Source organism: Arenimonas alkanexedens, assembly GCF_054781355.1.
This window is the reverse complement of sequence record NZ_BAAGUO010000009.1, coordinates 1-55,360: the sequence shown is the minus strand read 5'-3', so window position 1 is coordinate 55,360 and position 55,360 is coordinate 1. Positions and strand designations below refer to the sequence as shown.

The window sequence follows — 55,360 nt, the reverse complement described above, 5'->3', positions numbered from 1 at the left end:
CGCGGACGGTATTGGACACGCCCAGGTTGGCGATGGGCTCCTTCACCGACGTGGAGATGACGTTGACGATGCGGCCCCAGCCGGCGGCACGCATGCCGGGCAATACCGCCTGCACCAGCACCTGATTGGCGACCAGGTGCTGGCGAAACACGGCCAGGTAGTCTTCGGGCGCCGCCGTGTGCGCGGCGCCGCCGGGCGGGCCGGCCGTGTTGTTGACCAGAATGTGCACCGGGTGCTGCGCGCAAAGCGCGGCCACGGCGTTCGCCAGGCCGGCGCTGTCGCCGGCGTCGGCGGCGACATAGCGATGCTGCTGACCCTCGGCGCAGGGCAGGGCGGCCACGACCTCGGCCAGCCGGCCCGGACGCCGCGCCAGCACGGTGATCTCGGCGCCGCGTGCCGCCAGGGCTTCGGCGGTCGCCAGACCGATGCCCTCGGAGCCGCCGCAGACCAGCGCATGCCGGCCGCGCAGCGATTCGTTCACCGGTCTTCCCCGGTCAGCGGGTTCTTGACCGACTGCATCATCAGTTCACGCAGGCTGTCGTCGTCCTCGGCGCGCGGCGCTTCGATTTCCTCCAGGTCCAGGCCCCAGGCCTCGGCGTCCTCGGCGTCCATGCCGTCCAGGGCGCGGAACTCGGCGTCCATCAGGGCCGAACGGGCGATGTCCTCGCTCTCGTAGATATTGATGCGGCCGTCGCAGTCGAACACCTCGGCGACGCCGCTCTCGAGCACCCGCAGTCGCGACCACACCAGCATGCGCGGCAGCGACGCCAGCCACCACTGGTCGGAGTCGCGCGGGCCGCCGTCGGTTTCGTTGTCTTGGTCTTGGGACATCAATCGTTTCCTTTACTGCAGGACCACCAGCACCACCACGCCGATGGCACCGACGAGGCTGAGCCAGCCGCTGCCGGCGGTGATGCCGGCGAAGAAATTCAGGTTTTCGTCATGGGCCGCGCGATGCTTCCAGCGCATCAGCCACCAGCTGTAGCCCCAGCCGCCGTCCTCGGTGCCCGGGGCGAAGGCGATGTCCTTGTCCAGCTGATGTCGGAAGGCCAGCACCCGGAAGCCGAAATGCGCCGGCGCCGCCGAACCGGCCAGGCCCAGGAACAGGAACAGCAGCAGCGAGCCGGCACCGGTTCCCATGGATTAAAACGTCGCCAGGCCAGGCGCGCGCGGGTAGGGAATCGCGTCGCGGATATTGGCCAGGCCGCAGGTATAGACCACCAGGCGCTCGAAGCCGAGCCCGAAGCCGGCGTGCGGCACGGTGCCGTAGCGGCGGAAGTCGCGATACCAGCCGTAATGCTCCGGATCGAGCCCGAACTGCGCCATGCGCGCGTCCAGCACGTCCAGGCGCTCCTCGCGCTGGCTGCCGCCGATGATCTCGCCGATGCCCGGCGCCAGCACGTCCATCGCCGCGCAGGTCTTGCCGTCGTCGTTGAGGCGCATGTAGAAGGCCTTGATTTGCTCGGGGTAGTTCATCACCACCACCGGGCGGCCCACGTGCACTTCGGTCAGCCAGCGCTCGTGTTCGGTCTGCAGGTCCAGGCCCCATTCCACCGGGTAGTCGAACTTGTGGCCGGATTTCTGCAGCAGCGACACCGCCTCGCTGTAGTCCATGCGCTCGAAGGGCGTGTCCACCATGGCCTCGAGCCGGGTGATCGCGGTTTTCTCGACGCGTTCGGCGATGAAGCCCAGGTCGTCGCCGCGTTCGGCCAGCACGGCCTTGAACAGGTACTTCAGGAACTTCTCGGCCAGGTCGGCATTGGTCTTGAGGTCGGCGAAGGCGATCTCCGGCTCGATCATCCAGAACTCGGCCAGGTGCCGCGTGGTGTGGGAGTTTTCGGCCCGGAAGGTCGGCCCGAAGGTGTAGACCTTGCTCAGCGCCAGGCAGTAGGCCTCGACATTGAGCTGGCCCGACACGGTCAGGAAGGTTTCCTTGCCGAAGAAGTCTTTCGAGAAATCCACTTCGCCCTTGGCGGTGCGCGGCAGGTTGGCCATGTCCAGGGTCGAGACGCGGAACATCTGGCCCGCGCCTTCGGCGTCGGACGTGGTGATGATCGGCGTGCTGATCCAGTAGAAGCCCTGCTCATGGAAGAAGCGGTGCACGGCCTGGGCCAGGCAATGCCGGATGCGGGTGACCGCGCCGAACAGGTTGGTGCGCGGCCGCAGGTGCGCCACTTCGCGCAGGAACTCCAGCGAGTGCGGCTTGGGCTGGATCGGGTAGGTTTCCGGATCCTCGACCCAGCCCACCACCTCGATGCCGGTGGCCTCGAGCTCGAAGGCCTGGCCCTGGCCCTGCGAGGGCTTGAGCACGCCGTGCGCGATGACCGCGCAGCCGGCCGACAGGCGCTTGACCTCAGACTCGTAGTTGCCGAGCGAGGCGGGTGCCACGACCTGGATCGGGTCGAAGCAGGAACCATCGCTGACGTTCACGAAGCTGAGCCCGGCCTTGGAGTCGCGCCGGGTGCGCACCCAGCCGCGGACCGTGACTTCGCTGCCCGGGGCGTGTTGCCCGGAGAGCGCCTGCTGGACGCTGACCACTGCCATGCTCTTGAATCCCTGCCCCGACGGGCCAACTCTTGGAAGACCGCAAGGATACCCGCAGGCGTGGGTTCACGCAGCGCCGGTATACTTGCCGGGTCATTCCCCCTTCGCCACGAGAACAGTCCATGGCCGTCACCCTGACCTCCGCCGCCGCCGCCCGCGTCCGCAGCTACCTGGCCGAAACGCCCGATGGCATCGGCCTGCGCTTTGGTGTCCGCAAGTCCGGCTGCACCGGCTTCGCTTACGTGGTGGACATCGCCAAGGCCGCCGGCCCCGACGACAGCGTGTTCGAGACCGACGGCGTGGCTGTCCGGGTGGACGCCGCCAGCCTGCCGGAGGTGGACGGCACCGAGATCGACTTCGTCAGCCAGGGCCTGAACCAGCAGTTCGTCTTCCGTAACCCCCGGGTTTCGGCCGAATGCGGCTGCGGCGAGTCCTTCAGCACCAGCGCCGACCAGGCGAACTAGCCCTGGTAGGAGGGCCTTCAGGCCCGAAGCTTTTCGCGAAGAGCTTCGGGCCTGAAGGCCCTCCTACAGGATGCAAATTCTTTTTGGGACAGGGACTTGCCGGCGGCAGGCCGGCTCGGGCATAATGTGCGGCTCCCCGTCCTGGGGAGACCCTTGCTCCACGGCAGACGCCCACGCGTCCCGGCCGGGGGCTGCCAGGCCGAATCACCGGCCGCATCCACAAGGAAACAACCTATGCGTCACTATGAAATCGTTTTCATGGTCCATCCGGACCAGAGCGAGCAGGTGCCGGCCATGATCGAGCGCTACAAGTCGCTGATCGAAGCCGACGAAGGCAAGATCCATCGCCTGGAAGATTGGGGCCGCCGCCAGCTGGCGTACTCCATCAACAACCTGGTCAAGGCTCACTACGTGATGCTGAACGTCGAGTGCGGCCAGAAGGTCCTCACCGAGCTCGTCGACGGCTTCCGCTTCAATGACGCCGTGCTGCGCCACATGATCATCGCCCGCGACGAAGCCGTCACCGAGCAGTCCCTGATCATGAAGACCAAGGACGAGAAGAGCGAGCGCCGCCCGCGCCGTGACGATGAAGAAAACAGCGTTGGCACGTCCAGCGACGACGCCGCCTGAGCCCGAGACCGGAGACCGACATGAGCAAGTTTTTCCGCCGCCGCAAGTTCTGCAAATTCACGGCCGAGGGCGTCAAGGAGATCGACTACAAGGATCTCAACACCCTGCGCCAGTACCTGACCGAGAACGGCAAGATCGTTCCCAGCCGCATCACCGGCACCAAGGCCAAGTACCAGCGTCAGCTGCAGACCGCGATCAAGCGCGCCCGCGAGCTGGCCCTGATCCCGTACACCGACAACCACCAGAACTGAGCCGTGGGGCCTTCGGGCCCCGCGTCTTCAAACCCGTCCCAACGGACAGCCAACAGTTGCGGGGCCACGCGCCCCGCTAACGTGACGGAGCTACACAATGAAGCTGATTCTCCTGCAGAAAGTCGTGAACCTCGGTGGCCTGGGTGACCTGGTCGATGTGAAGCCGGGCTACGGCCGCAACTTCCTGGTGCCGTTCGGCAAGGCCGTGCCGGCCACCCAGACCAATATCGCCTCGTTCGAAGCCAAGCGCGCCGAGTACGAAGCCAAGGCCGACCAGGTCCTGGCCGACGCCGAAGCCCGCAAGGCCAAGCTCGAGGGCGCCAGCGTCACGATCCACGCCAACGCTTCGACCGAAGGCAAGCTGTTCGGTTCGGTCGGCCCGCGCGACGTCGCCGAGGCCTTCACGGCCGCCGGCCACAAGCTCGACAAGAGCGAAGTGGTCATGTCGGAAGGCGCGCTGCGCCGCACCGGCGAGTTCGACATCGAAGTGCGCCTGCACGCCGACGTCCAGACCGCCGTCAAGGTCGTCGTCGAAGCCGAAGCCTGATCTTCGCTGCTTGCGTTACCAGAAGGGCGCCTCCGGGCGCCCTTCTTTTTTGTAGCGACCCCCTGTAGGAGGGCCTTCAGGCCCGAAGCTCTTCGCGAAGAGCTTCGGGCCTGAAGGCCCTCCTACAGTCTGCTGTCTCAGGATATGAGAGGCCGGCGGGCAAGGATGTGCACCGGTTATGCACAGACTTATCCGTGTCCCGGGGCAGGGAGGCTCGCTAGGATGTCCTACCTGACGTACCGCCGACGCTGATGCCGGTCAGCGCCTCAATGAAGGCCGATATGCCCGCACGTTCCGAGTCCTTCCGCACCGAAGCCAAGATCGACGCCCTGCGCGTCCCGCCCCAGTCCGTGGAGGCCGAGCAGGCCGTGATCGGCGGCCTGATGCTGGCGCCCGACTCGCTCGATCGCGTCGGCGACTTCCTGACCGAACACGACTTCTACCGGCGCGACCACCGGCTGATCTATCGCGCCATCCGCGAACTGAGCGAAAAGAACAAACCCTTCGATGCCGTCACCCTGGGCGAATGGTTCGAGGCCAACAGCCTGTCCGAACAGATCGGCGGCACCGGCTATCTGGTCGAGCTCGCGTCCAGCACCCCGTCGGCGGCCAACATCCGCGCCTACGCCGAGATCGTGCGCGAAAAAGCCGTGCTGCGGCAGTTGATCGAGGCCGGCACCGAGATCGTCAACGACGGCTTCCAGCCTGAAGGGCGCGACAGCCAGGAAGTGCTGTCGGCCGCCGAGATGAAGGTCTTCAAGATCGCCGAACAGGGCCGCCGCGGCCGCGCTGATTTCACCACCCTGCGCGACGCCATGAAGGACGCGTTCCAGATCCTGCAGGAACGCTACGAGAACCAGGGCAACGTCACCGGCCTGCCCACCGGTTTCCACGACCTTGACGAGATGACGGCCGGCCTGCAGCCGTCCGACCTGATCATCCTGGCCGCGCGTCCGGCGATGGGCAAGACCACGCTGGCGCTGAACATCGCCGAGTACGGCGCGCTCAAGACCAAGAAGGCGGTTGCCGTCTTCTCGATGGAAATGTCGGCCTCGCAGCTGGCCTTCCGCCTGATCTCCTCGATCGGGCGCGTCAACGCCACCCGGCTGCGCACCGGCCAGCTTGAGGACGAGGACTGGTCGCGCGTGAACATGGCAATCAAGATGCTTTCCGAAGTGAAGGTGATGATCGACGACACCCCGGCGCTGTCGCCCGACGTGCTGCGCTCCAAGGCCCGCCGCATCAAGCGCGAGCACGACCTGGGCCTGATCGTGGTCGATTACCTGCAGCTGATGCAGGTGCCCGGTTCGGGCGACAACCGCACCAACGAAATCTCCGAGATCTCGCGCTCGCTCAAGGCCCTGGCCATGGAGTTGAAAGTGCCGGTGGTCGCGCTGTCCCAGCTCAACCGCGGCCTCGAGTCGCGCACCGACAAGCGCCCGGTGATGTCCGACCTGCGCGAATCAGGCGCCATCGAGCAGGACGCCGACATCATCATGTTCATCTACCGCGACGACTACTACAACAAAGAGTCCAACGACAAAGGCCTGGCCGAAGTGATCATCGCCAAGCAGCGTAACGGCCCCACCGGCGCCGTGAAGCTGAAGTTCTTCGGCGAATACACCCGCTTCGACAACCTGGCCCGGGACAGCGTCGGCAGCTTCGAGTAAGCGCCGCCGCCCGCAGGCTACAATCCGGCCATGAACGCCGACCTTCCCGCCGCGCCCGGGCCCCAGGTCGCTGGCCCCAGCGCCGGCGAGTTCGGCCAGCGCCCGACCCGCATCCGGGTTGACCTCGATGCACTGAGCCACAACCTGCGCGTGCTGCGTGCGCACGCAGGCGTGCCGGTGATGGGCGTGGTCAAGGCCAATGCCTACGGCCACGGGCTGGTGCCGGTGGCGCGTCACCTGCAGGCACAAGGGGTGGACCAGTTGGGCGTGGCCTTCCTGGAGGAAGGCATCGCCCTGCGCCGCGCCGGCATTCGCCTGCCCATCCTGGTGATGGGCGGCATTTTCGGCCCTCAGGCGGCCGCGCTGATCGCCGAAGACCTCGAAATCACCGTGTCCTCGCTCGACAAGCTGCGCCAGGTCGAGGCGGCCGCCGAGGCGCTGGGCCAACGCGCCACCATCCACCTGAAGATCGACACCGGGATGGAGCGTATCGGCGTGCACAGCTACCACGCCGGTCCCTTCATCGAGGCGGCGGTCGCCTCGCTCTGGTGCACGGTCAAGGGCGTGTATTCGCACCTGGCCTGTTCCGACGAGCCCGCCTCGCCGATGACCGCAGGACAGCTTGAACGCTTCCTGGAGGCCTGCGCACACTTCGATCGCCTGGGCGCGCCGATGCCGGTCCGCCACCTGGCCAACTCCGGCGGCGTGCTTAACTTCCCCGCCACCCACCTAGACCTGGTGCGGCCGGGCATCGCCCTGTACGGCGTGCTGCCGGATCCGTCCTCGCGCACCGACCTCGACCTGCGTCCGGCGCTGTCGCTGCTGTCGCAGGTCGTCTACTTCAAGGTGGTGCCGGCCGGGCAGCCGGTCAGCTACGGCGCGACCTGGACGTCGGCCGTGGACACCCGCATGGTCACCCTCCCGATCGGCTATGGCGACGGCTTTCCGCGCGCGCTGTCCTCTTGCGGCGAAGTGCTGGTGCGTGGCCAGCGCCGGCCGATTGCCGGGCGGATCTGCATGGACCAGTTCATGGCCGACCTCGGCCCGGACGGCACGGCCTATAACGAAGATGTCGTGGTGCTGATCGGCAAGCAGGGCGACGAGGTCATCCGCTGCGAGGACGTTGCCCGGGCGGCCGGCACCATCCCCTACGAGATCCTGGTCGGCCTGAACGGCCGCATCCCCCGCGAGTACCTGTAGGAGGGGCTTCAGCCCCGAAGCTTTTCGCCGAAGAGCTTCGGGGCTGAAGCCCCTCCTACAGGGGTTCGTGTCATTTTCTGCACGAGTCGGTGAACACACTAGCCAAATGGCCCAATCCTTGCGCAACCTGGTCCTGGTCCTTGGCGACCAGCTCGACGCCGACTCCGCGGTGTTCGACGAATTCGATCCCGCGACGGACGCGGTCTGGATGGCCGAGGTGGCCCACGAGGCCACGCAGGTGTGGAGTACGAAGCCGCGGATCGTGATGTTCCTGGCCGCCATGCGCCAGTTCCGCGACCTGCTGCGCTCGCGCGGTTTCACGGTGCACTACCGGGCGCTGGACGAACACGAATACCCCGACCTCGACGCTGCGCTGGCCGCTGACCTGGCGTCTCTCAAACCCGCCAAGCTGCTGTCCGTCCGGCCCGGCGAATGGCGCCTGGCTCAGTCCTTGCCGAAGGTTTGCGCCGCCGCGGGCGTCGCCTGGATCGAGCGGCCCGACCGGCACTTCTACTGCGACGACGACGACTTCGCCGACTGGTGCGGCAAGCGCAAGGAGTACCGCCTCGAGTTCTTCTACCGCTGGCTGCGCAAGCGCGAGGACGTGCTGATGCAGGACGGCGAGCCCGTGGGCGGTCAGTGGAATTTCGACCACGACAACCGCGGCCGTTTCGACAAACGCGGGCCCGGGCTGCTGCCGGCACCGCGCGCCTTTGCGCCCGATCGCAGCACGCGTGAGGTGATCGCCATGGTCCGGACTCGGTTCGCGGCGCATCCCGGAAAGCTGGATCAGTTCGACTGGCCGCTGACTACAGACCAGGCCCAGCAGGCGCTGGAGGATTTCATCGCGCACCGGCTGCCGCTGTTCGGGCGCTACCAGGACGCGCTGTGGGAGGGCGAGCCCTGGCTCTACCATTCGCGACTGTCGGCCGCGATGAACCTCAAGCTGCTGTCGCCCAGGCGCGTCGTGGCGGCGGCGGTGCAGGCCTACAGTGACGGCCATGCGCCGATCGAGGCGGTGGAGGGATTCATTCGACAAGTGCTGGGCTGGCGCGAGTTTGTTCGCGGCGTGTACTGGCAGCGTATGCCTGGCCTGTTGGACGAAAACGCGCTCGGCGCGGAGGCGTCGCTTCCCGACTTTTACTGGACCGGCGACACCGACATGGCCTGCCTGCGCGATGCGCTGCGCCAGACGCTGGACCTGGGCTATGCCCACCACATCCAGCGGCTGATGGTCACCGGCCTGTTTGCGCTGCTCTTGGGCGTGCGCCCGCGCGAGGTGCATGCCTGGTACCTGGCGGTTTACGTGGACGCGGTGGAGTGGGTCGAATTGCCGAATGTGCTGGGCATGAGCCAGTACGCCGACGGCGGCCGCATGACCAGCAAACCGTATGCGGCCTCCGGCGCCTACATCCACAAGATGTCCAACCACTGCGCCGGCTGCCGCTTCAAGCCCAGTGAAGCGGTCGGCGAGCGGGCCTGCCCGTTCACCACGCTCTACTGGGATTTCCTGGCGCGCCACGAGGCGCGCTTCGCCCGGCACCCGCGCACCGCGCTGCAGTGGAAGAACCTGGCGCGCAAGCCGGCTGCCGACGTGGCCGCGATTCGCGCCCAGGCCCAGGATTTGCGCCAGGCGCTGGCGTCGGATTCACGGCCGAAACACGGGGTGGACGGGTAGGGTGGCGGGGTATTCCCCCTGTCTGGAACACCATGAAAACCTGTCTGATCACTGGCGCCTCCGGCGGCGTCGCCACCGCCTTGGCCGAACAACTGCGCACCGCCGGCTGGCGCTTGGCCCTGGTGTCGCGACGTGCCGACACGCTGACCCTGGCCGACGGTGACCTGGCGATCGTCGCCGACGTCGCCACCGAAGACGGGGCCGAGACGGCGCTTGCGCAGGCGACCGAGGCCTTCGGCGCGCCGCCCGATGCCGTGGCGCACTGCGCCGGCGCCATCCTGATTGCGCCGATCGGACGCACCACGGAAGCGCAGTACCGCGCCTGCATGGCGGCCAACCTCGACAGCGCCTTCTTTGTCGCCAAGGCGTATGCGCCGCGCGTTCAAAAGGCACAGCAGCCCGGCGCGCTGTTGTTCTTCAGCTCGGTGGCGGCCGGCATCGGTGTCGCCAACCATGCAGCGATCGCCATGGCCAAGGGCGGCGTCGAGGCGCTGGTGCGCTCGCTGGCGGCGGACTTCTCGGGCGCCGGCCTGCGCGTGAACGCCATCGCGCCCGGCCTGATGCGGACACCCGCCACCGAACGCATGCTCACGAACGAGTCCGCCGCCAAGGCGATCGCCGGCCAGTACCCGCTGGGTCGCCACGGCGAGTCCGCCGATGCCGCGGCCCTGGGAGCATTCTTGCTGTCGGAGGCCGCGGGCTGGATCAGCGGCCAGGTGATCGGCCTCGACGGCGGCTTCCAAGCGGTGCGACCCTACGTCAAGACCGCCTGAGTTCCCGCCATGGCCAATGCCCTCATCTGGTTCCGCCGCGACCTGCGGCTGGACGACAATCCCGCGCTTCAGGCCGCGCTTCGCGCCGGGTTGGCGCCGATTTTCGTCTACATCCATGCGCCGGACGAGGACGCGCCCTGGGCGTCTGGCGCCGCCACCAACGCCTGGCTGCATCGGGCACTGGGCGCCTTGGACGCGGACCTGCAGAGCCGAGGGTCGCGGCTGGTGATTCGCCGCGGCGACAGCCTGGCCGAGCTCGAGAAGCTGATCGCTGAAACCCAGGCCGAGGCGCTGCACTGGAACCGCCTCTACGAGCCGGCATCGATCGCGCGCGACACCCGCATCAAGCAGGGCCTGAAGTCGCGCGGCCTGACCGTGGAGAGCCACAACGCGGCGCTGCTGGTCGAGCCGTGGACGGTGGAGACCGGCAACGGCGATCCGTATCGCGTTTTCACGCCGTTCTGGAAGAACGCCCGGCAGCGGCTGGATCCGAAGGCGCCGGCCGCGGCGCCCAAGCGTTTGCCGGAACCGCCGACGCGACTGGCGGGACTCGATGTCGTAGACCTGGGGCTCGAGCCACGCAAGCCTGAGCCGCGTTGGGATACCGGCTTCTGGGATCACTGGCAGCCCGGCGAGGCCGGCGCCGCCGAGCTGCTGGAGGCCTTCCTGGACGGCGCCGCGACCGGCTACAAGGAACAGCGCAACTATCCCGACCGCATCGCCACGTCGAAGCTGTCGCCGCATCTTCACTTTGGCGAGATCTCGCCCCGGCGCATCGTTTCGACCGTGCTCGCGCAGCGCTGGCCGGCGGTCGTGCAGCCCGACATTGACCATTTCCTGAGCGAGCTGGGCTGGCGCGAGTTCAGCCACCATCTGCTGTTCCACTTTCCGCACACGGCCAGCGAAAACCTGAACCCGAAGTTCGCGGAGTTCCGCTGGGCCAAGCCTGACCCGGCGCACCTGCGTGCGTGGCAGCGCGGACGCACCGGCGTACCCATCGTGGATGCCGGCATGCGCGAGCTCTGGCACACCGGCTGGATGCACAACCGGATGCGGATGGTGGTCGCCAGCTTCCTGACCAAGAACCTCCGCTATCACTGGAAGCACGGGGCCGACTGGTTCTGGGACACGCTGGTGGACGCCGACCTGGCCAACAACACGCAGGGCTGGCAGTGGACCGCCGGCACCGGTGCCGATGCCGCACCGTACTTCCGTATCTTCAGCCCGATCGCGCAAGCCCAGAAGTTCGACCCGGCCGGGAAGTACATCCGGCGCTGGGTTCCGGAGCTGGCAAAATTGCCGGATTCGGCGCTTGCAGCGCCGTGGGAGAAGCCGGACCTGCTGCGCCAGCTGGCGCCGGATTACCCGATCAAACCCATTATTGATCTCAAGACCAGCCGCGAGGCGGCGCTGGAGGCCTACTCCGGCCCCAAGACCAAGCCGGTCATCGAGCGTTGACGCCTGCGCGCCGCAGGCGGCATCCTGCTTCATCACTGGGGAGGGGACATGGCCGAGGCGCGCACCAGGATCCGCAAATCGCCGATGTCGCGGGTGGACACGGCATGGCTGCGCATGGAGCGGCCTACGAACCTGATGATGATCACCGGCGTGATGATGTTCGAGACGCCGCTGGACATCGCCACCTTGCGAAAGGTGATCGCCACCAAGTTCCTGTCCTACCCCCGTTTCCGCCAGAAGACGGTGGATACGCCGACCGGTTGCTTCTGGCAGGACGACGCCGACTTCGACCTTGACTGGCATGTGCGCCTGACGGCGCTTCCCGGTCGTGGCGGCAAGAAGGAGCTCGAGCGCCTGACCAGCCAGATGGCCTCGACCCCGCTCGACAAGACCAAGCCGCTTTGGCAGTTCCATCTGGTTGAAAAGTTTGGCGGCGGTTCGGCCCTTATCTCGCGCATCCATCACTGCTATGCCGACGGTATCGCGCTCGTGCAGGTGCTGCTTTCCCTGACCGAGCTGGGCATCGACCCCAAGCGCAAGGCCGCCTTGGCCAAGCGCTGGCTGAAGAAAGAAGAGCACGCCCCGGTGGCGCAGCGGGTCGGCGCCATTGATCGCTACATGCAGATCGGCGGCAAGATGCTCGAGAAGGGCATGGACTTCTATCGCGACCCCACCCTGGCGGCGGTGTTGGCCACCGAAGGCGTGGACATCGCCAAGGAAGTGGGCCTGGCGCTGTCGCTGTCCGATGACCCCGAGACCGTGCTCAAAGGCCGCCTGGGCGTCAGCAAGCGCGTGGCCTGGGCCGAGCCGCTGCCGCTGGACGAAGTGAAGTCGGTCAGCCGGGCGCTGCGCTGCACGGTCAACGACATCCTGCTGGCGTCGGCCACCGGCGCCTTGCGCACCTATATGCTCGAACGCGGAGAGCAGCTCGACGGCATCACGATCCGCGCCACGGTGCCGGTGAACCTGCGGCCGCTGGAACACGCCAAGCAGCTGGGCAATCATTTCGGGCTGGTGTTCCTGGAGCTGCCGGTAGGCGAGGCCAATCCGATGCGGCGACTCGAGCGCATCGTCGCCTCGATGAAGGTGCTGCGTAAATCACGCCAGGCCGTCGCCACCTTCGGTGCGCTGGCGGCGGTGGGCATGGCGCCACCGGCGGTGCAGGCCTTTGCGCTGGAGATGTTCAGCCGCAAGGCGTCCGCCGTCGCCACCAATGTTCCGGGCCCGCAGATGCCGCTTTACTTCGGCGGCAGCAAGATCACGGACCTGATGTTCTGGGTGCCGCAAACGGGCTCGATCGGACTGGGTATTTCGATCCTGAGCTATAACGGCGCCGTCCACTTCGGCCTGATCGCCGACGCCAAGCTGATGCCCGATCCCGACTCGGTGATCCGCCGTTTCCGTCCCGAGTTCGAGAAGCTGCTCTATCTGGCGCTGATGGCCAAGTGGGAAGGCGAGTTCTGCGCCGACGCCGCCGAAGCCCTGATGCCCGACCCGGACTGAGCCGCACCCATCCAGGCGCACCTTCTTTCGCGCCGGGTTCGCGCCCTACGCGCGATAGTGTTCCCCCCTGAGGAGATCGCCATGGCTGACCCGAGCTGCGAAATTCCCGGTGCCGGCCTGCGCGTCGCGCCGGGCCTGGTGCCGGATCCGGCGGTGGACACCCCCACCGCAGCCGACCGAGGCGAGGCCATCCTCGCCGGCGGCTGTTTCTGGTGTACCGAAGCGGTTTATCGCCAGTTGGCGGGGGTCACCGACGTGGTGCCCGGCTATGCCGGCGGCGACGCCGACACCGCCAACTACCGGGCCGTGTGCAGCGGCCAGACGGACCATGCCGAGGCCATCCGCATTCTTTACGATCCCGAACGGCTGAGCTACGGCCAACTGCTGAAGGTGTTTTTCGCCGTCGCCCATGACCCGACCCAGAAGGACCGGCAGGGCAACGACGTCGGCCCGCAGTACCGGTCGGCGCTGTTCCCGCTCGATGCCCTGCAGGAGCAGGTCGCGCGCGCCTATCTGACGCAGCTCGATGCCTCCGGCGCCTTTGCGTCGCGCCTGATGACCCGCATCGAGCCCCTGGAGGCGTTCTTCGTGGCCGAGGCCAATCATCACGACTACGCCGCGAAAAACCCGGGCCAGCCCTATATCCAGTTCGTCTCGCTGCCCAAGGTCGCCAAGCTGGTCAACGCCTTCCCGGACAAGCTGAAGTAGCCGCGCCCGGCCGGCGCTTGAAGCCGCCCGGGCGGCTGCCGCTTACTCGTGCAGCGCCTCGCGCTGCCGCACCACGTTGTCCAGATTGTCGAAGTCACCCAGGTGGGTGGCGGTGTCCACCGTGAGTTCATAGACCGCACAGGGCTTGGCCACCGGACAGACGCTGGCATGGGCGACTTCCGGTGCGACGACCGGCTTGGCCTTGCGCGCGTCCGAGGACCGGTGGACGGATATTTCGTCGACCATCTGGCGCGGGACACTACTCATCAGCCGGCAGCCGTTGCCATCGCAGCGCCAGGTGGAACAGTACTCGGCGTTGCAGGTGATGATGAAACAACCATTCGTGCAGTCGTGCGGGCCGTTGGCGCGTGCCGGCGCGGGTGCGCCAAGGGCGACGAGCGCCGCGAGCGCGGCAAGGCTGGCGAAAAGTAGTCCGGGTACGATCTTCATGAAGCTCTCCAAGTCCAGGGGCGCGCACCGGGCGGCACGGGCTGGACTCAGGTTAGGCAGGCGGCGTCCCGCGGTCGTCAGCGCATCGTCGCGGTGGGGGGTAGGAGTTCCGCCTCAACGCCGCGCGGGGCGCGTGCTCGCCAGCGCCGCCAGCAGTTCCTGCGCCACCGAAGCCCCGGCCAGCGCCGTGATCTCGCTGCTGTCGTAGGGCGGGCTGACTTCCACGACGTCCATGCCCACGATATTCAGGCCGGCCAGGCCGCGCACCAGCTGCAGCGCCTGGTGCGTGCTGAAGCCGCCGACCACGGGTGTGCCGGTCCCCGGCGCGAAGGACGGGTCCAGGAAATCGACGTCGAAGGTGACGTAGCACTTCATGTCGCCCACGCGTTCGCGGATGGCGGCGATGGCGGCGTCCACGCCCTGGGCATGTAGTTCGCGCGCGTCCAGCACGCGGAACCCGTGGGTCTCGGCGTTGTACGTGCGCATGCCCAGCTGGATCGAGCGCGCCGGGTCTACGTAGCCCAAGCGCGCGGCGTGGAAGAACATGGTGCCGTGGTCAATGCGGCCCTCGGTGTCGCGCCAGGTGTCGCTGTGCGCATCGAAATGCACCAGCGCCATCGGACCGTGCACGGCGTGCAGGGCGCGCAACACCGGGAAGCTGACGAAGTGGTCGCCGCCGAGCGTCAGCGGTACCACGCCGTGGGCCAGTATTCCGGCGTAGGCGGCCGTGATCGCATCGGGCGCTTCATGCGGGCGCCCGGAGTCGAAGTAGACGTCGCCCCAGTCCACCACGTTCAGGCGCTCGAGCGGATCGAAGTTCCAGGCGTAGGGCGGGCACCAGGCCAAGGATGCCGATGCCGCGCGGATGGCGCGCGGCCCCAGGCGCGTGCCTGGGCGGTTGGTGGTGGCGAGGTCGAAGGGCACGCCCACGACCGCCACGTCCACGCCCGCCAGGTCCTTGGTGTAGCGGCGGCGCAGGAAGCTCAGCGCGCCCGAGTAGGTCGGTTCGGCCTGGCTGCCGTAGGGCGTGGTGCGGGTGAAGGCAAGGTCGGTGCCGGCGGGGATGATCGGCGTATCGGGGTTTGACATGGAATGCTCCTGGCGGAGGTCAGTCCACTCGTCGTTCCTGCCGCGAGGCATTGCCGGGACGAGGGTCACCGGTAGGTCGTGGCGGCGGCGCCTACTTCATCGTGGGCATGGTGAACTCGGCCTGCGCGCGCACGCCGGTGGGCCAGCGGGCGGTGACGGTCTTGAGTCGCGTGTAGAAACGCACGCCGTCGGGCCCGTGCACGTGCAGCGGCCCGAACAGTGAGCGCTTCCAGCCGCCGAAACTATGGAAGGCCATCGGCACCGGAATCGGCACGTTGATGCCGACCATGCCGGCCTGGACGCGGTGCGAGAACTGCCGCGCGGCATCGCCGTCGCGGGTGAAGATGGCGGTACCGTTGCCGTATTCATGGGCGTTGACCAGGGCCAGCGCGGCCTCGAAGTCAGACGCGCGCACCACGCATAGCACCGGCCCGAAGATCTCCTCGCGGTAGATGCGCATCGTCGGCGACACGTGGTCGAACAGGCAACCGCCGAGGAAGAAACCATCCGGGGCGTCAGCCACCGCGCGCTGGCGACCATCCACGACCAGGGTCGCGCCTTCGGCCACGCCGACGTCAATATAGTCGCGCACCTTGTCGCGATGGGCCGCGGTCACCAGCGGCCCCATGTCCGGTTCGCCCCGGTCGCCCGGGCCGATCTTGAGCGATTCGACCATCGGCCGGAGCCGCGCTACCAGCGCGTCGGCGGTAGCATCTCCGACGCAGACCGCAACCGAAATCGCCATGCAGCGTTCGCCGGCTGAACCATAGCCGGCGCCAAGCAGCGCGTTCGCAGCGCCATCGAGGTCGGCGTCGGGCAGCACCACCATATGGTTCTTGGCGCCGCCCAGGGCCTGCACGCGCTTGCCGTTGGCGCTGCCGCGGGAATAGATGTATTCGGCTACCGGCGTGGAGCCGACGAAGCTGACTGCCTGCACGCGCGGGTCGTCGAGCAGGGCGTCAACGGCGCCCTTGTCGCCATGCACCACGTTGAACACGCCATCGGGCAGCCCGGCTTCCTTGAGCAGGCGCGCCAGGATCATCGGCGTGCCCGGATCGCGTTCCGAAGGCTTGAGCACGAAGGTGTTGCCGCAGGCCAGGGCCACCGGGAACATCCACATCGGCACCATGCATGGGAAGTTGAACGGGGTGATGCCGGCCACCACGCCCAGCGGCGCGTACTCGGTCCAGGAATCGACCTCGCGGCCGACGTTCATCGAGTGCTCGCCCTTGAGCAGATGCGGCGCGCCGCAGGCGAACTCCACCACTTCCAGGCCGCGGGTCAATTCGCCGCGGGCGTCGGCCAGCACCTTGCCGTGCTCGGAGGTGATGCAGGCCGCGATCTCGTCGGCATGGGCCTCGAGCAGCTCCTTGAACTTGAAAAGCACGCGGGCCCGATTGAGCGGCGTGGTGGCGGCCCAGGCGGGGAAAGCGGCTTGCGCAGCCGACACAGCGGTGTCGACGTCGGCGGGCGAGGCCAGCGCGACGTGGGCCTGGACCTGGCCGGTGGCGGGGTTGAAGACCTCACCCTGGCGCGTGCTTTCGCCGGCGCGGAGCTGGCCTTGGATGAAGTGCGGGATCTGGCGGTGGGGCATGGGTGACCTCTGCTGGGACCTTGGCAAGATTGTTCCCCTCTCCCCAACCCCTCTCCCACAAGGGGAGAGGGGCTCGCGTCTCGCAACCATTTGTGTCCGCTTCGCTCCCTCCCCCCTTGCGGGAGAGGGGCTCGCGTCTCGCAACCATTTGTGTCCGCTTCGCTCCCTCTTCCCTTGCGGGAGAGGGGCTCGCGTCTGGCAACCACTAGCGCCCGCTTCGCTCCCTCTCCCCTCGTGGGAGAGGGCCGGGGAGAGGGGGCGTTCCTTGCCTCAGCCCTTCAATGCCACCGCTGCCGGCACGTACTCGTAGCCCAGGTCCTTGGCCACCGCCTCGTAGGTCACCTTGCCGGCGTGCACATTCAGTCCGTTGAGCAGGTGCTCGTCGTCCAGCATCGCCGCCGCACCCTTGTTCGCCAGCTTCAGCGCGTAGGGCAGGGTGGCATTGGTCAGCGCGAAGGTGGACGTGCGGGCGACGCCACCGGGCATGTTCGCGACGCAGTAGTGGATGATGCCGTCCACTTCGTAGGTCGGGTCCTGGTGGGTGGTGGCCTTGGAGGTCTCGAAGCAGCCGCCCTGGTCGATGGCGACGTCCACCAGCACCGAGCCCGGCTTCATCAGGCCCAGCTGCTTGCGCGTGACCAGCTTGGGCGCCGCAGCGCCCGGAATCAGCACCGCGCCGATGACCAGGTCGGCCTGCGGCAGCAGCTCTTCGATCGCATCAATGGTGGAATAGAGCGTCGTGATGCGGTCGCCGTAAAGTTCGTCGAGATACTTCAGGCGATCCAGCGAGCGATCCAGGATGGTGACGCGGGCATTCATGCCCATGGCCATGCGCGCGGCATTGATACCGACCACGCCGCCGCCGAGCACCAGCACCTGGGCCGGCTTCACGCCCGGCACGCCGCCCATCAGCACGCCTGAACCGCCCTGGGCTTTCTCCAGCGCGTGCGCGCCGGCCTGGATGGACATGCGGCCGGCTACTTCCGACATCGGCGCCAGCAGCGGCAGGCCCCCCTTGCGGTCGGTGACGGTCTCGTACGCGATGCAGGTGGCGCCGGACTTCACCAGGGCCTTGGTCTGCTCGGGATCGGGTGCCAGGTGCAGGTAGGTGTAGAGGATCTGGCCGGGGCGCAGCATGGCGCACTCCGCCGGCTGGGGCTCCTTGACCTTGATGATCATGTCGGCGCGCTTGAAGATTTCCTCGGCGCTGTCGACGATCTGCGCGCCGGCCTTCTCGTACAGGTCGTCGGTCAGGCCGATGGACTTGCCGCCATCGCGCTGCACGATCACCTGGTGGCCGTGGGCGACGAGTTCGCGGGCGCCGGCCGGAGTCAGGCCGATGCGGTACTCGTGGTTTTTGATTTCCTTGGGGACGCCGATAAGCATGAAGCAGCCCTCCCGGGGCAGATCTGTTCTTGTGGGGTCGTCCGCCCGGTCAGGCGGTGGCGCGTATGGTAGCGGCCAAACGGTCGAAAATCAGGTCGATATGCTCTTTTTCCAGGATCAGGGGCGGCGACAGAGCCAGCACGTCGCCGGTGCAGCGCACCATCAGGTTCTGCTCGTGGAAGGCGCGCTGGAAGGCGTCGTAGCCGCGGGCGCCGGGGGCGTCGGGGCGTGACGCCAGCTCGACCGCACCGATCAGGCCGAAATTGCGGATATCAATGACGTTCGGCAGGCCCTTGAGCGCGTGGATCGCATCCTGCCAATAGCTGCCCAGCGTGATGGCCTTCTCGAACAGGCCTTCCTCCTGGTAGGTGTCCAGAGTCGCCAGGGCGGCGGCGCAGGCCAGCGGGTGGCCGGAGTAGGTGTAGCCATGGAAGAGCTCGATCGCACCCTCCGGGCCGTGCATGAAAGCGTCGTAAATCCGGCCCGAAGCGAACACCGCGCCCATCGGCACCGTTCCGTTGGTCAGTCCCTTGGCGGTGGTGATCAGGTCCGGGGTGACGCCGAAGCGCTCGGCCGCGAAGGCCTTGCCGACCCGGCCAAAGCCGGTGATCACTTCGTCGAATATGAGCAGGATGCCGTGCTTGTCGCAGATCTCGCGCAGGCGCTTGAGGTAGCCATCGGGCGGCAGTACCACGCCGGCGCTGCCGGAAATGGGCTCGACGATGACGGCGGCGATCGTGCTGGCGTCATGCAGCTGCACCAGCCGCTCGAGGTCCTCGGCCAGCTCGATGCCGTGCTGCGGCAGGCCGCGGTTGAAGCCGTTGCGGGCGATGTCGAGCGTATGCCGCAGGTGGTCCACGCCGGGCAGCATCGGCCCGAAGAACTTACGGTTGTTGACCATGCCGCCCACGGCGATGCCGCCGAAGCCGACGCCGTGGTAGCCCTTCTCGCGACCGATCAGGCGGGTTCGCTGGCCCTCGCCGCGGGCGCGTTGGTAGGCAAGCGCGATCTTGAGCGCGGTATCCACCGACTCCGAACCCGAGTTGGTGAAGAACACATGGTCCAGTCCCTCGGGTGCGATCGCCTTCAGGCGCTCGGCCAGCACGAAGGGCAGGGGATGGCCCATCTGGAAGGTGGGCGCGAAATCGAGCGTCGCCGCCTGCTCCTGGATCGCCTTCACGATCCGGGGCCGGGCGTGGCCGGCATTGCAGCACCACAGGCCGCCGGTGCCATCCAGGATCTCGCGGCCGTCGGTGGTGCGGTAGTACATGCCCTCGGCGCTGGCCAGCAGGCGCGGCGTCTTCTTGAACTGGCGATTGGCCGTGAACGGCATCCAGAACGCGTCGGTGTGGTCGGGCGCGGCGGTGGCCTGGTGGGCAAGGTCGTCGACAGGGGACATGGCGGGCTTCCGAGGAGGGATGTCGCGCAGCTTACCGCGTTGAATAAAATTTACAACGAGGTGAAAACATGCGGTCTAATTGACCCGGAAAGGGCCAAGTGTTAAATATTCCGCAACATCCGGGGGTGAAAACATTGGATATCGGTATCCGGCTGCAGGCGGTGCGCAAAAGCAAAGGACTGAGCCAGCGCGAGCTGGCCAAGCGCGTGGGCGTTACCAACAGCACCATTTCCCTGATCGAGCAGAACAAGGTCAGTCCTTCGATCAGCTCCATGAAGAAGGTGCTGGACGGTATTCCGATCTCGCTGGCCGATTTCTTCACCCTCGATCTGACCGAGGGCGGCGATAGTCCGTTCTATCCGGCCGACGAGCAGCCAGACGTCGGCAACAACGAAATTCACTACTTCCTGGTCGGTCAACACCGTGCCAATCGCCAAATGTGCATCCTGCGCGAGGTCATGCCGCCGGGCAGCGACACCGGTGAGTCGATGCTCAGCCATGACGGTGAGGAAGGCGGGGTGATCGTGCAGGGCCGCATCGAGGTCACCGTTGGCGACCAGGTGCGCGTGCTGGGCCCCGGCGAGGCCTATTATTTCGAAAGCCGCCAGCCACACCGCTTCCGCAACATCGGCCCCGACACCGCCATCCTCGTCAGCGCCAACACCCCACCCACTTTCTGAATAGCCCCTCTCCCCTTGCGGGAGAGGGGTTGGGGAGAGGGGAAAAGCCCCGATCCTCGCCCCGCAGCCACCGGACCCCCGACATGACCAAGCCAAAAACCCGCCAAGACTGGGAGCACCTTGCCTCCGGCCTCAGCCTGCGCCACCAGGCCTTCATCGACGGCCAGTACGTGGACGCCGCCAGCGGCAAGACCTTCGACTGCGCGAGCCCGATCGATGGCCGGGTGCTGGCCCGCGTCGCCGAATGCGGCTCGGAGGACATCGATCGCGCCGTCAAGGCAGCGCGCCGCAGCTTCGACGCCGGCAGCTGGTCGAACGCGCGGCCGGCCCAGCGCAAGAAGGTGATCCTGCGCTTCGCCCGGCTGCTCGAACAGCACGCCGACGAGCTGGCCCTGCTCGATGCGCTGGACATGGGCAAGCCGGTCTCCGACGCCCTGAACGTGGACGTGGCTGCCTCGGTGCGCTGCCTGGCCTGGACCGGTGAAGCCATCGACAAGGTCTACGGCGAAGTGGCACCCACCGGGCACGACGAACTGGGCCTGGTCACCCGCGAGCCGCTGGGCGTGGTCGGCGCCATCGTGCCCTGGAATTTCCCGCTGCTGATGGCCTGTTGGAAGATCGCGCCGGCCTTGGCGATGGGCAATTCGGTGATCCTCAAGCCGTCGGAGAAGTCTCCGTTGAGCGCGCTGCGCATCGCCGAGCTGGCGATCGAGGCGGGTATTCCCGCCGGCGTGTTCAACGTGGTGCCGGGCTTTGGCCGCGGTGCCGGCGAGCCGCTGGCCATGCACATGGACGTGGACGGCCTGGTGTTTACCGGGTCGACCGCGGTCGGCAAGCACCTGATGGTTTGCGCCGGCAGTTCGAACATGAAGCGTGCGTACATGGAATGCGGCGGCAAGAGCCCGAACCTGGTGTTCGCCGATGCCCCCAACCTCGACCGCGCCGCCAAGGCCGCGGCCAGCGGCATCTTCTACAACCAGGGCGAAGTCTGCACCGCGGCCTCGCGCCTGTTCGTCGAGCGCGGCATCAAGGATGCCTTCGTCGCCAAGGTCGCGGAGTTCGGCAGCAAGATGCAGCCGCGGCATCCGCTTGAACCCGGCGCGCCGATGGGCGCGATGGTGGACCCGGCCCAGACCGAGCGCGTGCTGGGCTTCATTGAGAAGGGCAAGGCCGAAGGTGCCCGCGTGGTCATCGGCGGCGAGCGCCTGCAGACGGTGGAGGGTGGCTGCTACATCGGCCCGACCATCTTTGATGACGTCGAGGCCGGCCACAGCATCGCGCGCGAGGAGATCTTCGGGCCGGTGCTGAGCGTGATCGCTTTCGACACCGAGGAAGACGCAGTGCGCATGGCCAACGACAGCGACTACGGCCTGGCCGCCGGGCTGTTCACGGCCGACCTCAACCGGGCCCACCGCGTGGCACGCAAGCTGCGCGCCGGCAGCGTGTGGGTGAACTACTGGGATGGCGGCGACATGACCGCGCCGTTCGGCGGCTACAAGCAGAGCGGCAACGGCCGCGACAAGTCCCTGCACGCCTTCGACAAATACACCGAGGTAAAGGCGACCTGGATTAACCTGGATCCATGAGTTCAGCCATCCGCGCTGCGGTCGGCAGGTAGCCTTCCGGCAACGGCAGGCGTTCCTTTGCGCGCGTCAGCGATTCGGCGTGGCTGCGGTGGTAGACGTAGCTCCGGTCCGGCAGATGGCCGCGCTGGGCACCCTGGGCCACCAGCCGCTGCATGAGCGCGGTTTCCTCGGCATAGGACACGTCGGGGAAGCCGCCGGCCGCGACCAGCGTTGTCCGGCGGATCACCAGCATGCCCACGCCGATGCAGTCGTCGAGGTGGATGTCGGCCCCGGGGATATTGGCGCAAGGCACCGTCTGGCTGCCGACCACCCGCATCGGCGACTGCCAGACATCCACGCTGGGGTTGGCGCGAATGGCCGCGCGATGGCGGCCAAGGTGGCGGGGCTCAAGTTCGTCGTCGCTGTCGAGGAAGGCGATCCAGGGCGCGCGCGCCAGCCCGATCAATCGGTTGCGTGAAGCCGCTTGGCCGCGATTGTTATGACGCCAGCTGCGCACTCGCGGTTCACGCGTCCGCCACCGGGCCAGCAGGCCGGGCGTGCCGTCGTCAGAACCATCGTCGGCGACCAGCAGCTCCCAGTCGGGATCGTGCTGCTGCAATACCGACGCCAGCGCACGCTCCAACAGACCTGCGCGGTTGAAGGTAGGCATGATGATCGAGAAAAAAGGCGTTCCGGCATCCACGCCATATTGCAGCCCAGCGCGCGTGCAGGGCCTGTGACCGCGCGCGAAGGCTGCGGATTCCGGATGCCCCGGCACGATGCCGGCGAGATATACACCGAGGTGAAGGCGACCTGGATCAACCTCGAGCCTTGACCCGGGTCAAGACCGGCCGGCACTTCGTGGTTCAGGATGGGGTTGCCAGGCAGTGGAGATCGCTATGCGCCTCAGAAGTGTGCCCTTCCTAACGGCGATTGCGCTCATCAGCGCCGTCGGGGTGCTTGCAGAAATCCCCAGGACGGACTGGGCTTCCCTGCCTGCATTGAGCCTGTCCGCAGGCGTAGCCGCACTGGCGATGATGGCCTGCGCGGCCTCGCTGGGTGCTCGCTGGGGCTGGGTTGAAGACCTGTTCGGCGGCCTTGACCGGGTCTATGAGGTGCACAAGTGGCTGGGCGTCTGGGCGCTGGCGCTGGCGGCCCTGCATTTCCTGTTCAAGGCCGGTGCCCCGGGCTGGGAGGTCGAGGCCATCCTGCCGCTGCCGCCGTTCTGGACGCGACTGGTGCGGCAGCTGAGCTTGCTGGCACTCGGGCTGATCGTACTGTTGGCTTTGAACCGCCGGATTCCCTACAGCGTCTGGCGCTGGTGGCACAAACTGTCCGGCCCGCTCTTTCTGGTCGTCGTGCTGCACTGGCTGAGCTTCAAGTCACCCATCGCGCTGTGGTCGCCGGTCGGCATGTGGCTGGCGCTGTGCGCCACGCTCGGGCTGTCCGGGGCGGCCTGGAAGCTGCTGCTCTATCCGTTCTTCGCCAATCATGCCGAGTATCGGATCACCGCCGTGACACCTGGGCCGTCCTCGGTGCAGTTGGCGCTGGTGCCGGTGGGCCGCGGCATCGCCTTCGAGGGCGGGCAGTTCGCCTTTCTTCGCCTCAATCACGAGGGCCTGCGCGAACCGCATCCCTTCACCCTGGCCAGCGCGAGCGGCGCCGACGAGCCGCTGCGGTTCGTGATCCGTGCGCTCGGCGACTACACCCAGCGGCTGGTGGCAGAGGCGGTGCCCGGCATGCATGCCGATGTTTACGCGCCGTTCGGCCGTTTCCGTCGCTTGGCCTCGCCCGATTGCGAAGTATGGGTTGCGGGTGGCGTGGGATTGTCGCCGTTCATGGCCTGGCTGCAGGACCCGGAGGCGCAGGGCCTGGACCGCGTCACGCTGTTCAACTTCCAGACGCCGGGTCGCGAATTCCCAGGCGTGGATGAGCTCGGCGCACAGGCGCGGGCCCGTGGCGTGGACTGGGTGTCGGTGTCCGGCGGGCCGGAGGCAGCGGAGTTTCGTGATCGACTGGCCTGGCTGGTGGGTCAGGCCGGTGCATCGAACATCTCGGTCAGTTTCTGCGGGCCGGCAGGCCTGCTGGCGAAAGTGCGGGCCGAAATGTCACGCCACGACATCCCGGCCTCAAAGCTTCAGTTCGAGAAGTTCGACTTTCGCTGAATCAGCGCAGCAGCAGCACCGGAATCGGGCAGCTGCGCAGGACCTGGGTGGTGGTGCTGCCCAGGATCAGGGTGCGGATGCGTGAGTGGCCATAGGCGCCCATCACCAGCAGGTCGATGCCGCGGCCGCCGACCTCGCGGGCGATGACGGCTTCCGGATGCCCCGGCACGATGCCGGCGTTCGGCGTGAAGCCGGCGGTCTGAAGTTGGTCCTTGGCCCAGGCCAGGTGTTCGCGCAGGCCGGCCTGGCTTTCCTCGCCGACCATCAGCAGGTCGCAGGCCAGGCCCTTGAGCAAGGGGCTGGCGCAGACCATCTCGACGCAGCGGCGGGTGGTGGCGCCGCCGTCGAAGGCGATCATGAAGCGCTGCGGCGCCTTGAACGCGCGCGAAGCCACCAGCACCGGGCGATGCACCGCACGCAGCACGTGCTCGAGCTGGCCGCCGAGCCGGCCGGTGTCGAAGTTGGCGTGTTCGCCGCGTTTGCCCAGCACGAACAGGCGCACGTCCTGCTCGAGCTCGGGAAGGCTGTCGGCCAGGCTGCCGTGCCGCTGGCGGACCTTGACCTCGATGCCATGCGATTGCGCCAGGTGGGCCCGGGTCTGTTCCAGCAGCAGGCCGCCATGTTCTTGCGCCAGCCGGGCGCGCTGTTCGTCCAGCTCGGCGAGCTGCGCCAGCAGGTTTTCCTGGCCGCCCAGCGACAGGCTGCCGCTCAGGTCGGCCAAAGGCGGTTTGCCGCCGCGCTCGATGGTGTGCAGCAGCTCCAGCGGCGCCGACAGGCGCAGGGCGGCCCAGGCGGCGAGTTCGGCCACGCTGCGGCCGTAGACCGAGGGGTCGATCGCGGCCAGCACATGGCCATCGGCATGGATCAGGGGCTTAGTCATGCGGGGTTCCTCAGTGGCCGCCCATCAGGCGTTCGGCGTCGGGTTTGTCGTGCACGCCGAGGCGGTCGACGATGGTGGCGCTGGCATCGTTCAGACCGATGATCTCGACGACGGTGCCTTCGCGGCGGAACTTGAGCACGACCTTGTCCAGGGCGCCGACCGCGCTGAGGTCCCAGAAGTGCGCGTGCGAGACATCAATCACCACCTGCGACAGCACTTCCTTGAAGTCGAAGCCGGCCGCGAACGCGTCCGCCGAGGCGAAGAAGACCTGGCCCGTCACCGTGTAGGTGCGCGACTTGCCGTCGTCCGCCGGCACCGAGCCGATGTGCAGTACCTGGCCGACCTTGCGGGCGAAGAACAGCGCCGACAGCAGCACGCCGGTCAGTACGCCCTTGGCCAGGTCGTGGGTGAATACAGTGACCAGCACGGTGGCGATCATGACGATGCTGGACGTGCGCGGATGGCTGGCCAGGTCGCGTACCGAGCTCCAGCTGAAGGTGCCAATCGACACCATGATCATCACGGCCACCAGCGCCGCCATCGGGATCTGGCTGACCCACTCGCTGCCGAACACCACCAGCATCAACAGCACCGTGCCGGCGACGAAGGCGGACAGGCGGCCGCGGCCACCGGACTTCACGTTGATCACCGACTGGCCGATCATCGCGCAGCCGGCCATGCCGCCGATCAGGCCGGAGGCGATGTTGGCCACGCCCTGGCCGGCGCATTCGCGGTTCTTGTTGCTGGGCGTGTCGGTCAGGTCGTCGACGATCTGCGCGGTCAGCAAGGACTCCAGCAGGCCCACCACGGCCAGCGTGGCCGCCACCGGCAGGATGATCCAAAGCGTCTCCAGCGTCAGCGGGATCTGCGGGAACAGGAAGATCGGCAGGCTGTCCGGCAGTTCGCCCATGTCGCCCACGGTGCGGATGTCGAGCTTGAGCCAGATGGCGACGACGGTGAGCAGCACGATCGCCACCAGGGGCGAGGGGATAGCCCGGGTGAGCAGCGGGAAACCGTAAATGATCGCCAGCCCGGCCGCGCACATCACGTACACCGTCCAGGGCACGCCGATCAGCTCCGGCAGCTGCGCCATGAAGATCAGGATTGCCAGCGCATTGACGAAGCCGGTGATCACCGAGCGCGAGATGAAGCGCATCAGCGAGCCCAGCTTCAGGGCACCGGCGATGATCTGGAACACGCCGGTCAGCAGCGTGGCGGCCAGCAGGTACTGCAGGCCGTGGTCCCTCACCAGGTCCACCATCACCAGCGCCATCGCGCCGGTGGCCGCCGAGATCATGCCGGGACGGCCACCGAAGAAGGCGATCACCACCGCGATGCAGAACGAGGCGTACAGGCCCACCTTCGGGTCCACGCCGGCGATGATCGAGAACGCGATGGCTTCCGGGATCAGCGCCAGGGCGACCACGAGGCCGGCGAGGACATCGCCGCGGATGTTGCCGAACCATTCCTGGCCCATGCGGGAGAGCGTATTCAAGTCGGTAATTCCAGGGTCCGGGCGGCGTCAGCGCGGAAAAGCGTCACTGCATGAGGCAGCACGCGGGCCGGGAGTTTACCGGACGGGGTCTGGCCCCGCACCCCGAACGCTTACCAGAGCGCGTCGCGCAGCTTGAACCAGGCCATCGCGGCGACCAGCAACGGGGTACGCAGGGCCCGGCCGCCCGGGAAATTGCGGTGCGGGATAGCGGCAAAGGCGTCGAGCCGGGCCGCCTGCCCGCGGATCGCTTCGGCGACGATGCGACCGGCCAGCCCGGTGGCGGCGACGCCGTGTCCGCTGAAGCCCTGTGCGAAATAGACGTTGTTGCCCAGCCGGCCCCAGTGCGGGGCGCGGTTGAGGCTGATGTCGATCAGGCCACCCCAGACGCTTTCAAACCCGACCCCGGCCAGCTGCGGGAACACCCGCGCCATCCGTCGTGCCATGGTGCCCGCCAGGTTCGGCGGCGGCAGCGTGGAATAGCTGGCGCGGCCGCCGAACAGCAGACGGTGGTCGGCGCTGAGCCGGAAGTAGTCGAGCGCCCAGTTGATGTCCGCCACGGCCATGTCGTTGCGGATCAGGTCCCGCGCACGCTCGGCGCCCAGCGGCTTCGTGGCGCCGACGTAGGTGCCGACCGGCATGATCTTGTCGTCGAGTTCGGGCGCGATGCCGTGCACCAGGGCATTGCCCGCCAGCACGCAGAACCCGCCCTCCGCCTCGCCCTGCGCGGTGCGCAGCACCGGGCGCGGACCGCGGGCGAGCGAAACTACCGGCGACTCCTCGAAGATCCTCACCCCCGCCGCCACGGCCGCGCGCGCCAGGCCCAGCGTGTAGTTCAAGGGATGCAGGTGGCCGGAGGCGGGATCAAACAGTGCGCCCAGGTAGCGCGGGCTGGGCAACTGCGCCTGCAGCTGGTCGCGGTCCCACCAAGGCAGGGCGTAGCCGTAGTTCTCGGTCAGGTCGCGCTGCCAGGCCTTCAGCTCGGTGATGTGCCGCGGCTTGATCGCCACGTGGGCGTGGCCGTCGCGCCAGTGCGCGTCGATATCGTGGCTGGCGATGCGCTCGCGCACCAGGCGCACGCCTTCGAGCGACCAGTCAAACATCCGCCGCGACATCTCCGGCCCCACCATCGCCGCGATCTTGGACTGGTCGCAGCCGAAGCCGAAGATCACCTGGCCGCCGTTGCGCCCGGAGGCGCCCCAGCCGACGCGCCGGGCCTCGACCACGATCACGCTCAGGCCTGCCTGCGCCAATTCAAGCGCGGCGGAAAGACCGGTCAGGCCAGCGCCGAGGATGACCACGTCGGCGGTCTCGCGGCCCTGCAGCGGCGGATGCCGCGGCGCTGGCGTGGCGCTGCGCGAGTACCAGGAGTCGAGGTGCGCGGCGGGCGAGCGCAGCGTCATCTCAAACCGTCCGCAGGTACCAGTCGTATTCCAGCGTGGTCACCTCACGGCTGAAGCTGCGCAGTTCCTTGAGCTTCTGCTGGCCGTAGATGTGCCGGAACGGCACCCCGAAGTGGCGGGCGACGAACTCGCTGGCCTGGAAATCACGGATCGTGTCGTGCCAGAACAGCTCCCGCGGCTCGGACTGGGCGTAGGCGTTGCCGATGATCGGCGCGCCCGGGTCGCCCTGGTCCTCCAGGCCCTGCAGGATGCCGGCCAGTACCGCGGCGGTGACCAGATAGGGATTGGCGTCGGCGCCACCGATGCGATGTTCGATGCGCAGATTGTCCGGGTCGCTGTGCGGAATGCGCATGGCCACGGTGCGGTTGTTGAAGCCCCAGGCATCGTTGAGCGGCACGAAGGCATTGAGCACGAAGCGGCGGTAGCTGTTGGCATGCGGCGCGAACATCAGCATGCAGTCAGCGCTGGCGCGCTGGAGTCCGGCCACGGCATGGCGCAGCGCGTCGACCGGCTGCTCGGGCGAGCAGGCGAAGATGTTCTTGCCGGTGGCGTCGAGCACGCTGATGTGCACGTGGGTGCCGCTGCCGGCCTGGTCAACGAAGGGCTTGGCCATGAAGCTGGCGATCATGCCCTGGTCGGCCGCGGTGGCCTTGATCACGCGGCGCAGCAGCAGGGCGTCGTCGCAGGCGGCGACCGCGTCGGCGCGATGCTTGAGGTTGATCTCGAACTGGCCCGGCGCATACTCGGCCACCGCGGTGTCAGCCGGGATGCCCTGGGCCTGGCAGGCGTCGGCGACGGCGTCGGTGAAGCCCTGGTAATCGTCCAGGTCCTGCATGTAATAGACCTGCGTACTGACATTGCGTTCGCCGGTGCCCGGGTTCACTGAGGTCTGGGGCCGGCCGTCATGGCTCAGCTCGGCGTCGAGCAGGTAGAACTCAAGCTCGACCGCGACCACCGGGGTCAGGCCGCGTTCGGTGAAGCGGGCCAGTACGCGCTTGAGCACCTCGCGCGGCTGCGCCTCGAACATGCCGCCGCGGCCGTCTTCCATCTGCAGCAGAAGCTGCGCCATCGGGCGGTGCTGCCAAGGGATCGGGCGCAGGCTGCCGGGCACCGGCCGGCAAAGCCGGTCTTCGTCGCCGATGTCATAGCCCAGGCCGGTTTCTTCAACCGTATTGCCGGTGATGTCGGTGGCGATCAGCGACATCGGCAGGCAAACCCCGTCGCGGTAGACCTTCTCGAGCGCGTCGCGGGTGATCCGCTTGCCGCGCAGCAGGCCGTTCATGTCCGGCAGCAGCAGGTCGATCTGTTCGCAGTCCGGCATCTGCGCAAGGCGCTCGGCGTCGGCCGGCGGGAGGAGGGGCGAGGTCATGGGCGACGGGCATCCGCTGGGGTCGGCGGAGTCTAGCATTGCGTCCCCGCGTGTAAAAAATAATCATCCCTCGTTGATAAAATAAAACGCCGGGAGTAAGGTCGGGCATCCCCTCGCGAGGCGCCCTATGCGTCATCCCCCGCTGGTCGGCCTGCCTTCGGACCGAAAACAGATCGGGCACCACCCCTTCCAGGCGGTGGGCGAGAAGTATCTCCGTGCGGTGGTTGACGGCGCTGGCTGCCTGCCGCTGGTGATTCCCTCGCTGCAGCCCCCGCTGGACCTGCGCGCGCTGCTGTCCCGGCTCGACGGACTGGTGCTGACCGGGGCGCACAGCAATATCGAACCGCACCACTATGGCGACGAGGCCAGCTACGACGGCAATGTGCATGACCCCGCGCGCGACGCGACCACGCTGGGCATCGTGCCGCTGGCCATCGAAATGCGGGTGCCGGTGCTGGCGCTGTGCCGCGGCTGCCAGGAGGTGAACGTGGCCCTGGGCGGCAGCTTGTACCAGAAGGTGCACGACGTGCCCGGCTTCGACGACCACCGGGAGAACCCGGACGAACCGCTGGGCGTCCAGTACGCGCCCTCGCATCCGATCGCGCTGGCGCCCGGCGGACTGCTTGAACGCATCGCCGGCGGGCCCGAGGTGCAGGTCAACTCGCTGCATGGCCAGGGCCTGCGTACGCTGGGGCGCGGACTGGTGGTCGAAGCCACCGCCCGGGACGGCCTGGTGGAGGCCGTACGCCTGGACGATCCTGGGCCCTTCTTGCTCGCGGTGCAGTGGCACCCGGAGTGGAGGGTTGCAGAGAATCCCTTCTATCTGGGTATCTTCCAAGCCTTCGCGGATGCCTGCCGCGAACGCGCCCAGCAAAGAGCCTAGCCCATGTCGAAGAAGAAAGAGCCCAAACAGACCGCCGAAGAACAGCAGGAGAGCACGCTCAAACGCTGGCTAAAGGAGCGCCGTATCACCGAGGTGGAATGCCTGGTGCCGGACATCACCGGCAATGCCCGCGGCAAGATCATCCCCGCCGCCAAGTTCTCGCATGACTACGGCACGCGCCTTCCCGAAGGTATCTTCGCGACCACGGTCACCGGCGAATATCCGGACAATTACGACGACCTGGTGTCGCCGTCGGACTCGGACATGCAACTGCGGCCTGACCCGGACACGGTGCGGATGGTGCCCTGGGCCACTGACCCGACCGCCCAGATCATCCACGACTGCTACACCCAGGACGGCAAGCGCCACGAGCTGGCGCCGCGCAACGTGCTGCGGCGCGTGCTCGACCTGTACGAAGAAATGGGCCTGGCGCCGATCATCGCGCCCGAACTCGAGTTCTTCCTGGTACAGCGCAATACCGACCCGGACTTCCCGCTGCAGCCGCCGGCCGGGCGCAACGGTCGCCCTGAGACCGCGCGGCAGTCTTACTCCATTGATGCGGTCAACGAATTCGACCCGATCCTGGACCTGATGTACGACTACTGCGAGGCGATGGAGCTGGACGTGGACACCCTGGTCCACGAGTCCGGCGCCGCCCAGCTGGAAGTGAACTTCGAGCATGCCGACCCGCTGTCGCGCGCCGACCAGGTGTTCCTGTTCAAGCGCACCATGCGCGAGGCGGCGATGCGCCACGGCATCTACGCCACCTTCCTGGCCAAGCCCATGGAAAACGAGCCCGGCAGCTCGATGCACATCCACCAGAGCCTGATGGACGCGGACACCGGCCGGAACGTGTTCGCCGGGCGCCGCAAAGGCGAACACAGCCAGATCTTCATGCATTACCTGGCGGGCCTGCAGAAGTATGTTCCGGCCGCGATGGCCATCTTCGGGCCGAACGTGAATTCCTACCGGCGCCTGGCCTTCGGCGAGGTCTCGCCCAAGAACGTGCAGTGGGGCTACGACAACCGTACCTGCGGCCTGCGTGTTCCCCTGGATACGCCGGAGAACACCCGGGTCGAGAGCCGCTTCGCGGGCTCCGACGTCAATCCCTATCTGGCGCTCGCGGCCACCCTGGCCTGCGGTTATCTCGGCATCCAGGAAAAGCTGGAGCCGACCGCGCCGATGGCCGGCAGCGCCCACGCCAAGGGTTACGACCTGCCGCGTTCGCTGGAGGAAGCCATCGTGCTGCTGCGCAAGTCAAAGCCACTGCGCGGGCTGCTGGGCGAGCGCTTCGTCAAGGCCTACACCTCGGTGAAGGAAAAAGAACACCAGACCTATCTTCGTGTGATCAGTTCGTGGGAACGCGAGTTCCTGCTTTTGAATGTTTGAGGAGAGCGCATGAAATCGATCGACACCCGCAGCCTGCAGCAGCTTGACGCCGCGCATCACCTGCACCCGTTCAACGACAACGCCGCGCTGGCCAAGAAAGGCACCCGCATCCTGACCCGCGGCGACGGCTGCTACGTCTGGGATTCGGAAGGCAACAAGCTGCTCGATGCATTCGCCGGCCTGTGGTGCGTGAACATCGGCTACGGGCGGCGCGAGCTTGGCGAGGCCGCCGCGAAGCAGATGACGCAGCTTGCCTACTACAACAGCTTCTTCGGCTGCACCACCGAGCCCACCGTGCGCCTGGCCGCCAAGCTGGCTGAACTGTGCCCGGGCGACCTCAACCACGCCTTCTTCTCGAACTCCGGCTCCGAAGCCAACGACACCATCCTGCGCATGGTCCGGCACTTCTGGGCGGTGCAGGACCAGCCGCAGAAGAACATCGTCATCGGCCGCCACAATGGCTACCACGGGTCCACCGTGGCCGGCGCCAGCCTGGGCGGCATGAAGGGCATGCACAAGCAGGGCGGTCTGCCGATCCCCGACATCCACCACATCGATCCGCCGTTCTGGTTCGTCGACGGCGGCGACATGGACGAAGAGACCTACGGCCGACACTGCGCCCAGCGGCTGGAGGACAAGATCGTCGAGCTTGGCGCCAACCGCGTCGCCGCCTTTATCGGCGAACCGATCATGGGCGCCACCGGCGTCTACCTGCCGCCGAAGAACTACTGGAAAGAAATCGAGCGGATCTGCCGCAGGCACGACGTGCTGCTGATCGCCGATGAGGTGATCTGCGGCTTCGGACGCACCGGCGAATGGTTCGCCGCCGACTACTACGGCTTCCAGCCCGACGTGATGACCCTGGCCAAGGGCATCACCAGCGGCTACATCCCGCTGGGCGCCGCCATGTTCAATGACCGCATCGCCGGCGTGCTCAACGAGAAGGGTGGCGAGCTGGCCCACGGCTACACCTATTCCGGCCATCCGGTCTGCGCGGCCGTGGCGCTGGAGAACATTCGCATCCTTCAGGAAGAGAAGATCGTCGACACCTGCCGCACCGACACCGGGCCCTACCTGGCCCAGAAGTGGCGGCAGCTCGGCGAACACCCGCTGGTCGGCGAAGCGCGCATCGCCGGCATGGTCGGCGCCCTCGAGCTGGTGCCGGCCAAGCCCTCGCGTGAGTTCTTCCCGGACCGCGGCCAGGTGGGCCAGCTGTGCCGGGACTTCGCCCTGCAAAACGGCCTGATCCTGCGCGCCACCAACGACGCCATGCTGCTGTCGCCGCCGTTGGTGATCAGTCGGGCGCAGGTGGACGAACTGGCCGAGAAGGCCTGGAAGTCGCTGGACATGACCGCGAAGGCGCTCGGCATGGCGACGGGCTGAGGCCCGGCTCGCGCGGGGAGCGCGGGCAGGGCGCGTGTGTATTATGTTTTCGTGGGTTCGAATGCCGTTCACTGTTTCATTCACCAACCTTGGGGATAGACGATGAAGCACCGACTGACCGCACTGACCGCACTGATCATTCCCCTGTTGGCTGCCGGCTGCGCCGGCGAGTCCGGGTCCGATGGCTCGCCCGGGTCCGCGCAGGCGCCCGCCGAGGCGTCCAAGGTTCTCAACATCTACAACTGGTCGGACTACATCGGCGAGGACACCATCGCCAACTTCGAGAAGGAGACCGGAATCAAGGTCACCTACGACGTGTTCGACTCGAACGAGCTGCTGGAAGCCAAGCTGATGTCGGGCAACACCGGCTATGACGTCGTGGTGCCGTCGCTGACCTTCCTCTCGCGGCAGGTGCAGGCGGGGGTGTTCCAGGAGCTCGACAAGTCGCGCTTCACCAACTACGGCAATCTGGATCCGGAGTTCCTGACGCTGCTGGCGCGCAACGATCCCGACAACGGCCATTCCATCCCTTACCTCTGGGGCACCACCGGCATCGGCTACAACGTCGAGAAGGTGCGCGAGGCCCTGGGCGAGGACGTGCCGCTGGACAGCTGGGCGATGGTGTTCGAGCCCGAGAACCTCGCCAAGCTCAAGGGCTGTGGCGTCGCCTTCCTCGACACGCCTTCCGAGATCATCCCGCCGGTGCTGCGCTACCTGGGTGAAGAGCCCAACAGCTTCGACGAAGCCGTAATCCAGAAAGCGGTGGATCGCCTGGCACAGCTGCGGCCCAGCATCACCTACTTCCATTCCTCGCAGTACATCAACGACCTTGCCAACGGCGACATCTGCGTGGCGATCGGCTGGTCGGGCGACATCATCCAGGCCCAGGCGCGCGCTGAAGAGGCCGACAAGGGCGTCGATATCAGCTACGTGATCCCGAAGGAAGGCGCGCCGATGTGGTTCGACATGCTGGCCATTCCCAAGGGTGCCCGCAACGCCGACAACGCCTACCTGTTCCTGGACTACCTGATGCGCCCGGACGTGATGGCCGGCGTGCAGAACTACGTGGCCTATGCCAGCGCCAACCAGGCAGCGCTGCCGATGGTTGACGAGGCGATCCTCAACGACCCAGGCATCTATCCGACCGAGGAAGCCAAGGCGGGCCTGTTCACCCTGGCGGTGCTGCCGCCCGAGGTCGATCGCCTGTTCACGCGCCACTGGACCACGCTCAAGACCGGCCAGTAATCGACCCCGTCCAACGGAATCCCACGCATGGCAGCAGTACCCAACGGCGCCGCCCTGGCGGCGCCAAAGAACGACAAGCTGGGCGCCGAGGACTACCTGCGCATTGATGCGGTGCGCAAGGAGTTCGACGGTTTCGTGGCGGTGGATGACGTCAGCCTCACCATCCGGCAGGGCGAGATATTCGCCCTGTTGGGCGCTTCCGGCTGCGGCAAATCAACCCTGCTGCGGGTGCTGGCCGGTTTCGAGCGGCCAACCCGGGGCAGGGTGGTGCTCGACGGCCAGGACATCACCGAACTGCCGCCTTACGAGCGGCCGATCAACATGATGTTCCAGTCGTATGCGCTTTTCCCGCACATGAGCGTGGAGCAGAACATCGCCTTTGGGCTCAAGCAGGACGGCATGGCGAAGGCCGTGGTCGCGCGCCGGGTCGAGGAGATGCTGTCGCTGGTGCAGATGGAGAAGTTCGCGCGCCGCAAGCCGCACCAGCTTTCCGGCGGTCAGCAGCAGCGCGTGGCGCTGGCGCGGTCGCTGGCCAAGAGTCCGAAATTGCTGCTGCTCGATGAGCCGATGGGCGCGCTGGACAAGAAGCTGCGCTCGCAGATGCAGCTCGAGCTGGTCAACATTGTCGAACGCCTGGGCGTGACCTGCGTGATGGTTACCCACGACCAGGAGGAGGCAATGACCATGGCCCACCGCATCGCGATCATGGATGCCGGCTGGATCCGCCAGCTGGGTACGCCCGACGAGATATACGAGCAGCCCAGCTGCCGCTTCACCGCCGAATTCATCGGTTCGGTGAACCTGATTGAAGGCAAGATCAAGGACGACGAGAAGGACTACATCACGATCGTCAGCCCGGCGTTGGAGCACCTGGGCTATGTCGGCCACGGCGTTACCGGGTTCGAGGGCCAGGACGTCGCACTCGCGCTGCGGCCGGAAAAAATCCAGGTCAGCGCCGATGAACCGGCCCAGCCCCACAACAAGGTGCGCGGCACCATCGAGGAGATCGCCTACTTCGGCAGCCACTCGGTATTCCACGTCCGGCTTCCGGGCGGCACCGAGATCCTGGCCAACATGGTCAACAGCCAGCGCTGGGCCAGCGAGCGCTTCACCTGGAACGACACGGTGTGGCTGAGCTGGGACGACCAGGCCGGCGTGGTGCTTACCTCGTGAAGCGCAGCCTACGCTCGCTAAGAAAGCGCATGCCCGGCCCGCGCTGGCTGGTGATCGCGGTGCCCTACCTGTGGATGCTGCTGTTCTTCGCCATCCCGTTCGCGATCGCACTCAAGATTAGCTTCGCCAGCGCGGCCATCGCCATGCCGCCCTACACCGACCTGTTCACCTGGGCCGGCGACAAGCTGCAGGTCAGCATCAATGTCGGCAACTACCTGTATCTGGTGCGAGACAGTCTTTACGTCAATGCCTACCTGAGCTCGCTGAAGATCGCGACCATTTCCACCCTGCTATGCCTGCTGATCGGCTATCCGATCGCCTACGCCATCGCGCGGATGTCGCCGGCCAACCGCAACATCGCACTGATGCTGGTGATCCTGCCGTCCTGGACCTCCTTCCTGATCCGCATCTATGCCTGGGTCGGCATCCTCAAGAACAACGGGCTGCTCAACAACTTCCTGATGAACATCGGGCTGATCGACCAGCCGCTGCAGATATTGCACACGCCGATCGCCGTCTATATCGGCATCGTCTACGCCTACCTGCCTTTCATGGTGCTTCCGCTGTACGCCAACCTGGTCAAGCACGACCACCGGCTGATTGAAGCCGCGAATGACCTTGGCGCGCGCCCGTGGAAGTCCTTCCTGACCGTCACCTTGCCGCTGTCGAAGGCGGGCATCATCGCCGGCGCCATGCTGGTTTTGATCCCGGTGGTCGGTGAGTTCGTAATTCCGGAGATGCTGGGCGGCGCCGACACGCTGATGATCGGCCGCGTGCTGTGGCAGGAGTTCTTCAACAATCGCGACTGGCCGGTGGCCTCGGCGGTGGCGACCGTGATGTTGGTGCTTCTGATCGTGCCGATCATGATCTTCCATCGCTACCAGTCCAGGGAAATGGAGTCGAAGCTGTCATGAGCCAGGGCCGGAACTCGAAGTTCACCCTGACGATGCTGGGCCTAGGCTTCGTCTTCCTGTACGCGCCGATCCTGAGCCTGATCATCTACTCGTTCAACGAGTCGCGGCTGGTGACGGTGTGGTCTGGTTTTTCCGTGAAGTGGTACGTCGAGCTGTTCCAGGACCAGCAGATGATGGATGCGGCCTGGGTCAGTATCCAGGTGGCGTTCTGGACCGCCTGCGCCTCGGTGGTGCTGGGCACCCTGGCGGCCATGGTGATGACGCGCTTCCGCGACTTCCCCGGTAAGACCCTTTTCGGGGGCCTGATAACCGCCCCGCTGGTGATGCCTGAGGTGATCACCGGCCTGTCGATCCTGCTGCTGTTCGTGTCAATCGGCCCGATCATCGGCATCGGCGAGCAGCGCGGCATGCTCACCATCTGGATTGCCCACGTTACGTTCTGCATGGCATTTGTCACGGTGGTAATCAGCTCGCGCCTGGCGGAGCTGGATCGGTCGCTGGAGGAGGCGGCCATGGACCTGGGCGCCAACCGGCTCAAGGTCTTCTTCGTGATAACGCTGCCGATCATCGCGCCGGCGCTGGTTTCCGGCTGGTTGCTGGCCTTCACGCTGTCGCTGGATGATCTGGTGATCGCCAGCTTCGTCTCGGGACCGTCATCCACCACGCTGCCGATGAAAGTATTCTCCTCGGTGCGACTGGGCGTAAGCCCGAAGATCAATGCGCTGGCCTCACTGATGATCCTGGCGGTCTCGGTGGCGGCGGTGATCGGCTGGTGGGTGATGACCCGCGAGGACAAAAAACGCCAGCGCGACATGCAGCTGGCCCTTCAGAAAGGTTGAGTAATGAGCGTTGAAAACCGAGATCCCTGGACCGGCGAAATTCGCCGCCACCCCAAGCAGACCGATGCTGAGATTGAAAGAATCCTCGCGTCGGCCGAAAAGGCCTTCCCGGCCTGGTCGCGACTGGCCATCGCCCGGCGCGGCGATGTGCTTCGCAAGGTTGCCGCCACGCTGCGCGCGCGCAAGGAGGCCGTCGCCACCGTGATGACGGCCGAGATGGGGAAGCTGCGCCGCGAGGCGCTGGTGGAGGTGGAGAAGTCGGCCGCCGCCTGTGAGTACTACGCCGACAACGCCGCGCGCTACCTGGAAGACACCGCGGTGCGCACCGATGCCCGGCGCAGCTTCGTCAGCTACGAGCCAATCGGCGCGGTGCTGGCGATCATGCCGTGGAATTTTCCGGTCTGGCAGGTGTTCCGTTTCCTTGCGCCCTGCCTGATGGCCGGTAACGTGGCGCTGCTCAAGCACGCCACCAACGTGCCGCAGTGCGCCGACGTGATCAAGGCGGTGCTGGACGAAGCGGGCGTGCCGAATGGCGTGTTCGGTGTGCTTCACATCAACAACGACCAGGCCGCCGATGTGATTGGCGATCCTCGGGTCAAGGCGGTCAGTTTGACCGGCAGCGAGCGCGCGGGGCGCTCGGTCGCCGCCACCGCCGGCAAGCATCTCAAGAAGTGCGTGCTGGAGCTGGGCGGCAGTGATCCGTTCGTCGTGCTTGCCGACGCCGACCTCGAGAAGGCGGTTCCGGCCGCCGTGCAGTCGCGCTTCGGCAACGCTGGCCAGACCTGCATTGCGGCCAAGCGCTTTATCGTGGTCGAAGCGATCGCGGACGAATTCGTTCGTCGTTTCGTCGAAGCCAGCGGCAAGCTGCCGCTTGGCGATCCGAACGACGAGGACAGCGGCCTGGCGCCGATGGCCCGTGCCGACCTGCGCGACGAGCTGCATAAGCAGGTGCAGGCCAGCATCGCGGCCGGCGCCCGCCCGCTGCTGGGCTGCGAGCCTGGGGCAGGGGAGACGCACTACCCGGCATCCATCCTCGACCAGGTCCGTGCCGGCATGCCCGCGTATGACGAGGAGCTGTTCGGTCCCGTGGCCAGCATCCTGCGCGCCGCCAACGAGGCCGAGGCCGTCGCCATGGCCAACGACACCGCGTTCGGCCTCGGCGCCAGCGTCTGGACCCAGGACCGGGACCGCGGCGAAGCGGTGGCCCGGAAGATCGTGGCCGGCGCCTGCTTCGTCAACGCCATCGTCCGCAGCGACGTGCGGCTGCCCTTCGGAGGCACCAAGACCTCCGGCTTTGGTCGCGAGTTGGCCGAGCACGGCATGCGCGAGTTCACCAACATCAAGACCGTTTACGTGGATTGAGCGGGGCCGCGCCGGTGTGAAAACCGGCTAGACTCCTGCGACCGGCGTGGCTCGTGGGGGCGGCCTGCCAGATCACCGGAGAACGAGCTTGAATACGAAGGCACCGCGGCGTTCTGCCGCACTGGTCCTGGGGCTGGCGCTTTGCGCCGGCGGAATGAACGCGCAGGCGCAGGCCGGCTCCGCCGAGGACCTGGCCCAGGTGCAGGCGCTGCTCAGGGACGCCGCCGTGGCTGTGGCCACGGCGCGCGAGGCCTTCGAGCGTGGACAGACCCAGCTGACCAGCGCCCGCAGCAATCTTGAGGCGGCCGAGAAAGCCCGCGACGAGGCCGAGCAGAAAGTCGCCCGCACCGAGTCCCAGGCGGCTCGCGGGCGCCTGACCCGGGCGCAGGTGGACGCCGATCGCGCCCAGGCCGAGCAGGCCAGCGCCGCGGTGGCCGCCGTCCGCGCCGAGATCCAGGCCGCCGAAGCCGACATCAGCGCCAGCCAGGACACCCTGATGGCCGCGAAGGCGGCGGTCGACGCCGCCAGCGCCAGCGCGGCCGCCTACTTGGGCGATTCCGCCGCTGATCCTGCCGAGTAGGGCAAGCGCCGCCTGATCGCGGCGCGCTCCTGGCTCAGGCCGGAGCCGCCGCCGGCGTCGCTGACCTGCTTTCAGCGAATCCGGCGCGACGTACGCGGCTTCGCGCTGTCGTGACCTGGGTCAAGGCGACGAAATCCGCTTTTCTGGACACTGGGCTAGTCTCCAAGGGGAATAGCCATGCAACGGAATTGCTTCGCGGGCGCCAGACCGGTTTCCACGGATGCGGTCGCGGGAGTAGGGCATGGCTAGTCCTGGCGACCTGCGAGCCAAGGCTGCCTTGGCAGCCGCCAATGCCTACGCGCCGTATTCCGGCCTGCACGTCGGTGCTTCGGTGCTGGCGAACAGCGGCAAGATATATAGCGGGTGCAACGTCGAGAACGGTGCGCTACCTATCGGTGGCTGTGCGGAGCGTGCCGCCATCGCCGCCGGCGTTTTGGCCGAAGGCGCCAGTTTCGGCATTGCCGCCATCGCGGTGGTGGCGAGGTCCGAAGACATGTTCATGCCCTCGGTTTCCCCGTGTGGCGCCTGCCGGCAAGCCATCATCGAATTCGGTGCCCGGGCTGAAGTCCAATTTCTTGCTCAAGACGGAACCTGGACGATAGAGGTTGCCAGTGACCTGCTTCCCCACGGGTTCGTACTGCCGTCAGGCTAGCCGGCCCCGGATTCGACAAGACTGTCCAGGACCAGCGCCGTCATGCGTGAAAGCCCTTGTTCGCGCTGATCTGCCGACATATGTTCGCCCCGCTCAAGATGGTCGCTGACCGCCAGTACCGACAGGGCGCGGACGCCCTCGCGCATGGCCAGCCCATAAAGTCCGGCTGATTCCATTTCCACGCCGACGATGCGATGCCGGAGCAGGCGCGCCAGTAATTCTGGATCGCCATCGTAAAAGCAGTCGGTGCTGAATATGTTGGCGACCCGAATGTCCATGCGCTGCTTCAAGGCGGTGCTATAGACACAGCTGAGTAGTCCGAAATCGGCGCTGGCGGCCAGGTCATGATGGCCGAAATGCAGGCGATTGAACCGCGAATCGGTGCTGGCGGCCTGTGCCAACAACATGTCGCCGAGAGCGACATCGCCGATGCCGCCGCAGGTGCCGATGCGAATGATCTGGCGCACGCCGTAAACCCGGGCCAACTCCGTGGCATAGATCGCGCAGGAAGGAATGCCCATGCCGCTGCCCATCACCGACAGGCGAAGCCCCCGATAGTGGCCGGTGTAGGCAAGCATATTGCGTCGCGTATTCACGACGATGGCATCGTCGAGAAACTCCTGTGCGATATGGCGGGCACGCAGGGGATCGCCGGGCAGCAGCACGGTGTCGGCGATGGCGTCGACTTCGGCATCAATATGCGGGGTGGCCATTCTTCTTCACTGGTGGAGGAAACAGCGGCCTGTCGCCAGCGGCGGCAGGGACAAATGCGTGGCCATGCCTTGGCCGATATCCGCGAAACTCTCGCGCCGTCCCAGGTCCCTTGACGCCATTCCCGGAGCCAGCGACAGCAAGGGGATGCACTCGCGGGTGTGGTCGCTGCCCGGCCAGGTAGGATCGCAGCCGTGGTCGGCGCTCAACACTAGCAAGTCATCGCGTTGCATCGCGCCCAGCAGGACCGGCAGGCGGACGTCGAATTGCTCGAGCGCCGCGGCGTAGCCGAACACGTCGCGGCGATGACCATAGACGCTATCGAAATCGACGAAGTTGGTGGCGATGACGCCACCGCGCCCGACCTCGGCCATGGCTGCCACGGTGGCATCGAACAGGGCGTCGTGGCCATGGGCCTGGACGGATCGCGAGATGCCGCGATGGGCGAAAATATCGGAGATCTTGCCAACCGCGATCACCTCACCGCCGGCGGCCACCACGGCATCGAACAAGGTCGGTGCCAGCGGCGGAAGGGCGTAGTCGTGCCGATGGCCAGTGCGAACGAATCCGCTTTGCGCGGTGCCGACAAAGGGCCGGGCGATGACCCTGCCGATGTTGTAGGGCGCCAGCAGCCGTCGCGTCAACTCGCACAGCCGATACAAACGCTCCAGGCCGAACGCGTCCTCATGCGCCGCTATCTGGAACACGGAGTCGGCCGACGTATAGACGATGGGGCAGCCACTGCGCAGGTGCTCGCCACCAAGGCGTTGCAGGATGTCCGTGCCCGACGCCTTGCAGTTTCCAAGCACTCCCGGGATACCGCCTTGCACGACCAGCGCGTCGAGCAAGGACTGGGGAAAGCTGTTCTCGGCGTTTTCGAAAACGCCGAATGGCGTTTCAACCACCACGCCCATTGACTCCCAATGTCCCGAGGGCGTGTCCTTGCCGCAGGAACGTTCGACCGCATGACCCCAGTAACCTTCAGGCGCGGGCATCGACTCGAACCCTGGCGCCGCGGCACCACTGACGCCTGCGTGAGCCTGCGGCAAACCCAGCCGCGTCAGGTTTGGCAGGCGCAGGGGGCCGCGCGATGCATCGGCACAGGCCGCGGCAATGTGGCCGAAGGTGTCCGCGCCGGCGTCGCCGTACTCATACGCGTCGGGCGCAGCGCCAATGCCCAGCGAGTCCAGCACCAGCCATATCACCCGGCTCATGCCGGCGCGCTCGACGGGGTGTGCCACGCCAGAAGTGGCACCGGCGGAGGCGCGCAGTCACTGATCTCGAAGGCGGCGCGTACGAGGCTCGCCGCGGCGCTGGCCTCCTCTTGGTTCCGGGCATGGACCCAGGCCAGCGCTTGGCCACGCGCAACACGGTCACCGCGACCCAGGATGCCCGCAAGGCCGACGCCATGATCCAGCGCCTGGCCGGGGCGGCTCCGTCCGCCGCCAAGGCAGACCACCACCTGGCCCAGCGCTCGCACATCAATCGCGACGACATGCCCAGCTTCGGGCGCAGCCACCGGATGGACCACGGCGGCGCGCGGCAGGTGCTCGCCCGGCCGTTCAAGCAGGTTGGCCGGCCCGCCGAGGGCCGCCACCATGCGTTCGAAACGTTCCGCCGCGGCTCCAGACGCGAGTGCCGCACGAAGACGAACTTCGGCATCCGCGGCATCGGTTGCCAATCCACCCAGGCACAGCAGTCTTCCTGCCAATGCCAGGCTCAATCCAAGCAGGCGATCGCAGCCGCCGCGCCCGCACAATAGGTCGAGGACCGCACGGACTTCGAGCGCGTTGCCCGCCTCGCGCCCCAGTACCTGCCCCATGTCGGTCAAGGCGGCGCTGCACGCTACGCCGCTGCCCTGTGCCACGGCCTGCAGTCGATCCGACAGGGCCCGCGCGGCCGCCATGTCCGGTAGCTGGGCGCCGCTGCCGGTCTTGACGTCCAGCACCAGGGCCTGGGCGCCACCGGCGAGCTTCTTGGACAGGATGGAGGCGACGATCAGGTCCGCCACGTCCACGGTCGCCGTGACATCACGCACGGCGTAAAGGCGACGATCCGCCGGCACCAGGTCATCGCTTTGGCCAACGATGGCGCAGCCGACCTCCGCTACAACGCGCCGCAGCTTCGCGGCCGAAGGGAGCACGTCGTAGCCGGGCAGGCTTTCCAACTTGTCGAGCGTGCCTCCGGTATGGCCTAGGCCGCGTCCGGAGATCATCGGCACATAGCCTCCGCAGGCGGCCAGCAAGGGTGCCAGCAACAGGCTGACGCAGTCGCCCACGCCGCCGGTCGAATGCTTGTCCAGTACCGGCCCCGGCAAATCCGTCCAGCTCAATTGACGGCCGGAATCACGCAGCGCAAACGTGAACTGCCGGCACTCGTCGACATCCATGCCGCGCCAAGCCACGGCCATGGCGAATGCGGCCACCTGGCTTTCGCTCCATTCACCGCCGCCAATGCCCGAGGCAATGGCGCGAAGCTGGCCTTCGTCCAGGCGCTGGCCGTCGCGCTTGCAGCGGATCAGCGCAGTAGGCTGGATGTTCATTCAGGCGCGGCCAACGCAGCGATGATTTCGGCGAAGAGCGAACTGGCACCAATACGGAAGCGCGTCGAGCGAACCCACTCGGCGCCCAGCCGGGATTCGGCCAGCGTCAGGTAGGTAGCGGCGTCGTCCAAAGTCCGGATGCCGCCGGCAGCCTTGAACCCGCAACGCCCACTGGCCGCGGCGATGGAATCGAGCATCCAGGCCGCCGCAGCGGGCGTGGCGTTGATCGCCGCCTTGCCGGTAGACGTTTTCAGGAAGTCCACGCCGGCTTCGATGCCCAGGGCGCAGACCTGGCGTATCGAGTCCTCGCTGGCCAGCTCACCGGTTTCCAGAATCAGCTTCAGCTTCACGTCGCTCTTGCAGGCGGCCCGGCCGGCGTCGACGGCGTCCCGGGCGAGGCTGATGTCGCCACGAAGAAAGGCCCGGTACGGGAACACCATGTCTATTTCATCCGCCCCGGCGGCAATGGCCCGGCGTGTTTCCAAAGCGACCCGCCTCGGATCGCTGCCACCGTCGGGAAAGTTCACCACGGTCGCCACCTTGATCGACGTTCCTTCCATCGCACGGCTCGCCGCCACCACGTGCTCGGGATAGACGCAAATCGCAGCTGGAACGCCATGCGTCGTCTGCGCCGAGGCGCACAGCGCCGCGATTTGCCTGGGACTGTCGTCCTCGCCCAGGCTGGTCAGGTCGAGCAGGGGCAGCAGACGTGCCGCCAGCGTGCGGCGTGAAGAGAAATCGGCGGACACGTGGCGACTCCGGCAAGGACTACAGGCAAGACTAGCGGGCAGAGCCCGCCTGATCCTTGACCTGAGACAAGCCATGGGGCGGTTGTGAGCGCATGGCACCGGACCACCCCGCATCGGCGGGACCCCTGGCCCGGAGCCATGGCGCCAGACGCTTACTCGACAGTGATGCTGCCGTTCATGAGGGCAGAGTGTCCGGGAAAGCTGCAGAAAAACTTGTAGGGACCGCCGCTCTGAATCTTGCTGACGGCAAAGCTGACCGAGGTGGTCTCTCCGCCGCCAATCATGTTGGAAAAGGCGATGACGTTATCGGCGTCGGGCTTGACATAGTTTTGCGCGAGGCCGGCGGCCATGCCGGCGGCTACGACGCTCTGCATGTCTTTCGATGCCGTGATGACCACGTTGTGGCCCATGGCGGCGACCGGCAATTTGCCGGTGTGCCGGAGCGTGATCGTGAAGTCGGTACACGAGGCAGGAACGACGATGGCATTTACGTTGTACTGCATCGCGTCATTGCCTTCTATCTCGATCTCACAGCCCGCGACGGCCGCAACATCGCTGTCGGTCTCAGGAGGCCTGGAGGTAGCCGCCGGACCACTTTCGGTGACCGCTGCCGCCGGAGCACTTTCCATGCTCGGTGACGCCGAATCGGCAGGCGGCGACTTGTCGCCACAGGCGGACAGGGCCAGCACGCACGCGACGGACAACAAGCTAAGTTTCATGTTCATGAAAACTCCTGAGGCGGATTCGGAGGCCCATTGCGAGCGCAACGGATCCTGCACGCATTGATCCAGATCAAGTAGGTGCTGCGTTGCCAGGCTCGCCACACGACGGTTCGCCTACGAAGCCGCTTGTGAAAGCATCTGAGAAACAAGCGTCCTCGCTCAGCCCCCGGGCCAGGAACGTCGGCAGGACATCCTCCACCATCCGGACCGAGCCACAGGCATAAACCTCGAAACCGCTCAGATCAGGATGGTCCGCCAGAATGGCGGCGCTGGCGCGACCGGTCCGACCGCCCCAGGTGCCGCCTGCCTCGCCGGAAAGCACCGCTTCAAGGCGGAAATTGTCGTGGTCGCGCGCCCAGCTTTCGGCCAATTCCAGCAGGTAGAGGTCGCGCAGATGCCGCGCGCCCCAGTACAGCTGTATCGGTCGCTTGATGCCGCGATGGAATGCGTCCTCAAGGATGCTCTTGACCGGAGCGAAGCCCACGGCCGTCGCGATCAGGATGATCGGCTTTTCGCTTTCGCTCAGAGTGAACCGTCCAAACGGGCCCTCGATGCGCAGGCTATCGCCGACCTTCAATGAATTGAACACGCGCGGTGTGAACTGCCCATCGGGCACCAGCCGGATGTGTAGTTCGATGGGGGTGCCGCTGTGCGGCGGGCTGGCGAAAGAAAATGCGCGTCGCTGGCCGTCTTCCAGCACGATGTTGACGTACTGCCCCGCGATGAAGTCGAGGCGAGCACCCGCGGGCAGATCGAGCAGCACTTGCATCACGTCGTCGCTGAGCAAGCGCAGACTCCCGACCTTGGCCTCCAGGCTCAGTACCGGCGTCGCTTTGCCCGGTTCGAGCGACTGTACGTCGATCTCGATCGCCACGTCTTCCAAGGCCGTGGCGCAGCACATCAAGGCCTTTCCACGCGCACGCATGGCGGCATTGAGCACCGCCGGTTGATAGGCGCCTTGATCGATCCGGCCCTGAAGCACGGTGCAGACACAGACGCCGCAGCCGCCATTCCGGCATTCGTAAGGCAGCACCAGGCCCGCGCGCAGGCCGGCATCGAGCAGCGTCTCACCTGGCCGAGCGGAAACCCGGTGGCTGCCGGGATGGAGCTCGAGGCCAAGCTCGCCGCGCGCATCCCGACGACGCAGCGGCAACCAGGGCAGTGCCGCCAACAGCAGGGTGGCAGCCGCAACCAGGGCCCACACCTGCCAGATCGGCATTCGGTAGATCAACGGCAGCAAGCCCAGGTAGAACCAGTCGAGCCCTATCTCAGGCACAGCCGTGCCCAGGTCGGCCGGTCCTCCCTGGCTCAAGGCCGGCTTCAGGACCGAAACCGCCAACAGCATGAGACATATGCCAATTCCGATGGCACGCGGCGGCGTCGTGCTGGCCTTGGGAACGCGCTGTATGTGGACCCACATCAGAAGCAGGGTGAGCAGCGGGGCGCCAATATGCACGAACGCGAGCAAGGAGAAGAAGCGGTCGTCCACGCTGTTGGGATACATGAAGTTGCGCACCAGGCTGCCACCCATGCCCGGCAGCCAGTCGAGCCATTCGAAGCTGGCGACGGTGACGAATTGCGCGAGCCGGTCCCATGGCAGCATGTAGCCGTTGATCCCGCAGACATAGACGAACCAGATCAGGCCTACGCCGGACACCCATGCGAACCAGCGATAGCCACGCATGTGATCGAAGGCGAAGTGGCGCAGCAAGTGGATGAACATGACCAGGACCAGGGCGTCTGATCCGTAGCGATGCACGCTGCGCATTACGCCGCCGATATACCGCTGGTTCTGGGTCAACGCTTCGACCGAGACGTATGCCCCGGTCACGCTGGTATCGAAGAAGATGTAGAGGTAAAGACCGCTGGCGGAGATGAGCCAGAACAGGAAGAAGGCGATCGCGCCCAGGTGATAGAAGGGATTGATGCGGTCGCCGAACGCGCGATTGAACAGCGCCTCGATGCGCATGAAGGTCCAACACAGCAGCCGTTGCGTGGCCTTGATCATGAGGCGGCTGGCTCCCTGGGCACGGGACGCCGCATGGCCTTCACCACCACGACGATGAATAGCAGGCCGCCGAGGATCGCGATGGCCCCGCCGAGTCCCATCAAGGCCATCCCGGCGATTTCCGGCGTGCTGCGCAGCACTTGTTCGGTGCCGGCCACCTTGCGCTGCACGCCATAGCCGCCCGACCACACCAGTCCGACGATATGCATCAGCTGGCCGACGCCGTAGAGCGTGGGTTGCCAGCGCGCCATCCTGCCGGTCGGTGTCCCGTAGCCGAGCCTGGGCAGCAGCAGGTAGACCAGCCCCATCAGGGCCAGGGTCACCCCGACGATTGATCCATGGTAATGCGCGGGAATCTTAACGTTGCTGCCGCTGATGAATATGCCGATGAAGCCTCCGACGGCGAACAGCATGATCGAGGCAGTCAGTGCCGCCTGCAATGGCCGTGCGGCGACCGAAAGCGGTGTGGTCCTGCGCCACAAGGCGAGCACCGTGGCCAGTCCGATTGGCAGGATGGCGAGGCCGCCCCCAAAGCGCATGGCCCAGGTGTGAATCTGGCGATGCTCGACTGAAGCGACATCGTGGGCCAGGTAGGCATAGGGCGTGGCGAAGACGCCGACCAGCGCCAGCCCGAACATCGCCAGCACCAGCCGCGGGCTCATCGGAATCCGCGCACCCGTAGCGCTCGCCAACCAGAGCCAGGCGACCAGCATCAGTAGCGTCCAGACGAACTGCAGGGCATGCCCGCCGCCCCAGAACAGGATCTCGTAGTAAGCGCTGCCGTCCAGGTCCATCGGTACCAGCGCCAGCGACCAGGCGAAGGCCAGAAGCGCGACGGCGGCGGCCACGGCGGCGGCGGACAGTCCGAAGCGCAGGGCGGCCGCGCCGCTCAGTGCGAGCCCGGGTCTTGCCCCCGCCCACAGACTCCACAGCACCAGGATGCCGGTGCCCACGGCGAACAATGACAGGCCGCCTAGGAACATCGGGCCGTCGAGAACCGGCACGTAGTTCGCCATGACCGGCTCGCCCCGGCCAATGAACGGTGCCAGCGCCATGATCGCGGTTCCGGTGCCGCAAAGGACCAGGGCGGCCCAGCCCGCGCCGGCGGCCCGGCGGCTGGCGGCCACCGTCCACAACAGGCCGGCTACCGACACGAACCAGACCAGCACGGACAGGTCGACATGCACCACCAGGGCGACACGGAAGAAACTCTGGACCGGCAACCATTGGTTGATGACGGGAGATCGCGACAAAACCAGCAGGATCGAGAACACGCCAGAGCCCACCAGGGCGAACAGGCCCAGTGCGAGCCAGGTTCGGGCCAGGGTCCGGTCGGCACCGTGCACCAGGTCGAGCGCATAGTCATGGCCGCCGACGCATTGAGCAAACGCCGGCGTCGCGGGGCACGGATCGATTTCAAGCGATCGGCTCATCGAAAGGTGATTTCCTGTTGTTCGGAGTCGAAGTCGAGCACCAGGATCTCCGAGGGGCGCAGGTCAACCACTTCCTCTCTGGCATAGTCGAAGCCGTCGCGGCGATTGCTGTCGCGCAACCGGACGGAAACTCGGTGCCTGCCTACTGGCACAGGCATTCGCCGATACAGCTTGGCAGACCCGTCGCGCGACAACCCCGACGCCTCGGCCCGCTGCTGGAGAACGGTCTTTCCATCGATGTCGACTTCGACCAGCAGCGGCGCGCGTTCGCGAGGACAGCGCGTAGGCACCCGCATGGTGGGTGGCAGGCTGGCCAGCTCTTCAGGCGTTTGTTCGCGGCAGGGCTGCAGTCGCTTGCCGTGATGGGCGATGCTGATGGTGATCAGCGCCTCGTCCGGCTGCAGCGGATGAAAGTTGGGCCACGAGGAGAATAGGGCGATTACACCCGCGAAAATGGCGTATAGCGCGATCTGGGCGGCCGAGGTGGCGGCTTGGCGGGGGCTGATCATGGTTTGGGCCGGCGCTCCGTCAGTCAGTCCGCTGCCAGGCGCTTGGACCGTCGGCGGTTTCGCCATTCCGACAAGACCAGCCAAAGCATAGCCAACACGAAAGTAATGCCTCCCGCGAACTCCATGTAGAGCGTGTAGTCGGTCTGGTACGTCCCGGTAACGGGGTCGTAGACCGAGCACAGGATGCGGACTCGACCCAGCAGGTCGCCCCAGTCCTGGGTATCGGTGAGCAGGTTTCCAGTAATCAGTTGCTTTAAGGGCTCGCCAAGCGAGTCGGCGGCAAAGCCATCGCCGTAGACCTGTCGATAGATGCGACCCTCGGCATCGAGGATGCTCACCTGCAGGGTGTGCTCGAAACCGATCGGTGTCTTTGCATAGCTGAAGCCGAAATCACGCGCGAGGCTTGGCACGTCTTCGGCGCGTGGACTCAGGAAACGCCAGTTGGCCGCGTCAATGCGCTGCTGTTTCGCGAAGATCCCCAGCGATGCCGGCGAATCGGTTGGCTGGTCGAATCCGATGCTTACGATGTTGAACTGATCGTTTCCGAAGCGCGCCCTCATGCTCTTTACCGCGCCGCTCAACGCGCGCGAGTTGGTCGGGCAGACTTGGAAGCAACCGGTGTAAATGAAATTCACCAGAAGCGGTTTTCCGAGGTATTCGGCCAGGGAAGCCGGACGCTGGTCCTGGTCGATCATCACGTGGTCCGTGGGCTTCGTCCCGACCACTGAGTGACTGAGCGCGAAGGCGGCGTCCTGGTCCAGCCCGAAGCCCGCTGGCTTGGAAACGTCCGTGGCGTCGGAGCGCGAGGCAGCCAACGCGCTGCTGGCCTCGACCGCCGCCGCCGGGCCAACTTGCCCTGCGCCTACGAGCGCAAGCAGAGCGAGTAAGCCCGTCGTCCCTGTTCGGGTGTGTAGCCGGCAGACACGATGGCGGGGCGCCGTCGCCATGCTGCTCACCGCATCATCGAGTCAAGGCAGGCGCCGGCAAGCAGCAGCGACAACTGCAGCAACGAAGCCAGGAAGCTTCCCATGGCAGTGCTCCGGTCCGGCGCCCGATCCAGCGCGCGGGCCTTGATCAGGAAGTAGATGCCACCGGTAGCGGCGCCGGCGAAATATATCGGCCCCGCGCCGAACAGCATCGGCAACATCGAGGCCAGCACGAGTGCGATGGTCGATGCCAGCACGATGCGTGCCGTGCGGGGAATGCCGACCACGACCGGCAACATCGGGATGCCGGCCGCGCGGTATTCGCCTTGGTAGGCGATGGCCAGGCTCCAGAAATGTGGCGGCGTCCAGAGCAGCAGCACCAGGGCCAGGATCAGTCCTGCCGGCCCCACCGACGGGTCAGCCGCAGCGGCCCCGGCCAGCGCGGCGAAGCTGCCCGCCAGTCCACCGATGACGATATTCCAGGCCGATCGCCGCTTGAGCCAGACCGTATAGACGCCCGCATAGAAGAACGCGCCCAGGAACACGAACAGGGCCGAGACCGGATTCAGGACCCAGGCCGCCGCGCCCACGGCAATCGCCAGCATCGCGCCCATCAGCCAAAGCCAGCCTGGCCCGGCGGCAATCGCTCCGCTGGCGAAGGCACGGTCCCGGGTGCGGACCATCAGGCGATCGGTCTTTCGTTCGTAGTACTGGTTGAACGCCCCGGCGCTGGCCGACGCGACCAGTACTGACAGCGCGAGCACCAGCCGTTCGATCCAATCCAGTGGCCGGCCCGGAGTAACCACCATGCCCACCACTGCCGTGATCATGATCAGGCTGCCGATGCGCAGCTTGAACAGGCTCAGCACCGTGCGTGCCCGGAAGGACAGGCTGATGTCGGCGATGGGGGACGTGATGCTCATGGCATAGGGCCTGCCGGCACCCGGGGGCTCAGCTCAATCCCCAGAGCGTGGACAGATACTTCCAGTTGACGAAGTAGTAGAGGACGAAGGACACCAGGAACACCATCGCCAGCACGAACGTGCCTGGGGCCGCAAAGCCGATCGATCCGTAGGTTTGCACGACGGCAGAAGGGGCCGTTGGCGGGATCGGTGTGGGTGCTTTGCTGGTGATGCCGCCATCAAGCTTCTTGCCCCACAAAAGCGATCCGACCGTGACGTAGATGTAGATGGCGCCACCGGCGATTGCCGCCACGCCAGACACACCAACCAGGCCCATCAGCAGATAGGCAGTGCCCGGCCATTCGTAGGCCAGCGCCGCGCCGCTGAAGGACATGTCCCAGTGCCGGCGCGAGACACCCAGGGTGCCGGCACCCATCATCACCAGGCAGAAGAAGTACATGGACAGACCAAACAGGTAGGGCTGCCACCGTGCCAGCGCCGGGCTGATGATCTCGCGCTTGAACAGCACCGGGATCAGGAAGTAGGTCAATGCCATGAACGACAAGGTGGTGCCCACCACCACGGTCGCGTGGAAATGCCCGGGGACATAGATCGTGTTGTGGATGATCATGTTGAGCTGCTCAGTGCCCATCATGACGCCGGAAATGCCGCCCAGGAAGCCGAAGCCGATGATCGAGATGAATACGCCGGAGAACGCCGGGTTGCCCCAAGGCGCCTTGCGCAACCATTCGAACAGTCCCTTGTTGTAACCCTTTTGTCGTTGCGCGACTTCTATCGCGCCGGGGATGGTCAGGCCGTGGATCATCGAGGCCAGCACCGCGAAGTACATGAAATAGCTGGTATTGACCACCTTCCACTCAGTGCTCATGCCCGGGTCGGCCAGCAGGTGGTGGGCGCTCGCCAACTGCAAGAACAAGATGTAGAGCAGGAATGCGCCGCGGCTGACCCGCTCGGACATCGGCTTGGCGCCGAACACGATCGCAGCGACCGCGTACCAGATCGAAATGTGCACCGCGACGTTGATCTGCTGCGAGGAATGGCCGAAAGCCCACCAGATGGTGCGGTAGATCAACGGGTCGACCGCGTCGATGACTCCGATTGACAGCAGGTAGGTGGGAATCAGGATGATGGCGCCGGAAACAATGGTGAACACGGCGATGATGCAGGCGGTGATGGCGCCGAACGTCACCAGCGGCACCGATCCCTGGTAGGTCTTGTCGCGCTTGGCGACGACCAGTGTGCCGAGGAAAACGAAGCAGGCGATCAGGGCGCCGACCGCGAACAGGATAAGGCCGAGATAGAACGACGGCGCCGCCATCATCGGGACGTACGAGGTCATCATGACGCTGGAGGCGCCCTGGTAGACCGCGTAGTTGTTCATGATGGCGCCGACCATCATCATTGCGAACGAAGCCCAGGCCAGTCTCGGCGTGGCCAGTCGGCAGCGCAACAGCGTCGACGAGCAGAAGTAGAGCACCGCCATCTCGAAGAAGATGATCCAGAAGATCAGCATGTCGATGCCGTGCGCGGTCAGCACCTGGTAGAAGGTGGCGGCTTCAAGCCAGTGCACCGAGGGCCAGCGCGTCAACACCACGCCGATTGCCAGGATGCCGCCGAGCAAGAGGAACACCACGGCTGCGACCGCGTTGGCGATCATCAGCTTTTCCGCTTGCGCCTCGAACTGCAGGCCGGAGCGCGGACAGGTCCGGTAGATGGTTGCATGCGACATGTCAGGCGCCCCTTATTTGACGTAGATGCGGCCGACCATGGTGTGATGGCCGAACCCGCAGTATTCGTTGCAGACCACCGAGAAAGTGCCGCTCTGGTTGGGCGTGACTGTCACCACATGCTCGTAGCCCGGCACGATCTGGATGTTGATGTTCGCGGGCTGCAGCGAAAAACCGTGGTTGTAGTCCATCGACGTCATGTGCAGGCGATAGGTCTTGTCTTTCTCGAGCTCGAGAATCGGCCAATAGCTCCAAAGCCGGGCGATCAGGTACACGTCGCTGCCCGGTGGGGGAGCCACTACGGGGGTCTCAGCGTCGGTTTCGACACGTACGGTGTACTGGTCGACCATTGCCTGGGCCTTCAAGGCGAACGCTTCCGGCGTGGTCTTGTAGGTCTCGGTGGAGAGGTTCTGGTTGCCGTAGATGTGCCAGCCAACCATCATGAAGAACATGATCATGCACCACACGAACGCGATCGCGATCCAGGTTCCTTCGACGCGGTCGATAGGGTGCTTCCACCACAATCGTTCGGCAGGCGGCAAAATTGCGGTCATGGCTTTTCCCCGAAAATTGGCGAAATTGCGGTCTTATTTCGCGAGCGGAATCGTGAGGATGTCGATGACTCCCCAGAGGACGTAGACAATCATCGGGATCATCACTCCCAGAAAAAGCAGCAGGAATGGGTTGTCCAGCAATTGCTGGATCCATGGGACCTTGGAGTCGTCGTCTGCTTCGTCCGAATCGCGCGGTTCGTCACTCATGGCGACTCTCCTGATAGTGCGAGCGCATGCAAATCCCCTTGCCGACGCTGGAACCCGCCATCGGGAGACGACTGATGTCATCAGCCCAGACCTATGGCGAAAGACTGAGATGGCCCACCTTTACTGGTCGCATCCAGCCCCGTCCTTGACCTGGATCAACTAACCTCTAATCCCCAGCAGGAGTCAGCCCGCGCCCCGGTGCCGCTCAGTCGGGCTTGCCGCTGCCGACTTCGGAGTGTTGTTGCAGCGCCTGGAACCGCCGCAGCATCTGCGCCGGGTCATGCGGCGAGGGAAGCGCGCCCACCAAGCTGCCCGCCGGGTCGACGACCATGATCGATGTAGTGTGTTCAAAGCTGATGCCGCCGCTCTCGTCCTCGTGACTGGCGTAATAGACGGCCATCGAGCCGGCCAGCTTGGCAAGCTCTTCGCCCTCGTCCAGGAGCCCGATGAATTCCGGGTCGAAGTAGCCCAGGTATGGCCCCAATTTCTCGGCGGTGTCGCGATCGGGGTCCACCGTCACGAACACGAAGCGATGGCGGGCGGCCGCCGGGTCGGTTTCCAGCAGCTCACGGCGGAATGCCTGCAGGGACTGCAGGGTGGTCGGACAAACGTCCGGGCACTGCAGGAATCCGAAGAACACGAAGTTCCATTGTCCTTCGAAGGACCGTTCGTCGAAGCTGTCACCAAGGTGGGTGCGCATTCGAAACGGCGCCACCGGCCGCGCCACCGGCCACAGCACGGACTGAAGCTCGGGTGAGACGGCGGCCACCGGTCCGGATGACTGCAGCCAGGCCCACAGCGCTACGGCCAGACCGACGGCGGCGAGCAAGGGCACGATCCAGCGCGATGAGGATTTCAGCATTGAATGGGTGTCCGCAGCGGTGCGGTGTGCACTTTTCATGCGCAGGATGCGCGGCGCCAGCAGCCAACGCATTGACCTGGATCAGATGCGAGCCCGGATTGCGCCGGGGTTCGGCATGCCTGAAGATCGCCTGGCATTCCTTTTGAAGCCGCGCCACGCCAATGGATTCCGCCAGTATCCTTCCGCACGTCAATGCCACGCTCAACGGGATATTGATCATCCTGCTGGTCGTTGCCCGGGTGCTGGTCGCCAAGGGCCGCGTCGAGGCGCACCGCGTCGCGATGCTGTCGGCATTGGCCGTAGCCGCCCTTTTCCTGCTTTCCTACATCGTCTACCACCTCTCGGCCCCCATCTTCGTCTTCCGGGGCCAGGGTGTTGTTCGGACCGCGTATTACATCCTGCTGATCAGTCACGTGATTCTGGCGGCCGCATCTTTGCCGCTGATACTGGTGACGGCCTGGTTCGGCCTGAAGCGAATCGTTCCTCGGCATACCCGCTGGGCACGGTGGACGTGGCCGATCTGGATGTACGTGTCGCTTACCGGGGTTGCGGTTTATCTGATGCTGTACCTGATCAGGCACTGACCCAAGCAGTAGGCGTCAGTCCTTTGCCCGCAGATCGGATGATCCCGCGACATGCCGGAGCAGCCTCGACAAGGCACAAAAAAGGCCGGAATGCCTTTCGCGGCTTTCCGGCCTTTCCTGATCCTGCATGATTCGTGTTGAATCACTGTATTGGTGGAGGTGGGGTGGGGGGAACGGCCCTGCCTCGCTATCTCTTACAAGTTATTGAATATATAGGGAAAGGAGGAACTGACTCTACCCTTAAAGGTGATACCGCGAACGATACCCACCTCTTCTCAGTCAAGCAACTCGGAGGCTGACGCGTTTGCCCGTCCGATTGACTAACTCAACCAGCGTGTCGATGCTGAACTTGCCCACCTTGTGCCTGACGATATCTGAAACACGGGGTCGGGATACCAACAGGATCTCTGCTGCTTCCTGCTGTTTCAGGTCTTTTTCCTTTATCCAGACCGCAATTTCTTCCGCCAATTCCTCTCTGATTGAGAGTTTCTGCGACACGGTGGCGTGCGCCTGAGCGTGCATACGCTGCGCATCGTCCTTACCGAATCCCAGGTCTTGGAAGATATTGCCGCCGGCGCGCGTGACGTGCGCGACCCCATGTTCGTCTGGCTTCTTCATCTTCATTTCTTCTTTCTCCCAGCGTCTTCCAGTTTTGCAGCTGCGTAGCGCTTTTTAGCCAGATCAATGTCGGTCTGCGAGGTCTGGTTCGTCTTCTTTTGAAAGCTATGCAGCGCATAAACGCCGCTTTCAAACTTGACTACGTAAATGACCCGATACCAACCGTCCTTGTCTTGAAGACGAATCTCAGCGGCACCTGCACCAACCTGCGACATTGGCGCCCAATCATCCGGTTCTAGACCAAATTGAACTTGACTGAGTTGGTGACCTGCTTCTGCGCGAACTGCCTCGGGAAACTCGATCAAGTCTTCCCTCGATGAGCCCATCCAGTAGAGGTCCCGTTCCTTGTCCTTGTGCTCAGGCGTTAGCGATGATGTGGACTGCTTGTGCGCAGCTTGCTTTGTAGATGCTGCTTTGGTTGTCGATCGTTTGTGCTTGTCGGCCATTGTATAAAGTCTTATACGCCCTGTCTATGTGGGCTTTCATCACCTGTTTAGCTGACTTTGTGGGTGTTTGGCAATGAGAAAACCCGCCAAAAATTAATGACTTGCGCGTCCCTTGGCCAGGGTCAGGTCTCAGGCATTCCTATTGCGCTCAGCCTCTCGTTCAGAAAACCAGCAGAGGCCCCGCTCTCGTGCCTTGGAGGCGCTGTCGGGGTAGCGGGCCCGTTGCAGCACTATTGACCGTAGCCAACCGCACAGCTCGGCTGCGTCTAGGTCACCTGCCTGCGCAGCAATCACGACACCCCCGAGCATGATCTTTCGATGCGCGTCTGCGCTGCGCAGCAGCGCAGCGATGGCCCTTGCTTCCTCCCGTTTCACCGTTTTGCGTGCGCGTGCCTGTAATGACCCAGCGGTTCCTGCACAGGTCAGGCCGCTAAAGCATACGCCTCGGCGGGTGTCTTCATGCCGAGCGCCTGGTGCGGGCGCCGGTGGTTGTAGAACTGGATCCAGTCGCCGATCGCGCG

Annotated in this window: 56 protein-coding genes and 1 pseudogene (1 of these 57 cut by a window edge); 25 read left to right on the top strand and 32 right to left on the bottom strand. The window is 65.9% G+C overall.

Annotated elements, in window-relative coordinates; translation table 11 throughout:
* The 4 genes in view from ACYVGY_RS13380 to asnS are tightly spaced (at most 12 nt apart) and all read right to left on the bottom strand, a layout consistent with a single transcriptional unit that may run on beyond the window.
* Positions 1 to 481, bottom strand: the 5' portion of a protein-coding gene (locus ACYVGY_RS13380; RefSeq protein ID WP_460457997.1) for an SDR family oxidoreductase. 305 nt of this gene lie to the left of the window's left edge; 481 of the gene's 786 nt are visible here — the first part of the coding sequence; it begins with the start codon at positions 479 to 481; the stop codon falls past the left edge of the window.
* Entirely contained in the window at positions 478 to 831 is a 354-nt protein-coding gene (locus tag ACYVGY_RS13375) for a hypothetical protein (protein WP_460457996.1), read from the bottom strand. The genes ACYVGY_RS13380 and ACYVGY_RS13375 overlap by 4 nt, the downstream gene beginning before the upstream one ends.
* A gap of 12 nt (positions 832 to 843) precedes the next feature.
* The gene (locus ACYVGY_RS13370) at positions 844 to 1,140 is read right to left on the bottom strand and encodes a hypothetical protein (RefSeq protein WP_460457995.1); all 297 of its coding nucleotides are present in this window, start codon (positions 1,138 to 1,140) and stop codon (positions 844 to 846) included.
* Between the two features lie 3 nt (positions 1,141 to 1,143).
* Positions 1,144 to 2,544: an asparagine--tRNA ligase gene (asnS, locus tag ACYVGY_RS13365; RefSeq protein WP_460457994.1), complete on the bottom strand. Its 1,401-nt coding sequence runs from the start codon at positions 2,542 to 2,544 to the stop codon at positions 1,144 to 1,146.
* Between the two features lie 122 nt (positions 2,545 to 2,666).
* Between asnS and ACYVGY_RS13360 the strand changes: the two genes are divergently transcribed.
* The 11 genes from ACYVGY_RS13360 (at position 2,667) to msrA (ending at position 13,426) form a co-directional block, all read left to right on the top strand.
* On the top strand, positions 2,667 to 3,008 hold the full coding sequence (locus tag ACYVGY_RS13360; protein WP_460457993.1) for a HesB/IscA family protein: 342 nt from the start codon (positions 2,667 to 2,669) through the stop codon (positions 3,006 to 3,008).
* 234 nt (positions 3,009 to 3,242) lie between these two features.
* Entirely contained in the window at positions 3,243 to 3,638 is a 396-nt protein-coding gene (gene rpsF, locus ACYVGY_RS13355) for a 30S ribosomal protein S6 (RefSeq protein ID WP_460457992.1), read from the top strand.
* 20 nt (positions 3,639 to 3,658) lie between these two features.
* The gene (gene rpsR / locus ACYVGY_RS13350) at positions 3,659 to 3,889 is read left to right on the top strand and encodes a 30S ribosomal protein S18 (protein WP_034220475.1); all 231 of its coding nucleotides are present in this window, start codon (positions 3,659 to 3,661) and stop codon (positions 3,887 to 3,889) included.
* 97 nt (positions 3,890 to 3,986) lie between these two features.
* Positions 3,987 to 4,436, top strand: coding sequence for a 50S ribosomal protein L9 (gene rplI / locus ACYVGY_RS13345; protein WP_460457991.1), 450 nt, complete (start codon positions 3,987 to 3,989; stop codon positions 4,434 to 4,436).
* A 251-nt stretch (positions 4,437 to 4,687) separates the two neighbouring features.
* A complete protein-coding gene (locus tag ACYVGY_RS13340; protein WP_460457990.1) occupies positions 4,688 to 6,106 on the top strand; it encodes a replicative DNA helicase in 1,419 nt (472 codons plus the stop codon).
* Positions 6,107 to 6,136: 30 nt separating this feature from the next.
* The gene (gene alr / locus ACYVGY_RS13335; protein WP_460457989.1) at positions 6,137 to 7,306 is read left to right on the top strand and encodes an alanine racemase; all 1,170 of its coding nucleotides are present in this window, start codon (positions 6,137 to 6,139) and stop codon (positions 7,304 to 7,306) included.
* A gap of 106 nt (positions 7,307 to 7,412) precedes the next feature.
* A complete protein-coding gene (locus ACYVGY_RS13330) occupies positions 7,413 to 8,984 on the top strand; it encodes a cryptochrome/photolyase family protein (protein WP_460457988.1) in 1,572 nt (523 codons plus the stop codon).
* Positions 8,985 to 9,016: 32 nt separating this feature from the next.
* Positions 9,017 to 9,757: an SDR family NAD(P)-dependent oxidoreductase gene (locus ACYVGY_RS13325; RefSeq protein WP_460457987.1), complete on the top strand. Its 741-nt coding sequence runs from the start codon at positions 9,017 to 9,019 to the stop codon at positions 9,755 to 9,757.
* Between the two features lie 9 nt (positions 9,758 to 9,766).
* Entirely contained in the window at positions 9,767 to 11,215 is a 1,449-nt protein-coding gene (locus ACYVGY_RS13320; protein WP_460457986.1) for a cryptochrome/photolyase family protein, read from the top strand.
* Between the two features lie 48 nt (positions 11,216 to 11,263).
* The gene (locus ACYVGY_RS13315) at positions 11,264 to 12,718 is read left to right on the top strand and encodes a WS/DGAT/MGAT family O-acyltransferase (RefSeq protein ID WP_460457985.1); all 1,455 of its coding nucleotides are present in this window, start codon (positions 11,264 to 11,266) and stop codon (positions 12,716 to 12,718) included.
* Between the two features lie 81 nt (positions 12,719 to 12,799).
* Positions 12,800 to 13,426 carry a peptide-methionine (S)-S-oxide reductase MsrA gene (gene msrA / locus ACYVGY_RS13310; protein WP_460457984.1) on the top strand — a complete coding sequence of 209 codons (627 nt, stop codon included), beginning with the start codon at positions 12,800 to 12,802 and terminating at the stop codon, positions 13,424 to 13,426.
* Between the two features lie 42 nt (positions 13,427 to 13,468).
* Here the strand turns inward: msrA and ACYVGY_RS13305 are convergent, their stop codons facing one another.
* The 5 genes from ACYVGY_RS13305 to aptA form a co-directional block, all read right to left on the bottom strand.
* The gene (locus ACYVGY_RS13305) at positions 13,469 to 13,876 is read right to left on the bottom strand and encodes a hypothetical protein (protein WP_460457983.1); all 408 of its coding nucleotides are present in this window, start codon (positions 13,874 to 13,876) and stop codon (positions 13,469 to 13,471) included.
* 114 nt (positions 13,877 to 13,990) lie between these two features.
* Complete coding sequence (speB, locus tag ACYVGY_RS13300) at positions 13,991 to 14,965, bottom strand: agmatinase (protein WP_460457982.1); 975 nt, start codon at positions 14,963 to 14,965, stop codon at positions 13,991 to 13,993.
* Between the two features lie 91 nt (positions 14,966 to 15,056).
* On the bottom strand, positions 15,057 to 16,559 hold the full coding sequence (locus ACYVGY_RS13295; protein ID WP_460457981.1) for a CoA-acylating methylmalonate-semialdehyde dehydrogenase: 1,503 nt from the start codon (positions 16,557 to 16,559) through the stop codon (positions 15,057 to 15,059).
* A gap of 270 nt (positions 16,560 to 16,829) precedes the next feature.
* Positions 16,830 to 17,945 (bottom strand): alanine dehydrogenase, encoded by a 1,116-nt coding sequence (ald, locus tag ACYVGY_RS13290; RefSeq protein ID WP_460457980.1) that lies wholly within the window; start codon positions 17,943 to 17,945, stop codon positions 16,830 to 16,832.
* Between the two features lie 49 nt (positions 17,946 to 17,994).
* Positions 17,995 to 19,365, bottom strand: coding sequence for an omega-aminotransferase AptA (gene aptA / locus ACYVGY_RS13285; protein WP_460458014.1), 1,371 nt, complete (start codon positions 19,363 to 19,365; stop codon positions 17,995 to 17,997).
* 113 nt (positions 19,366 to 19,478) lie between these two features.
* Between aptA and ACYVGY_RS13280 the strand changes: the two genes are divergently transcribed.
* Together ACYVGY_RS13280 and ACYVGY_RS13275 are read left to right on the top strand one after the other, a co-directional pair.
* Complete coding sequence (locus ACYVGY_RS13280) at positions 19,479 to 20,024, top strand: cupin domain-containing protein (RefSeq protein WP_460457979.1); 546 nt, start codon at positions 19,479 to 19,481, stop codon at positions 20,022 to 20,024.
* A gap of 83 nt (positions 20,025 to 20,107) precedes the next feature.
* Positions 20,108 to 21,610, top strand: a complete 1,503-nt coding sequence (locus ACYVGY_RS13275; RefSeq protein WP_460457978.1) for an aldehyde dehydrogenase — start codon at positions 20,108 to 20,110, stop codon at positions 21,608 to 21,610.
* On the opposite strand, the gene ACYVGY_RS13270 is transcribed toward ACYVGY_RS13275, so the two are convergent.
* Entirely contained in the window at positions 21,594 to 22,259 is a 666-nt protein-coding gene (locus ACYVGY_RS13270; protein WP_460457977.1) for a glycosyltransferase family 2 protein, read from the bottom strand. The genes ACYVGY_RS13275 and ACYVGY_RS13270 overlap by 17 nt on opposite strands.
* Positions 22,260 to 22,488: 229 nt before the next feature.
* On the opposite strand from ACYVGY_RS13270, the gene ACYVGY_RS13265 reads away from it, so the two are divergent.
* On the top strand, positions 22,489 to 23,754 hold the full coding sequence (locus ACYVGY_RS13265) for a ferredoxin reductase family protein (RefSeq protein WP_460457976.1): 1,266 nt from the start codon (positions 22,489 to 22,491) through the stop codon (positions 23,752 to 23,754).
* 1 nt (position 23,755) lies between these two features.
* On the opposite strand, the gene ACYVGY_RS13260 is transcribed toward ACYVGY_RS13265, so the two are convergent.
* The 4 genes from ACYVGY_RS13260 to ACYVGY_RS13245 all read right to left on the bottom strand — a co-directional run bounded on the left by ACYVGY_RS13260 (position 23,756) and on the right by ACYVGY_RS13245 (position 28,898).
* Complete coding sequence (locus ACYVGY_RS13260; RefSeq protein ID WP_460457975.1) at positions 23,756 to 24,634, bottom strand: universal stress protein; 879 nt, start codon at positions 24,632 to 24,634, stop codon at positions 23,756 to 23,758.
* Positions 24,635 to 24,644: 10 nt separating this feature from the next.
* Positions 24,645 to 26,111 (bottom strand): SulP family inorganic anion transporter, encoded by a 1,467-nt coding sequence (locus ACYVGY_RS13255; RefSeq protein WP_460458013.1) that lies wholly within the window; start codon positions 26,109 to 26,111, stop codon positions 24,645 to 24,647.
* A 128-nt stretch (positions 26,112 to 26,239) separates the two neighbouring features.
* Positions 26,240 to 27,529, bottom strand: coding sequence for an NAD(P)/FAD-dependent oxidoreductase (locus ACYVGY_RS13250; RefSeq protein WP_460457974.1), 1,290 nt, complete (start codon positions 27,527 to 27,529; stop codon positions 26,240 to 26,242).
* 1 nt (position 27,530) lies between these two features.
* Complete coding sequence (locus ACYVGY_RS13245; RefSeq protein WP_460457973.1) at positions 27,531 to 28,898, bottom strand: glutamine synthetase family protein; 1,368 nt, start codon at positions 28,896 to 28,898, stop codon at positions 27,531 to 27,533.
* Between the two features lie 127 nt (positions 28,899 to 29,025).
* On the opposite strand from ACYVGY_RS13245, the gene ACYVGY_RS13240 reads away from it, so the two are divergent.
* The 10 genes from ACYVGY_RS13240 (at position 29,026) to ACYVGY_RS13195 (ending at position 39,318) form a co-directional block, all read left to right on the top strand.
* A complete protein-coding gene (locus ACYVGY_RS13240) occupies positions 29,026 to 29,781 on the top strand; it encodes a gamma-glutamyl-gamma-aminobutyrate hydrolase family protein (protein WP_460457972.1) in 756 nt (251 codons plus the stop codon).
* A gap of 3 nt (positions 29,782 to 29,784) precedes the next feature.
* Positions 29,785 to 31,170, top strand: coding sequence for a glutamine synthetase family protein (locus ACYVGY_RS13235; RefSeq protein WP_460457971.1), 1,386 nt, complete (start codon positions 29,785 to 29,787; stop codon positions 31,168 to 31,170).
* A gap of 9 nt (positions 31,171 to 31,179) precedes the next feature.
* On the top strand, positions 31,180 to 32,553 hold the full coding sequence (locus tag ACYVGY_RS13230) for an aspartate aminotransferase family protein (protein WP_460457970.1): 1,374 nt from the start codon (positions 31,180 to 31,182) through the stop codon (positions 32,551 to 32,553).
* 102 nt (positions 32,554 to 32,655) lie between these two features.
* On the top strand, positions 32,656 to 33,798 hold the full coding sequence (locus ACYVGY_RS13225) for an extracellular solute-binding protein (RefSeq protein WP_460457969.1): 1,143 nt from the start codon (positions 32,656 to 32,658) through the stop codon (positions 33,796 to 33,798).
* A gap of 27 nt (positions 33,799 to 33,825) precedes the next feature.
* Entirely contained in the window at positions 33,826 to 34,971 is a 1,146-nt protein-coding gene (locus ACYVGY_RS13220) for an ABC transporter ATP-binding protein (RefSeq protein WP_460457968.1), read from the top strand.
* A 29-nt stretch (positions 34,972 to 35,000) separates the two neighbouring features.
* A complete protein-coding gene (locus ACYVGY_RS13215) occupies positions 35,001 to 35,885 on the top strand; it encodes an ABC transporter permease subunit (RefSeq protein WP_460457967.1) in 885 nt (294 codons plus the stop codon).
* Positions 35,882 to 36,724, top strand: coding sequence for an ABC transporter permease subunit (locus ACYVGY_RS13210; RefSeq protein WP_460457966.1), 843 nt, complete (start codon positions 35,882 to 35,884; stop codon positions 36,722 to 36,724). The genes ACYVGY_RS13215 and ACYVGY_RS13210 overlap by 4 nt, the downstream gene beginning before the upstream one ends.
* Before the next feature lie 3 nt (positions 36,725 to 36,727).
* Positions 36,728 to 38,086 carry an NAD-dependent succinate-semialdehyde dehydrogenase gene (locus tag ACYVGY_RS13205; RefSeq protein ID WP_460457965.1) on the top strand — a complete coding sequence of 453 codons (1,359 nt, stop codon included), beginning with the start codon at positions 36,728 to 36,730 and terminating at the stop codon, positions 38,084 to 38,086.
* Positions 38,087 to 38,174: 88 nt separating this feature from the next.
* Positions 38,175 to 38,666 (top strand): hypothetical protein, encoded by a 492-nt coding sequence (locus ACYVGY_RS13200; protein ID WP_460457964.1) that lies wholly within the window; start codon positions 38,175 to 38,177, stop codon positions 38,664 to 38,666.
* Between the two features lie 241 nt (positions 38,667 to 38,907).
* Complete coding sequence (locus ACYVGY_RS13195; protein WP_460457963.1) at positions 38,908 to 39,318, top strand: cytidine deaminase; 411 nt, start codon at positions 38,908 to 38,910, stop codon at positions 39,316 to 39,318.
* Here ACYVGY_RS13195 and deoD read toward each other — a convergent pair.
* From deoD to ACYVGY_RS13125, 14 genes are all read right to left on the bottom strand, one after another.
* Positions 39,315 to 40,031, bottom strand: coding sequence for a purine-nucleoside phosphorylase (gene deoD / locus ACYVGY_RS13190; RefSeq protein ID WP_460457962.1), 717 nt, complete (start codon positions 40,029 to 40,031; stop codon positions 39,315 to 39,317). The genes ACYVGY_RS13195 and deoD overlap by 4 nt on opposite strands.
* A 6-nt stretch (positions 40,032 to 40,037) precedes the next feature.
* Positions 40,038 to 41,270, bottom strand: coding sequence for a phosphopentomutase (locus ACYVGY_RS13185; RefSeq protein WP_460457961.1), 1,233 nt, complete (start codon positions 41,268 to 41,270; stop codon positions 40,038 to 40,040).
* Positions 41,240 to 42,571, bottom strand: coding sequence for a thymidine phosphorylase (locus ACYVGY_RS13180; RefSeq protein WP_460457960.1), 1,332 nt, complete (start codon positions 42,569 to 42,571; stop codon positions 41,240 to 41,242). Before ACYVGY_RS13180 ends, ACYVGY_RS13185 begins: the two co-directional genes overlap by 31 nt.
* Entirely contained in the window at positions 42,568 to 43,320 is a 753-nt protein-coding gene (deoC, locus tag ACYVGY_RS13175) for a deoxyribose-phosphate aldolase (protein WP_460457959.1), read from the bottom strand. Before deoC ends, ACYVGY_RS13180 begins: the two co-directional genes overlap by 4 nt.
* Before the next feature lie 152 nt (positions 43,321 to 43,472).
* Entirely contained in the window at positions 43,473 to 44,045 is a 573-nt protein-coding gene (gene azu / locus ACYVGY_RS13170) for an azurin (protein ID WP_460457958.1), read from the bottom strand.
* A 67-nt stretch (positions 44,046 to 44,112) separates the two neighbouring features.
* A complete protein-coding gene (locus ACYVGY_RS13165; protein ID WP_460457957.1) occupies positions 44,113 to 46,011 on the bottom strand; it encodes a 2Fe-2S iron-sulfur cluster-binding protein in 1,899 nt (632 codons plus the stop codon).
* Between the two features lie 35 nt (positions 46,012 to 46,046).
* Positions 46,047 to 47,483, bottom strand: a complete 1,437-nt coding sequence (locus ACYVGY_RS13160; protein ID WP_460457956.1) for a cbb3-type cytochrome c oxidase subunit I — start codon at positions 47,481 to 47,483, stop codon at positions 46,047 to 46,049.
* Positions 47,480 to 47,992: a hypothetical protein gene (locus tag ACYVGY_RS13155; protein ID WP_460457955.1), complete on the bottom strand. Its 513-nt coding sequence runs from the start codon at positions 47,990 to 47,992 to the stop codon at positions 47,480 to 47,482. The genes ACYVGY_RS13160 and ACYVGY_RS13155 overlap by 4 nt, the downstream gene beginning before the upstream one ends.
* Positions 47,993 to 48,015: 23 nt before the next feature.
* Complete coding sequence (locus tag ACYVGY_RS13150) at positions 48,016 to 48,807, bottom strand: SCO family protein (RefSeq protein WP_460457954.1); 792 nt, start codon at positions 48,805 to 48,807, stop codon at positions 48,016 to 48,018.
* Positions 48,808 to 48,944: 137 nt separating this feature from the next.
* On the bottom strand, positions 48,945 to 49,841 hold the full coding sequence (cyoE, locus tag ACYVGY_RS13145) for a heme o synthase (RefSeq protein WP_460457953.1): 897 nt from the start codon (positions 49,839 to 49,841) through the stop codon (positions 48,945 to 48,947).
* Between the two features lie 28 nt (positions 49,842 to 49,869).
* The gene (locus ACYVGY_RS13140) at positions 49,870 to 51,570 is read right to left on the bottom strand and encodes a cbb3-type cytochrome c oxidase subunit I (RefSeq protein ID WP_460457952.1); all 1,701 of its coding nucleotides are present in this window, start codon (positions 51,568 to 51,570) and stop codon (positions 49,870 to 49,872) included.
* Positions 51,571 to 51,582: 12 nt separating this feature from the next.
* Positions 51,583 to 52,122 carry a hypothetical protein gene (locus tag ACYVGY_RS13135; RefSeq protein WP_460457951.1) on the bottom strand — a complete coding sequence of 180 codons (540 nt, stop codon included), beginning with the start codon at positions 52,120 to 52,122 and terminating at the stop codon, positions 51,583 to 51,585.
* A 33-nt stretch (positions 52,123 to 52,155) separates the two neighbouring features.
* The gene (locus tag ACYVGY_RS13130) at positions 52,156 to 52,329 is read right to left on the bottom strand and encodes a hypothetical protein (RefSeq protein WP_460457950.1); all 174 of its coding nucleotides are present in this window, start codon (positions 52,327 to 52,329) and stop codon (positions 52,156 to 52,158) included.
* 205 nt (positions 52,330 to 52,534) lie between these two features.
* Positions 52,535 to 53,263, bottom strand: coding sequence for an SCO family protein (locus ACYVGY_RS13125; protein WP_460457949.1), 729 nt, complete (start codon positions 53,261 to 53,263; stop codon positions 52,535 to 52,537).
* A gap of 89 nt (positions 53,264 to 53,352) precedes the next feature.
* On the opposite strand from ACYVGY_RS13125, the gene ACYVGY_RS13120 reads away from it, so the two are divergent.
* Entirely contained in the window at positions 53,353 to 53,775 is a 423-nt protein-coding gene (locus tag ACYVGY_RS13120; protein ID WP_460457948.1) for a DUF420 domain-containing protein, read from the top strand.
* Positions 53,776 to 54,054: 279 nt separating this feature from the next.
* Here ACYVGY_RS13120 and ACYVGY_RS13115 read toward each other — a convergent pair whose 3' ends face one another.
* From ACYVGY_RS13115 to ACYVGY_RS13100, 4 genes and pseudogenes are all read right to left on the bottom strand, one after another.
* Positions 54,055 to 54,399: a helix-turn-helix domain-containing protein gene (locus ACYVGY_RS13115; protein WP_460457947.1), complete on the bottom strand. Its 345-nt coding sequence runs from the start codon at positions 54,397 to 54,399 to the stop codon at positions 54,055 to 54,057.
* Positions 54,396 to 54,839: a type II toxin-antitoxin system RelE/ParE family toxin gene (locus ACYVGY_RS13110; protein ID WP_460457946.1), complete on the bottom strand. Its 444-nt coding sequence runs from the start codon at positions 54,837 to 54,839 to the stop codon at positions 54,396 to 54,398. The genes ACYVGY_RS13115 and ACYVGY_RS13110 overlap by 4 nt, the downstream gene beginning before the upstream one ends.
* A gap of 129 nt (positions 54,840 to 54,968) precedes the next feature.
* Positions 54,969 to 55,214 (bottom strand): conjugal transfer protein TraD, encoded by a 246-nt coding sequence (gene traD, locus ACYVGY_RS13105; protein WP_460457945.1) that lies wholly within the window; start codon positions 55,212 to 55,214, stop codon positions 54,969 to 54,971.
* A 50-nt stretch (positions 55,215 to 55,264) separates the two neighbouring features.
* Positions 55,265 to 55,360 (bottom strand): annotated as a pseudogene (locus ACYVGY_RS13100) (integrase core domain-containing protein); the annotation flags it as partial.

What these genes read in the sequence shown, in the direction of transcription:
- ACYVGY_RS13375 (WP_460457996.1), bottom strand. Translation starts at nt 831, where the DNA reads ATGTCCCAAGACCAAGACAACGAAACCGACGGCGGCCCGCGCGACTCC.
- ACYVGY_RS13370 (WP_460457995.1), bottom strand. Translation starts at nt 1,140, where the DNA reads ATGGGAACCGGTGCCGGCTCGCTGCTGCTGTTCCTGTTCCTGGGCCTG.
- asnS (WP_460457994.1), bottom strand. Translation starts at nt 2,544, where the DNA reads ATGGCAGTGGTCAGCGTCCAGCAGGCGCTCTCCGGGCAACACGCCCCG.
- ACYVGY_RS13360 (WP_460457993.1), top strand. Translation starts at nt 2,667, where the DNA reads ATGGCCGTCACCCTGACCTCCGCCGCCGCCGCCCGCGTCCGCAGCTAC.
- rpsF (WP_460457992.1), top strand. Translation starts at nt 3,243, where the DNA reads ATGCGTCACTATGAAATCGTTTTCATGGTCCATCCGGACCAGAGCGAG.
- rpsR (WP_034220475.1), top strand. Translation starts at nt 3,659, where the DNA reads ATGAGCAAGTTTTTCCGCCGCCGCAAGTTCTGCAAATTCACGGCCGAG.
- rplI (WP_460457991.1), top strand. Translation starts at nt 3,987, where the DNA reads ATGAAGCTGATTCTCCTGCAGAAAGTCGTGAACCTCGGTGGCCTGGGT.
- ACYVGY_RS13340 (WP_460457990.1), top strand. Translation starts at nt 4,688, where the DNA reads ATGCCGGTCAGCGCCTCAATGAAGGCCGATATGCCCGCACGTTCCGAG.
- alr (WP_460457989.1), top strand. Translation starts at nt 6,137, where the DNA reads ATGAACGCCGACCTTCCCGCCGCGCCCGGGCCCCAGGTCGCTGGCCCC.
- ACYVGY_RS13330 (WP_460457988.1), top strand. Translation starts at nt 7,413, where the DNA reads ATGGCCCAATCCTTGCGCAACCTGGTCCTGGTCCTTGGCGACCAGCTC.
- ACYVGY_RS13325 (WP_460457987.1), top strand. Translation starts at nt 9,017, where the DNA reads ATGAAAACCTGTCTGATCACTGGCGCCTCCGGCGGCGTCGCCACCGCC.
- ACYVGY_RS13320 (WP_460457986.1), top strand. Translation starts at nt 9,767, where the DNA reads ATGGCCAATGCCCTCATCTGGTTCCGCCGCGACCTGCGGCTGGACGAC.
- ACYVGY_RS13315 (WP_460457985.1), top strand. Translation starts at nt 11,264, where the DNA reads ATGGCCGAGGCGCGCACCAGGATCCGCAAATCGCCGATGTCGCGGGTG.
- msrA (WP_460457984.1), top strand. Translation starts at nt 12,800, where the DNA reads ATGGCTGACCCGAGCTGCGAAATTCCCGGTGCCGGCCTGCGCGTCGCG.
- ACYVGY_RS13305 (WP_460457983.1), bottom strand. Translation starts at nt 13,876, where the DNA reads ATGAAGATCGTACCCGGACTACTTTTCGCCAGCCTTGCCGCGCTCGCG.
- speB (WP_460457982.1), bottom strand. Translation starts at nt 14,965, where the DNA reads ATGTCAAACCCCGATACGCCGATCATCCCCGCCGGCACCGACCTTGCC.
- ACYVGY_RS13295 (WP_460457981.1), bottom strand. Translation starts at nt 16,559, where the DNA reads ATGCCCCACCGCCAGATCCCGCACTTCATCCAAGGCCAGCTCCGCGCC.
- ald (WP_460457980.1), bottom strand. Translation starts at nt 17,945, where the DNA reads ATGCTTATCGGCGTCCCCAAGGAAATCAAAAACCACGAGTACCGCATC.
- ACYVGY_RS13275 (WP_460457978.1), top strand. Translation starts at nt 20,108, where the DNA reads ATGACCAAGCCAAAAACCCGCCAAGACTGGGAGCACCTTGCCTCCGGC.
- ACYVGY_RS13270 (WP_460457977.1), bottom strand. Translation starts at nt 22,259, where the DNA reads ATGCCTACCTTCAACCGCGCAGGTCTGTTGGAGCGTGCGCTGGCGTCG.
- ACYVGY_RS13265 (WP_460457976.1), top strand. Translation starts at nt 22,489, where the DNA reads ATGCGCCTCAGAAGTGTGCCCTTCCTAACGGCGATTGCGCTCATCAGC.
- ACYVGY_RS13260 (WP_460457975.1), bottom strand. Translation starts at nt 24,634, where the DNA reads ATGACTAAGCCCCTGATCCATGCCGATGGCCATGTGCTGGCCGCGATC.
- ACYVGY_RS13255 (WP_460458013.1), bottom strand. Translation starts at nt 26,111, where the DNA reads ATGGGCCAGGAATGGTTCGGCAACATCCGCGGCGATGTCCTCGCCGGC.
- ACYVGY_RS13250 (WP_460457974.1), bottom strand. Translation starts at nt 27,529, where the DNA reads ATGACGCTGCGCTCGCCCGCCGCGCACCTCGACTCCTGGTACTCGCGC.
- ACYVGY_RS13245 (WP_460457973.1), bottom strand. Translation starts at nt 28,898, where the DNA reads ATGACCTCGCCCCTCCTCCCGCCGGCCGACGCCGAGCGCCTTGCGCAG.
- ACYVGY_RS13240 (WP_460457972.1), top strand. Translation starts at nt 29,026, where the DNA reads ATGCGTCATCCCCCGCTGGTCGGCCTGCCTTCGGACCGAAAACAGATC.
- ACYVGY_RS13235 (WP_460457971.1), top strand. Translation starts at nt 29,785, where the DNA reads ATGTCGAAGAAGAAAGAGCCCAAACAGACCGCCGAAGAACAGCAGGAG.
- ACYVGY_RS13230 (WP_460457970.1), top strand. Translation starts at nt 31,180, where the DNA reads ATGAAATCGATCGACACCCGCAGCCTGCAGCAGCTTGACGCCGCGCAT.
- ACYVGY_RS13225 (WP_460457969.1), top strand. Translation starts at nt 32,656, where the DNA reads ATGAAGCACCGACTGACCGCACTGACCGCACTGATCATTCCCCTGTTG.
- ACYVGY_RS13220 (WP_460457968.1), top strand. Translation starts at nt 33,826, where the DNA reads ATGGCAGCAGTACCCAACGGCGCCGCCCTGGCGGCGCCAAAGAACGAC.
- ACYVGY_RS13215 (WP_460457967.1), top strand. Translation starts at nt 35,001, where the DNA reads ATGCCCGGCCCGCGCTGGCTGGTGATCGCGGTGCCCTACCTGTGGATG.
- ACYVGY_RS13210 (WP_460457966.1), top strand. Translation starts at nt 35,882, where the DNA reads ATGAGCCAGGGCCGGAACTCGAAGTTCACCCTGACGATGCTGGGCCTA.
- ACYVGY_RS13205 (WP_460457965.1), top strand. Translation starts at nt 36,728, where the DNA reads ATGAGCGTTGAAAACCGAGATCCCTGGACCGGCGAAATTCGCCGCCAC.
- ACYVGY_RS13195 (WP_460457963.1), top strand. Translation starts at nt 38,908, where the DNA reads ATGGCTAGTCCTGGCGACCTGCGAGCCAAGGCTGCCTTGGCAGCCGCC.
- deoD (WP_460457962.1), bottom strand. Translation starts at nt 40,031, where the DNA reads ATGGCCACCCCGCATATTGATGCCGAAGTCGACGCCATCGCCGACACC.
- ACYVGY_RS13180 (WP_460457960.1), bottom strand. Translation starts at nt 42,571, where the DNA reads ATGAACATCCAGCCTACTGCGCTGATCCGCTGCAAGCGCGACGGCCAG.
- azu (WP_460457958.1), bottom strand. Translation starts at nt 44,045, where the DNA reads ATGAACATGAAACTTAGCTTGTTGTCCGTCGCGTGCGTGCTGGCCCTG.
- ACYVGY_RS13165 (WP_460457957.1), bottom strand. Translation starts at nt 46,011, where the DNA reads ATGCGCATCGAGGCGCTGTTCAATCGCGCGTTCGGCGACCGCATCAAT.
- ACYVGY_RS13160 (WP_460457956.1), bottom strand. Translation starts at nt 47,483, where the DNA reads ATGAGCCGATCGCTTGAAATCGATCCGTGCCCCGCGACGCCGGCGTTT.
- ACYVGY_RS13155 (WP_460457955.1), bottom strand. Translation starts at nt 47,992, where the DNA reads ATGATCAGCCCCCGCCAAGCCGCCACCTCGGCCGCCCAGATCGCGCTA.
- cyoE (WP_460457953.1), bottom strand. Translation starts at nt 49,841, where the DNA reads ATGAGCATCACGTCCCCCATCGCCGACATCAGCCTGTCCTTCCGGGCA.
- ACYVGY_RS13140 (WP_460457952.1), bottom strand. Translation starts at nt 51,570, where the DNA reads ATGTCGCATGCAACCATCTACCGGACCTGTCCGCGCTCCGGCCTGCAG.
- ACYVGY_RS13135 (WP_460457951.1), bottom strand. Translation starts at nt 52,122, where the DNA reads ATGACCGCAATTTTGCCGCCTGCCGAACGATTGTGGTGGAAGCACCCT.
- ACYVGY_RS13130 (WP_460457950.1), bottom strand. Translation starts at nt 52,329, where the DNA reads ATGAGTGACGAACCGCGCGATTCGGACGAAGCAGACGACGACTCCAAG.
- ACYVGY_RS13125 (WP_460457949.1), bottom strand. Translation starts at nt 53,263, where the DNA reads ATGCGTTGGCTGCTGGCGCCGCGCATCCTGCGCATGAAAAGTGCACAC.
- ACYVGY_RS13120 (WP_460457948.1), top strand. Translation starts at nt 53,353, where the DNA reads ATGGATTCCGCCAGTATCCTTCCGCACGTCAATGCCACGCTCAACGGG.
- ACYVGY_RS13115 (WP_460457947.1), bottom strand. Translation starts at nt 54,399, where the DNA reads ATGAAGATGAAGAAGCCAGACGAACATGGGGTCGCGCACGTCACGCGC.
- ACYVGY_RS13110 (WP_460457946.1), bottom strand. Translation starts at nt 54,839, where the DNA reads ATGGCCGACAAGCACAAACGATCGACAACCAAAGCAGCATCTACAAAG.